This window comes from Actinospica acidithermotolerans (genome assembly GCF_018139625.1).
GTDB classification, from domain to species: Bacteria; Actinomycetota; Actinomycetes; order Streptomycetales; family Catenulisporaceae; genus Actinospica; species Actinospica acidithermotolerans.
In genome coordinates, this window is sequence record NZ_JAGSOH010000030.1 from 1 (window position 1) to 57,671 (window position 57,671).

The following is a 57,671-nucleotide window of genomic DNA, read 5'->3' on the forward strand; positions in this document are numbered from 1 at the left end:
CGGGGGAGGGCTGGGGCCGGATCGTGAACGTCTCGAGCGGAATCGCCGCGCGCCCCGAGTCGATGGTGCGGGGCAACGCGTACGCCGCGACCAAGGCGGCTTTGGAGGCGCATACGCTCAACCTGGCCGCGGAGCTGCGGGGGACGGGCGTGACGGTGAACGTGTTCCGGCCGGGCCGGGTGGACACCGCGATGCAGGAGTGGATCCGCGGCCAGGACTTGGAGCGGATCGGCGCGGCGCTGCACGGCAGGTTCAACCGCTTCGTGACCTCCGGCGAGCTGATCACGCCCGAGCGCTCCGCCGCCGCACTGCTCGCCCGGCTCGGCGGCGCGGAGACCGGGGCGATCTGGGAGGCCTGACGGGCTAAGGCGGCTAGGGACTGGTGACAGCGGCGAGCAGGCCCTCGAAGTCCTCGCCGCATGGGCCGCACGCCGCCAGGTGCGCGGCCACCCCGGGATAGGCTGCGGCCGCGTCCCGCCCGTCGGCGATAAGGTCGACGTACACGTGCAGAACCGCCATCGCCTCCTCGCAACCGACGTCCGCCGGGTCCGTGGCGAGGAAGCGTCCGAGCCTGTCCCGGTGATTCATCGCGCGCCCGTCCCTTCCTGCTCCAGATAACCGTTGGCGACCAGATACGCCCGGATCTTTCGGCGGGCGTCGAAAACAGTCTTGTAGATCGCGTTCCGGTTCGTGCCCAGCCGGACGGCCAGTGCGTCCAGCGGCGTCCCCTCGAGCACGATGGCCGTGAACAACCGACGCTGGTGCGCGGTCAGCGTCTCGTCCACCGCGCGGCCCATGGCCCGCACCAGCTCCGCCCGCTGCACGTGCTCGGCCGGATCGAGACCGAACCGGTCGGGAAGCCGTTCCCAGGCCTCCGCCTCCAGCGCGACCGGCGGATGCACCCGCCAGTAGTGCCGACCGAGCTTCGCCGAGACCTCGAGGATCACGAACCGGTAGGCCCAGGTCGTGAACCGGCTCTCACCGCGGAACGTCCCCAGCTTCCGCAGAATCGCGAGCATCGCGTCCGCGGCGGCCTGATGCGCGAGATCCTCCAGCTCGACTCCGGCGAGCCACGGCGAGGTCGTTCGGCGCCTGCCCAACTCGTGCAATGCCACCCGAACGAGCATCCCATGCAGCCGCGCCTCACGCTGCGCACGCTCTGCCGCCGGCCCGGTCAACGCCGCGACCCACTCAGCCGACTCCGCATCCAGCGCTGCGACGAGTTCCTCCAACGGCTTCACACCACAACCCTAACCTTCCGCTCGTGCAGCAACGCACCGAGGGCCAATGGGAAGAACCCGCACATGGGGCGAGTTCGTCGCGGATGGCCGCGCGTAGCGGGTCGCGCTCGTGGCCAAGCGCGAGTGCGCATCGCTCCACCGCTCACGCAGGGGGCGCCAGACCGGCCGGCCGATCGAGACCCTCGATCGGCTGCGCTAGGTTCAGTAGGGGCGATGCCGGAGTGGGACAGGGCCGACCACGTCGCCCACTGGACATCCGAATGAATCAGCGATCCGTCACGCTCGCCGCTCCCTCCTTCGAGCAGTCCGGCGGCACCTACCGCGTCGCCTCCGGATCGATTGATACCAGTGTCCTCCTGGCGTACACGAAGGCGTCGCCAGCGCGATACGGGCTAGATCTCGGCAACGTTTCTTTAGTCCGGATGACATCGTTCCGAAATCAACCGGGTTCAGTTTTGGTTTCCGAGAGCCGGTTCCGAGGCGTTGAGGCGCCTGGTACGGAGGATGTCATGCCCGAAATGTATGTCGTCGTGCGCTGGCCGGACGGCGTCACGCAGCGCTGCTATTCCCCGTCCACAGTCGTCGCGGATTACTTCGCGGCGGGCGCTGAGTACGCTGTCGCGGAGTTCGTCGAGCGCAGCCGTACTGCGCTCGGGATCGCCGGGGAGCGGGTGCGGGACAAGTACGGCTTCTTATGTACCGGGGCTTCCGCGGAACTCGCCCGGATCGAGCAGGCCGCCGCCGCATATGCCCGTGTGGACGGGGCGACGGTCACTGTCGAGGCCTTGGTCGATGCCGACGGGCGTGTCCGATGAGTAGCGCCGTACGGCTTGCGGGGGCGCACTTTCCGGTGGCCGTGATCGGCGGCGGGCAGGCGGGTTTGTCGGTGAGCTACTGCCTGCGCAAGCGCGCGGTCGAGCATGTCGTCATTGAGGCGAACGCGGTCGGGCATGAGTGGCGGAGTCGGCGGTGGGATTCGTTCTGCCTGGTCACGCCGAACTGGCAGTGCAAGCTTCCTGGCTACGCGTATCAGGGCACCGATCCCGATGGCTTCATGGTGCGCGAGGAGATCATCGGGTATCTCGAGGCGTACGCGGCGTCGTTCGCGCCGCCCCTGGTGGAGGGGGTTCGCGTCACGCGGCTGCGCCGGTCGCCGGCTGGCGGGGTGTTCGAAGTCTCGACGAGTGCGGGCGACCTCACGGCGGACCAGGTAGTGGTGGCGACCGGGCCGTATCACACGAGGTTTGTGCCCGCCCTCGCTCAGCGCCTGCCCGACGGCGTTGAGCAGGTCCACTCGTCCGAGTACCGCAACGCCGAGCAGTTGCCGCCGGGCGCGGTGCTGGTGGTCGGCACGGGGCAGTCGGGCTGCCAGATCGCGGAGGACCTGCATCTCGCGGGGCGGCCGGTGCATCTGGCGGTGGGCAGCGCGCCCCGGGTCGCGCGGTTCTACCGCGGGCGGGACTGCGTGGCGTGGCTCGACGAGATGGGCCACTACCGGAAGAGTATCGATGAGTTCGATGACGCGGCCGCCGTGCGGATGCGGGTGAACCACTACGTGACCGGCCGCGACGGTGGGCGCGATATCGACCTGCGGGCCTTCGCGAGAGACGGAATGCGGCTGTACGGACGGTTGACTGGGGTCAGCGGGACCCGGCTGGAGTTCGCCGACGATCTGAAGGTGAACCTCGATCACGCGGACGCGGTTGCCGAGAGCATCAAGGACGCGATCGACGCGCACATCGCCGCGCAGAGCATCGACGCGCCGGCGGAGGCGCGCTACGTGCCCGTGTGGGAACCCGGTGACCAGGCGGGCGAAATCGACCTGGTCGAGGCTGGGATCACCTCCGTCGTATGGAGCACCGGTTTCCGGCGGGATCACCGGTGGATCGAGGTTCCGGTGTTCGACGGGCGGGGCTATCCGATGCACTGGCGTGGCGTGACGGGTACGCCCGGGCTCTACTTCCTCGGTCTGCCCTGGCAGTACTCCTGGGGATCGGGCCGCTTCGAGGCCGTGGGCCGAGATGCGGCTTTCCTCGCCGACCACATCGAGGCCTCGCGCCGCATGGCGGACGTGTGCGGCACACTCACCGGCGCTCCTACCGGGCTCACCGCCGCTCTGCCGGTCGGCTGAAAGGACTGCGAGATCCCATGGTTTTCGACGCGCATCGGCACATCGGGGTTCTGCCCGCGTATCCGTTCTACGGCGGGCCGCCGGTGAACCCGGACGTCACGGCTCGTGCCACGATCAAGCAGCTGATCTCAGACCTCGATGCCGAGGGCACCGAGCGCGCGCTGGTCATCCCGAATTACGGCGTGCCGGACCCGGCGATCGCGTTCTCCTTCAACGAGTTGGCGCTCGAGGCCGCGCAGCGCGACGACCGGATCCGGGCCGGGCTGTGGGTCTCGCCGCGGCCGGATGATTCGGCGCGCACGGCGGCGGCGCTGGCGCTGGCCGGAGAGCCGGGAGTCAGGGTTCTGAAGCTGAGCTTCCTGCTCGGCGGACGGGTCACGGATCCGGCCTGCCGCCCGCAGCTCGATCTGATCTTCGCCGCGGCCGAGCGGCACGGCCTGGTGGTGCACGTGCACACCTCGCCCGGCGCGGCTTCGGACATCGACGAGGTGGGGCACCTCGTCGACTGGTACGCCGACCGTGTGCCGGTGCACCTGGTGCACTTCGGCGGCGGGATGAGCGGCCACATCAAGCTCGCCGGCTCGCGGTTCTTCGACTGGATCGCGGCCGGCAAGCGGGTCTACACGGACCTGTCCTGGGCCATCGGCTTCGCGCCGGGTTGGCTGGCCCGGGAGATCGAACGGCGCGGCATCGGCCACGACCGGGTGTTGTTCGCCAGCGACCAGCCCTGGGGCGACTACGCGGGCGAGCACGCGCGGATGGCCGCGGCGTTCGGCGACGGGGAACTGGCCCGGTTCGCGTTCCAGGACACCTTCGCCGCGCTCTACGACTGACCCTCGACACTCCCAAGGAGAGAGAGCATGACCGTCGAACTGTCCGACATCGAGACCAAGTCTCTGAACGAGATCCCGCACCCCTCGCTGCCCGAGGGATCGACGATCTACGGGTCCACCAAAGTCTTCCCTGACTACCAGGCGGAGGACGGCGAGACCTACTTCACCCTCGTGCACGGCATCGCGCACGAGTCCTCCGTCAGCTTCGTCGCCGTGCTGCAGGCCACCCGGGCACTGCGCAAGGGTTTCGAGTCGGCGATCTACTTCTACGGGCCCGGCTCGCTCAACTGCCTTGCCACCCGCGGTTTCCCGACCACCGGCAACTCCGCGTTCCCGGGCGAGCACAACATCAACAACCAGCTCAAGACCTTCATCGCGGAGGGCGGCAAGGTCTACTGCTGCCGCTTCGGCCTCTCGCTGCACGGCGCCCGCGAGGAGGACCTGATCGAGGGCGTCATCCCGACCCACCCGCTGGACGTGCAGGACGCGATCATCCACTACGCGCGTAAGGGCGCGATCATCAACTCCACCTACCAGCTGTAAGGAGGTGCGACGTGAGCGTTGGCACCCAGTCTTCGAGCGCGGTGGACGTGCGCGTCCTGACCCGGGCCGAACTCGCGCTGCACGGTGTGCGCGTCGAGGCCCCGGTGCGGCGGCCGGACGGAGCAGGACCCAGCGACGACGGCCATGTGCTGGTCGACGGTGCCAACGCCGCGTTGCCCACCAACCCGCAGAGCCCTTATTCGGTGCGCGAGGGCCGGGTGTGGCTTGGTGAGCAGGACACCGGCCTGACCCTCATCCCCGTCACCCGGCCCCGCTTCTACGATCTGAGCACGGCCGATGGCGTGCCCTACGAGCACATCGCCCGGCTGCACGGAGCGGACGTGCTGGCCACCACCGTCGTGCAGACCTGCATCCGCTACGAGGAGTCCGAGCGCTGCCGCTTCTGCACGATCGAGGAGTCGCTGCGCGCCGGGGCGACGGTCGGCGCGAAGACGCCCGCGCAGCTCGCCGAGGTCGCCGAGGCGGCCGTCCGCTTGGACGGGGTGCGGCAGATGGTGATGACCACCGGCACCACCACGGGTCCCGATCGCGGTGCTCGGGCACTGGCCAGGTCGGTGCGCGCGGTCCTGGAGGCGGTGCCAGGCCTGCCGATTCAGGTTCAGTGCGAGCCGCCGGGCGACCTGCAGTGGATCAACGCCCTGTACGAGGCGGGCGCGACCTCGATCGGCATTCATGTAGAAGCGCTCGACGACGCGGTGCGAAGCCGCTGGATGCCGGGCAAGTCGCGGGTGCCGATGACAGAGTACGAGGCAGCGTGGGACGAGGCGGTTCGCGTGTTCGGCCGCAACCGCGTCTCGACGTACCTGCTGGTCGGCCTGGGCGAGAACCCCGACGAACTGATCGCGGGCGCCGGACGGCTGATCGAGCGCGGAGTGTACCCGTTCGTCGTGCCGTTCCGGCCGATGCGCGGCACGCTCGCCGCACGCGACGGCATACCCGCACCGAGCGCCGAGCTGCTGCGATACGTGACCGAAGGCGTCGCGGTGAAGCTGCGTGCGGCCGGGATGACCGGCGCGGATCAGAAGGCCGGATGCGCGGCGTGCGGCGCGTGCAGCGTGCTGCAGAGCGCGGGAGGCTGACTTGTACCTCGACGGTACCGCGTTGCCCGCTGCGGCGGATCCGGTGATCGACATCCTGGCGCTGCTCGGTGATCGCAGCACACTGGCCCGGGTGCCGGACTTCCGCATCGAGCAGGCACAGGACGCGGCGTCCGTCGCCGCCTACCGCGAGCTGCGGCGCGAGATCTTCGTGCACGAGCAGGGGCTGTTCGACGGCCACGACCTCGATGCACCCGACGAGGACCCGCGAACGATCGTGCTGGTGGCGCGGGACCGCAGCGGTCGTATCGTCGGCGGCGTACGGCTCGGGCCCGCGCTCGACGGCCCGGATATCGGCTGGTGGCAGGGCGGACGGCTCGTTGTCGCGCCCGACGCGCGTGGCCTGGGCGGACTCGGTTCCGCGTTGGTGCGTGCCGCGTGCGCACGCGCGGAGAGCGAGGGCGCGCTGCGCTTCGAGGCGCATGTCCAGGCCCGCAACGAAGGCCTCTTCACCCGAATCGGCTGGCAGCGCGTACGCCCCGTGACGATCGCGGGCGCCCCGCATGTTCTGATGCGCTGGCCGATCGGCCGTATCAGCGCTCTGGCCGCGGCGACGAAGGCGCGGCTCGGCACCGTGCTGAGCGCGCTGCCACAGGGGCTCGGCGGCGCGGGCTACGTCGGCGACGACGGCGCCCCCGTGCCGGGTACAGACGTCATCGCGGCCTGCGACGCGATCGTACCCGCCATGGTCGAGCGCGATCCGGAGTGGGCCGGCTGGTGCGCGGTCCTGGTCAACGTCAACGACCTGGCGGCGATGGGCGCACGTCCGGTCGGGCTGCTCGACGCGCTCGGCGCGAAGGACGCACGGCACGCCGGCCGCGTGCTCGAGGGCTTGGCGAGCGCCGCCGAGGCCTACGGGGTTCCCGTGCTCGGCGGCCACACCCAGTTCGGCGTTCCCGCCGCGCTGGCCGTGACCGCGCTCGGCCGCACCGCACACCCGATTCCGGGCGGCGGCGGGCACGCGGGCCACGCGGTGCGGCTGACAGCCGACCTGCACGGCGGTTGGCGTTCCGGATACCGCGGGAGGCAGTGGGATTCCACCTCGCGTCGCACCGGCGAAGACCTGCGCACGATGATCGGCTCGGTCGCGGCGGCGCGCCCGGCCGCGGCCAAGGACGTCTCGATGGCCGGGATCGTCGGCACGCTCGGCATGCTGGCCGAGGCGAGCGGCTGCGCTGCGATCCTCGACGTGGCAGCCGTGCCGAAGCCGACGGGCGCCAGCATGGGCGACTGGCTTACCTGCTTTCCCGGCTTCGCGATGCTCACCGCTGACGAGCCGGACGCGCCTGCGCTCCCGGCCGGCCCCGCCGTGAGCGTGAGCTGCGGCGAGTTGGCCGAAGGCAAAGGTGTGGGGCTGCACTGGCCCGACGGAGAGATCACGGCCGCGCTCGACGGGCCGGTAACCGGAATGGGACCTGCATGAGTACCCTGCGTATGGCGGCCGTGGCCGCCGAGTTCGGCCGCGACCTGGAGGAGGACTTCGCGATCGCCGAGCGCCTGGTCAAGCAGGCCCGCGAGGACGGAGTCCGACTGCTCGCGCTGCCCGAGGCCTGCCTCGGCGGCTACCTGCTGAGTCTCGACGGCTACGCCGACCACGACGCCGGACCTCCCGCCCTCGCGCTCGACGGCCCGGAGATCCGTCGCTTGATCGCGCTCGCGCGGGACATGGTCGTCATCGCGGGCTACTGTGAGGACGGCGGCGACGGCACCCGGTACAACAGCGTCGTATGCGTCACCGGCGACGGAGTCCTGGGCAACCACCGCAAGGTGCACCAGCCGCTCAGCGAGGACGCCAGCTACTCCTCCGGCGACCGCTTCCACGCCTTCGACACCCCGGCCGGCCGGATCGGCATGATGATCTGCTACGACAAGGCCTTCCCGGAGTCCGCCCGCGCCCTCGCCCTGGACGGGGCAGAAATCGGGGTCGTCGTCTCCGCGTGGCCCGGCGCGCGTACCAATCCGTCAGCCGACCTGGCCGAGGACCGCTGGAAGCGGCGCTTCGACCTGTTCGACCGGGCCCGCGCCCTGGAGAACCAGATCGTCTGGCTCTCGGCGAACCAGGCGGGCACCTTCGGAACGCTACGCTTCGTGGGCAGCGCCAAGGTCGTCGACCCGGGCGGCGAGATCCTGGCCGACACCGGCGTCGAGCCCGGACTCGCGATCGCGGAACTCGACGTCGCCCGCGCCCTGGAGACCGCCCGCCGTTCCATGGGCCACCTGCGCGACCGGCGCCCGCGGACCTACACCTACGACACGGGGGAAGCAGTCACCGCATGACCAGCATCCGGATCGCGGCCGCGGCCGCCCACTTCGGCCGCGACCTGGAGTTCGACCTGGCCCGCATCGCCAAGCTGATCGCCGACGCCCGCGCCGAGGGCGCCGGCCTGCTGGTCTTGCCCGACGCGGCGCTCGGCGGCTACCTCGCCGACCTGCGCCACCCCGACCCGGACGCGCTCCCGCCCGCGCTCGCCCCGGACGACCCCCTCATCCAGCGTGTGGCCTCGCTCGCCGCCGAGATGGTGGTCTGCCTCGGCTACTGCGAGGACGGCGGCGACGCGGTGCACTACAACGCGGCGGTCTGCGTCAACGGAGACGGCGTGCTCGGCCGCCACCGCAAGGTGCACCTGCCCGCCGGGGAGATCGCCGCGTACGCTCCCGGCGACACGTTCGATGCGTTCGACACACCGGTCGGCCGGATCGGGATGCTCATCGACTACGACAAGACCTTCCCCGAATCAGCCCGCTCCCTCGCCCTGGACGGAGCGCAGATCCTCGCGTGCCTCTCCGCCTGGCCCACCAGCATCACCAACCGGGCGCCGCGGATGGCCCAGGACCGGCAGGCCAGGCTCTTCGACCTCTACGACCAGGCGCGCGCCGCCGAGAACCAGCTCGTGCTCGCCTCCTCCAACCAGACCGGCGCCATGGGCGGCATGCGCTTCCTCGGCCAGGCCAAGGTCGTCGGCCCCGGTGGCGAGATCCTCGCCCGCACTTGGGCCAAGGCCGGACTCGCCGTCGCCGAGGTCGATGCCGCGGCCGAGGTCGACCGCGCCCGCCGTATCCTGCACCACCTCGACGAACGCCGCCCTGACGTCTACCGGGAGAAGCGTTCGTGAAAATCGCGCTGCTGTCCTACTCGACGAAGCCGCGCGGCGGAGTCGTGCACACCCTCGCCCTCGCCGAAGCCCTGGCCGCGCTCGGCGAGGACGTCACCGTCTGGAGCCTGGGACGCGGCGGCGACCAGGGCTTCTTCCGCCCCGTCGATCCGTCCGTACAGCTGCGCGTCGTTCCCTTCCCTGATGGATCGTCGGACGAGGGCGTCGGACCGCGCATCCTGCGCTCCATCGCCGTGCTGCGCAGGGCGTTCGAGTCGGCGTCGGCCGAATACGACATCGTCCACGCCCAGGACTGCATCAGCGCCAACGCCGCCATGCCGAGCGGCCCCTGCATCCGCACCGTCCACCACATCGACCACTTCACCACGCCCGAACTGGCCGCCTGCCACGAGCGCGCCATCGTCGAGCCCTACGCCCACCTATGCGTTTCCCGCGCCGTGGCCGACGAGCTCGCTCACGGCTGGGGTATCAAGGCCGAAGTCATCCCCAACGGCGTCGCGTACGACCGCTTCGCCGCCACCGACCCTGCCGCCCGCGCCGCCCGGCGCGCGAAGCACGGCCGCTACATACTCACCGTGGGCGGCATCGAGCCCCGCAAAGGCTCGCTCGATCTCCTTGAGGCCTACGCCTTGCTGCGAGCCGCTCGCCCCGACGTCAGCCTCGTGATCGGCGGCGGCGAAACGCTCTTCGACTACCGCGACTACCGCGCCGCCTGGGAAGCCCGCGCGCGAGAGCTCAGCGTGCACCCGATCGTGCTCGGCCCCGTACCCGATGACGAGCTGCCGGCCCTCGTCGCCGGCGCCGACGCGTTCGCGTTCCCCTCCACCAAGGAAGGCTTCGGCCTCGCCGCCATGGAGGCGCTCGCCGCGGGCACCCCGCTCGTCGTACGCGACCTGCCCGTCCTGCGCGAGGTCTTCGCCGACGCCGCCCGCTTCGCCGCCACCGTCGACGACTTTGCCGCCGAACTGCACGACGCCCTCGCGGTCGAGGACCCCACGAAGCGGGACGCCGGACGAATCCTCGCCGCCCGGCACACCTGGACCGCAGCCGCACACCGCCACCTCGACTTCTATCGCACGCTCGCCGACGGCGTCGGTAGAGGTAGTCCGCGATACGCCAGACCGGCTGATCCGCGAAGCGCGCTCCCCACCCTGGAGTAGATCGCGTTCACCTTCGACGACCTGGAGCCTGATCAGCTCCTGCCGCGAGCTCGGGCGGGCGACTTCGCAAGGCGCGGTCCAGAACGCGCAATCCGACAAATGATCAAGAAGGCCAACCCATTGAAGCCACCTCGAGGGGCCGGCAGGCTCCGCGGCAGCGATGGCTCAGAGCCGAGGGCCGGCGATCCGCATGAGATGGACAGCGCGCCCGCACGCCTAAAGGCCCAGGTCAACGCCACGCGGGCACGCTGTTTTGCTGGCACGAGCCTGAGCCCGCCGCCGAACCGTCACGATGCTCGAGACCGGTCGCTTCGCCGACGAGGCCGAGGCCGTCGCGAGACCTTCCGCTGGATCGCGTTCTCCAACCACCGCCGCAGGCACCGGCGAGCCGGGATGCTCGCGCCGGCCGACTATACGAGTAGCTACACTACAGCGACCATAAGAGTCCTGATGGACCTGCTACACCCATATCCATAGCCGCATGAAACCCGGTGGGCCGTCCCCCGCTCGGCGAAGCGAAGGCCGGCATGTTCATCTACCGCTGCTCCCACGGCCATCTGGGCGCGCCGGCCCCGAAGCGGGCGCCGCTCAGCCGAGCCCGTGGTGGCGTTCAGGCGCCGCCACGGCCGCGAGTTCGTTGACCCGCGCCTCGCTCGCCGCGGAGAACGGGTCGTTGCGCGCGGCGACGGCCGCGTTCGTTTCCTCCATCACCAGGTCGAAGTTGATCTGCGCGCCCGCCGTGGCACCCGCCGCCGCGGCCGCGCCGACCTGTGCGGACGGATCGGCGACGTTGCCCGCGAACCAGACGCCCGGCACCTCGCTGCGTCCGGCCGGATCGGCGGGCAGGTACTCGCCCATGCCCGACTCGTGCTGCTGCGGCTGCAGGCCGAGGCCGCGGAGAAATTCTGCGCGCAGCGCCGCACGCGGCGCGACGACGATCACCTCTCGGGCGAAGACCTTGCCACCGACCAGCCGCACCCCGGTGATCCGGTCGGCCGCGGCGTCGATCTCGATCCGGGCGACTCGGCCCTCGACGACGTCGATCCCGCGCGCTGCCACCCGATCCCACTGCTCGTCAGTCAGCGCGGGCATGGTGTGGGCGAAGAGAGTGACGTCCGCACTCAATTGGCTGAACAACAGCGCCTGATGGGCCGCCATCGGACCGCTGCCGATCACACCTATGGCCCGATCGCGTGCCTCCCAGCCGTGGCAGTAGGGGCAGTGGATGACGTCACGTCCCCACCGCTCGCGCAGCCCGGCCACATCAGGCAGTTCGTCCACCAGCCCGATGGTCACCAGCAAGCGCCTGGCCAGGGTGCGCCGGCCGTCCGCAAGTTCGACCTCGAACCGTTCGCCGGACGCCTGCCGCACCCGCCGTACTCCGGCGACCTCGCCGGAGACCACGCGGCCGCCGTAGCCGCGGACCTCGGCCCGGCCGCGCTCGAGGAGCTCGCCGGGCGGCATCCCCTCCCGGCCGAGCAGCCCGTGCACGCCCTCGGCCGGCGCGTTGCGCGGCGCGCCCGCGTCGATCACCGCCACCGACCGCCGCGAACGCGCCAGTTGCAGCGCCCCGTTCAGGCCGGCCGCTCCGCCGCCGACCACCACCACGTCATACATCTCGTGCAGTTCCTGGGTCATGACCACCACCTCCGCGTCGACGATGCGTCCTGGGCACGTCGGCTGGCAAACCTTCTTGCCGATCCTGCAAAATAGAGGCGTGAAGCACACGGACGATCCGACGGGCGCCGCATCCGCCGCACTCGGCACGGGCGATGCGCTCGACGCGGTCGGCGCCCGACTGCGCATGCTGCGGCAGGCCAGGCAGAACACGCTGGCCGAGGTCTCCGCGCAGACGGGCATCTCGGTCAGCACGCTCTCCCGGCTCGAGTCCGGCGGCCGCCGGCCCACGCTGGAACTGCTGCTCCCCCTGGCGAAGGCCTACAGAGTGACGCTCGACGACCTGGTCGGCGCGACGCAGACCGGCGATCCTCGCGTGCACATGAGGCCCGTGACCGAGCACGGGATGACGCGGGTGCCGCTCACCCGCAATCCGGGCGGCATCCAGGCGCACAAACTGGTGCTCAGGCCGGGCGGCCGGAGTCGTGAGCCCGATCCGCGCACGCACGAGGGCTACGAGTGGCTCTACGTACTCAACGGCAAACTCCGCCTTGTGCTCGGCGACCTCGATCTGGTGATGTCGACGGGCGAGGCGGCCGAATTCGACACGCGCGTCCCGCACTGGTTCGACAACGCCGACGAACACCCGGTCGAACTGCTGGTGCTCTTCGGCCGCCAGGGAGAGCGTGCCCACCTGCGCGCCCGACCGAAGCAGAACTGACAGAAACAGAGCGACCGGCGACCGGACAGGATGCCTGTGTCTTGGGGCGGTCGCGGGGCAGATCTGGCGGGCTCCGGTCGCCACGGCAGCCGGCTGCCCCCGGGGCCGGGCATTCGCACCTCATTCCGAATCTCCCATCAAGAGGCGCGATTCTCGCCGCCGATCAACTCCGCGACCGGCGCGGCTGCATGCGGGATCGCTCCGTCGTGAGCGCAGGTTTCCCAGACCTTTAGGCCGTTCGGTCGAGGCTCGCGGTTACCCGTCGGCGGCCGGCGGCGGTCGGCGGTCTCGGGCGTTGACGCTCATCTACTTTAGCGATAAGTTCCGTCTGCTTTCGGAGGCTTCAGTCGGCGAAACCGACCCAGAACAGGAAGATCGCCCATGAACTCTGGCGGACTGGACCGTCCCGTGGCCGCGCTCAGCGCCGACGCGAAGGCCGTGCTGCGGCCGCTGCCCGCCGGGTCGGTGCGCTTCGGCCCCGGGTTCTGGTCGGAGCGGGTGGCGGTGAACAACGAGCGCTCGCTCGCGGCGGGGCTTGAGCGCATCACCGCCTCCGGGGTGCTGGAGAACCTCGAGATCGCCGCGGGCAAGGCGGACGGCCCGTATCGCGGCGACCTGGTGTTCCTTGATACGGACGCGTACAAGTGGCTCGAGGCCGTCTCCTGGAGCCTGCGCGACGGCTCGGCTCCCGAGCTGCTCGAGTCGGCCAAGGCCGTGATCGAGCTGATCCGCGCCGCCGCGGAACCGGACGGATACGTCAACAGCTATACGACGGTGGTACGCGGCGGGGAGCGCTGGGCGGACCTGCTCAACGGCCACGAGATGTACTGCGCAGGCCATCTCATCCAGGCCGGGATCGCGCATCGGCGGGCGACGGGCGAGACGGGCCTGTACGAGGTGGCCATCCGCTTCGCCGACGTCCTGGTGGCCGAGTTCGGCGAGCACGGCCGGCGCGCGGGCTACTGCGGCCACCCGGAGATCGAGACGGCCCTGGTCGAGCTGTACCGGGAGTCGGGTACGCGGGCATATCTCGACCTGGCGCGTCGCATGGTGGATCTGCGCGGGGGAGGGCTGATCGGCGAGCACCGCTTCGGACGCCACTACTTCCAGGACACGACGCCGGTGCGCGAGACGCGCAGTCTGCACGGCCATGCCGTGCGCGCGCTCTATCTCGCCGCCGGAGTGACGGACCTCTACCTCGAGACCGGCGATGAGCAACTGCTGACCGCGCTGCGCGCACAGTGGGCGGACCTGGTCCGCGGCAAGGCGTATCTGACCGGCGGCGCCGGAGCGCGTCACCTGGACGAGGGGTTCGGCGACGCGTTCGAACTGCCGGCGGACCGGGCCTACACCGAGACCTGCGCCGCGATCGCGTTGATGCAGTGGTCGTGGCGGATGCTGCTGGCCACCGGAGAGGCGCAGTTCGCCGACATGTTCGAGCGCGTGCTCTACAACGGTTTCCTCGCCGGCGTCTCGCTCGACGGCTCGCGCTTCTTCTACGTCAACCCCCTGCAGGTGCGGCCGGATTCGACGCTCGGGCCGGGCGGCCGCCAGGAGTGGTTCCACTGCGCCTGCTGCCCGCCGAACGTGATGCGCACCCTGGCCAGCCTCAGCCACTACGTCGCCACGGTCGACGGCGATGGTCTGCAGATCCACCAGTACGCGTCCGGCTCGATCCGCTCGCCGCAGGGCTTCGGCGCGGACGTGCGGACGGGATATCCCTTCGAGGGTGGCGTGAGCATCACCATCCCGGGCGAAGCCGCGGGCGAGTGGACGTTGTCCCTGCGTGTTCCGCGGTGGGCGCGCGGCCGGGTGGAAGCCGCTTTGGACGGGTGGCCGATCGACGTCGGCACGGCCGACCGGCTCAGGATCACCCGGCGGTGGCGCGGGGGAGAGCGCATCGAGGTCGGATTCCCGGTGGAGCCGCGGCTTACGGTGGCCGACCCGCGGGTCGACGATGCGCGCGGATGCGTGGCCGTCGAGTGCGGCCCCCTGGTGTACTGCGCGGAGCAGGTCGACCAGGATGCGGACATCGACACGCTCGTCCTGTCCGGCGCGGCGGAACTCGGCGCCGAACGGGAGATCGGCGGGATCGCGCTGCCCACGGTCCGGGTGGACGCCACGGCGGCGGGGTCCGCGGCGCCGGAGGAGGACTGGCCGTACCGGACGCTCGGTGCGGCGGCCGAAACCGGTGTGCGCGGCCGGGTGACGGCCGTCCCCTACTTCGCCTGGGCCAACCGCGAGGCCGGCGCCATGCGCGTCTGGCTGCCGCATCGTGCCGTGCGAAGTTCTTGACGCCCTCGGACTTTAGCGTTAACGTTTCGCACATCACTTTAGCGATATAGCTACCAGGAGGACCGGTGCCGGACCGCGTGACCATCGCCCAAGTCGCCGAGGAGGCGGGTGTCTCGGCGATGACGGTGTCCAATGTGCTGAACGGGAAGCCGGGCGCCTCCGACGAGACCCGGCGGCGCGTGCTGGACGTGGCGCAGCGGCTCGGGTACCAGCCGAACATCTCCGCACGCAATCTCAAGGCGGGTCGCAGCGGGTTGATCGGCGTGCTGACCCTGGACCTGACCACGCAGTACGGCCTGGAGATCGTGCGCGGGATCGCGGACGAGCTCGCGGCGGCCGAGCGCGAGCTGCTGATCAACGCCACCTATCAGGACGGCGTGCGGGAGATGGAGCGGATCGAGTTCCTCTCGCGCGGGTTGGTGGACGGCGTGCTCATGGTCGCCCCGGTCCTTGATGAGGAGACCGTCGAGCTGCTGCGGCGCAAGAACATCCCGTGCGTGGTGATCGACCCGCGTCGCCAGGACGTGGCGCTGCCGCGGGTGATCGTGGACAACTACGAGGGGATGCGCCGAGGCGTGCAGCACCTGCTCTCGCTCGGGCACACCCGGATCGGCTACATCCGCGGCGAGTCGGACATGGACAGCTCCTCGATCCGCTTCCGGGGCTTCTGCGACGCGCTGACTCTGGCCGGCGTGGAGGTGGACCCGCGGCTGGTGGTGGACTGCGATTTCACCTACGCGCACGGGTTCCAGGCGGCCTCGGCGCTGATCGGCGAGCATCGGCCGACGGCGATCGCCGCCGGGGCGGACCTGATCGCCTTCGGTGCGGTGGACGCGGCGCGGGCGCTGGGCCTGAGCGTGCCAGACGAGTTCTCGGTGCTCGGGTTCGACGATCTGCCGCAGGCCTCGCAGTCCTTCCCGGGCCTGACGACGGTGCGTCAGCCGCTGCACGACATGGGCCAGACCGCGGCGCGTGCGCTGCTGTCGATCCTGGACGGCCAGCGGCTGCTGCTGGACCGGATGCAGTTGCCGACGGAGCTGATCGTGCGGGGCACGACGGCGGCCCCGGCCGACGTCGACGCCATCCTCGACCGGCTGCTCGCCTCGTCGCGCGGCACGTCGGACGATGCCGTGGGCGCGAGCGGGCAGGACGCCTGACGGATGCCGACCTACGTGATGTCGTATTTCACCGAGCGGGACGAGTCGCTGCACCTGGCCGTGAGCCGGGACGGCGGCTACAGCTTCCTGCCGGTGAACGAGGGGCGCCCGGTGCTGCGCGGCAGCGTCGGCACCGGCGTCCTGCGCGACCCGTTCCTGGGTCTCGGCCCGGACGGGCGGATACACATGCTGGCCACGGACGGCTGGTCGAGTCCCTCGATCGTGCACGCCGTGTCCGTGGACGCCGATCTGAACCGCTGGTCGGCGCAGCGGCTGCTGCCGGTGATGGCCGAGGTGCCGGGCGCGCACAACGCGTGGGCGCCGGAGTTCTTCTTCGACCACACCACCGGCCGCTACCACCTGATCTGGTCCTCGGTGGTCGACCCCGCCGTGCCCGCCGAGGGTCGGGACTGGCAGAACGTCGGGCAGGACCACCGCATCTGGTCCTGCACCACCGAGGACTTCTCCTCCTTCTCGCCCGCCGAGGTCTTCTTCGATCCCGGCCACCCGGTGATCGACGCGACCGTGGTGCGCGACGGGGAGCGCTTCCTGATGGCCTACAAGGACGAGCGCGGCGTCAACGAGACCTCCACCAGCCACAAGCACATCCTGCTGACGACCTTCGACCAGCCCGGCGGACCCTACGAGGCGCCGCGCGGACCGGTCGGACCCTCGGCGGTGGAGGGCCCGTGCCTCTTCCGCAGGGGCGAGGAGTGGGTCATGATCTTCGATCACTACCTCGAAGGGCGGTACGGCGCCGTGCGCAGCGGCGACGGCGCGCACTGGCAGCCGGCCGAGGTGGAGGTGCCGACGGGGATCCGGCACGCCTCCGTCCTGGCGCTGCCCGACTGAGCCACCATACGCACCACGACTGCACCAGATCCGAACGATCAAAACCAAAGCAATATAAGAATTCTCATATGGAGTGAAACAATGGAGTTTTCACGCGCGTTGTCACGTCGTTCCGTGATCAGAGGGGCCGGCGCCCTGGCCGGGTCCGCTGCCGCTATGCCGCTGCTGAGCGCCTGCGGGGGCACCGTGGGCACCGGTTCGTCCGGGACGGCGAAGGTGCAGGACATCAAGCCGGGCACGCTGACCGTCATGTCGCCGACCGGTGAGATCGGCAGCGACCTGGTCAAGAGCTTCGAGACCGCCTACCCGCAGCTGAAGGTCAACCTGATCAACGTCGACCAGACCCGGCTGAACGCGATGCTCGCCGCCGGCAACCCGCCGGACCTGGTCGAGCAGCCGGGTACCGACGTCACCCCGTACATCGCCAGCCAGGGCATAGCGCTGAACCTGGACGCGTACTTCGAGCAGTCCAGCGTGTTCAAGGAATCCGACATCATGCCGGTCAACGATGTCTGGAAGTGGGACGGCTCGAAGCAGGGCTCGGGTTCGCGCTACGGCATCGCCAAGGACTGGTCGCAGGACGCGATGTGGTGGTACGACACGCAGCTGTGGTCGGCGGCGGGCAACGCCGCGCGCAAGCCCACCGAGCCGATCACCTATGACGAGCTGCTGGACGCCGCGAAGGCGATGACGAAGACCTCCGGCGGCAAGACCTCGATGTACGGCCTGTGGTACGTGACGCCGGACATCGACCGGATCGCCGCGATGGTGGCGACCGCGGGCGGCCGGATCATCTCCGAGGATCTGTCCACCGTCGACTTCACCTCGCCCGAGGCGATCAAGGCACTGACCTGGATCGTGGAGGCGGGCAAGGCGGGCGTGGGCTACTCGGTGACGAACCCGAGCCCGGACTGGGACGGCCCGGAGATGTTCGCGGGCAAGCAGGCCACGGCGTGCCAGGGCTACTGGTACACCGGCTTCACCGAGTCCACGGCCCCGGCCTTCGAGTCCAAGCTCCAGTTCAACGCCGCGCCCCTGCTGGGTTCGACCCGGATCAGCCCGTCGTTCGGCGCGGTCGGCTTCTGGGTTCCGGCGAAGGCGAAGAACCCGGGCGGCTCCTTCGCGTGGCTGGAGTGGTTCTGCGGCGGCGCGGGCGCCAAGCAGCGCATCTCGAAGGGCGACGGCCTGCCCTCGCTGAAATCCATGGTCTCCCTGCTGCCGCAGCGCAACGACTTCGAGCGCGCGTGCGTCGCGACGCAGAACAACGAGCTCGACTACATCGACGTCGTCCAGGTGGCCTCGCCCTATGCGCTCAACACCGCGATCAACACGACACTCGCCAAGGACTTCCCGGCGGCCATCACCGGGTCCATGTCGGTCGCCAAGCTGGCCGACACACTGACGACCGACGTCAACGCCGTGCTCGCGGCGGGCAAGAAGGCGCTGGGTAAGTGAAGCCATGAGTACCTTTCAGATCGCCTCCCCGGCGCCGCGGCGCCGGGGAGGGCGGGCCCGGCGGATCCGCGGCGCGCTGGCCTTCTACGGCTTCATCTCGCCATGGCTGATCGGCACTCTGCTGCTGACGGCCTTCCCGGTCGGCTACGCCGTCTACATGAGCTTCACCGACTGGAACGGCATGACTTCATTCATGCCGTGGGTGGGCCTGTCGAACTACCAGCAGGTGTTCACCTCCGGCGACACGCTCTCGGCGCTCTCGAAGACGCTGATCCTGTGCGCGATCGTGGTCCCGATCACCATCGCCGGCAGCCTCTTCCTGGCCGTGCTGCTGAACAAGCGGATGCGCGGGCGGACGATTCTCCGCACCTTGATCTACCTCCCGGCGGTCGTCCCGCCGGTGGCCTCGGCGCTGATCTGGAAGGTCATCTTCGACAAGAACTCCGGAGCGGCCAACCGGATCCTCGCCATCTTCCACGTCGACCCGCTGGACTGGCTGAACGGCCAGCTGGCCTTCGTCGTGATGATCGTGGTGCTGCTGTGGGGCGTCGGCGCCGGAATCATCATCAACCTGGCCGCGCTGCAGACCGTCCCGGCCGAGCAGTTGGAGGCGGCGAAGATGGACGGCGCCAACGCCTTCCGGTCCTTCCGGCACGTGACGCTGCCCGCGATCTCGCCGATCCTGCTGTTCCAGACCGTGCTGGTCACGATCACGACGCTGCAGACCTTCGTCCCGGCCATCCTGCTCTCGCCGATCGCCGGCTCCAACGTCTACACGAACATCCCGCCGGCCAACGACGTGTACATGGTCGACGTCTACGAGCAGTACTTCGACTACTCGCGCTACGGCATGGGCTCGGCGATGCTCGTGGTCTTCTTCGCGGTGATCCTGCTGATGACCGGCCTCATCTTCAAGTTCCTCGGCCGCAGCGTGTTCTACGCGGTCGATCCCAGCGAGTCGGGGAAGGGCTGATCCGCGATGGCCTTGCACGACGTGCGTACAGATCCGGAGACGACCACCCGGACACCCCGTCCGGCTCCGCGGCCGCCGGCCGCGCCGATCCGCCGCCGCCGCGAGCGCAACCGGATCGCGTTCGCCATCCTCGTCCTGGTGGCGTTGCTGGTCACCGCCCCGTTCGTCGAGCTGCTGATCAGCGCCCTGACGCCAGGTTCGGAGATCGGGGCCGACCGCTGGCTGCCGAGCATGTTCCGCTGGGCCAACATCAGCGACGCGATCGACTACATCCCGTACTGGGACCTGACCCGCAACTCGGTGTTCCTGGCCACCTTGTCCGGGGTGCTCACGACCTTCAGTTCGGCGATCACCGGCTACGGCTTCGCCCGGATGCGCGGTCCGGGAAAGAAGTTCCTGTTCGGCGTGCTGATCATGACGATGATGGTCCCGCCGATCGTCACGCTCATCCCGACCTATCTGCTCTTCTCCCGCTACGGCCTGGTGGGCACCTACCTGCCGTGGGTCTTCTGGGGAGCGGCCGGAACGCCGTATACGATCTTCCTCTACCGGCAGTTCTTCTCCAGCATGCCGAAGGAGCTGGAGGAGGCCGCGATCATCGACGGCGCGGGACGCATCCGGATCTTCGTGCAGATCTTCCTGCCGCTCTCGCGTCCGCTGCTGGTGACCGCGTTCGTGCTGGCGTTCAACGCGGTCTGGGGTGACTTCGTCGCGCCGGACCTGTTCCTGAACTCGAGCAACACGACGCTCGCGGTCGGCGTTTCCTCCGGCTACACGAACCAGGCCGGATATCCGCTCTACAACCTGCTGGCTTCCGGCGCGATGCTCTACGTCATCCCCGTGGTGCTGCTGTTCCTGTTCGCCCAGCGCAGCTACGTGCGCGGCTTCGCCAACTCCGGACTCAAGGGCTGAGCGGCCGAGATGGACAGGGAACTGCCGCTCTACCGCGACCCGGTCTTCGACGGCGCGACCGACCCTGTGCTCGTGTGGAACCGCGGGCTGCGCCAGTGGTGGATGTTCTACACGCAGCGCCGCGCCGCCGTGCCGGGGCCGGGCGTGGCGTGGGTGCACGGCACCGACATCGGCATCGCCGTCTCTGAGGATGCGGGGACGACGTGGCTGTATCGCGGCATCGCGCGTGGTTTGGAGTACGAGCCGGGGCGCAACACGTACTGGGCACCGGAGATCTTCTGGGCCGAGGGTCTGTACCAGATGTTCGTGTCCTACATCCGCGGCGTTCCGGACCGGTGGGAGGGCCACCCGCGGCAGATCCTGCACTACACGAGCGCGAACCTGATCGACTGGCGGCTGGCCGGGCCAGTGCGCCTCGACTCGGACAAGGTGATCGACGCGGCTGTCCGCCGGCTGCCGAGCGACGACTACCGCATGTGGTTCAAGGACGAGGCGCACGGCTCGCACACCTACAGCGCGGACAGCGCCGACCTCATCGCCTGGAGCAGACCGGTCCCGGTGATCACCGACCGGGCGCACGAGGGCCCGAACGTGTTCGAGTTGGCGGGGTGGTACTGGCTGATCACGGACGAGTGGCGCGGCCTCGGCGTGCACCGCTCGACGGACCTCGAGACCTGGCGGTACCAGGGGCTCATCCTCGGCGTGCCCGGCAAGCGCGCACACGACGCGGACTTCGGCAGGCACGCCGACGTCGTCGAGACCGGGGACGGCGAGACGGCCTACATCTTCTACTTCGTCCATCCGGGGCTCGCCCCGGGAACAGATCCCGACGCGACGTACGAGGCGCGCCGCTCGAGCATCGAGGCCGCGCGGCTGCGCGTCGTGGACGACACCCTCGTGTGCGACCGCGACGCCGATATCCCCGATCAGTTCCTCCCGGTGAACTGAGTCTCCACGAAGAGGTGAGAGCTCTGATGGCCAAGAACAAGCAGCGGCCCGCCGCCCGCACGGTGCCGAAGAAACCGGCCGTGCGGCCCTCCAGTGCACAGCGCCGGTTCGCCCGACCGCGCCTGATCCTCGCCACGATCGCCCTGGTGGTCGCGGGCGCGGGGGCCGTGTCGCTGAGCCTGCTCGGCCACCAGAGCGCGAGCGCGTCCGCCGCGGCCCCGGCGACCGCCTCCATCTCGCCGGACTCGATGGCCGCCGTCGAGACCGTCGACGGCATGGCGCTGCCGGTGCGCGAGTACGAGCTCTTCCTCGCCCAGGACCGGGCCGAGACCTTCGCGTACTTCCAGCAGCACTACGGCGTCACCGACTCCGCGACCTTCTGGACCACCGCGCACGGCGGCCAGACGCCGACCAAGTACCTCGAAAACGCGGCGCTGGCCGACGCGACGAAGGCGTGCGTGCAACAGGTCCTCGCGGCCAAGTACGGCGTCGTCTCCGGATTCAGCTACGCGGGCTTCCTCCAGGCCTGGCAGGCGCAGAACGCCAGCCGTTCCGCTGCCCTCGCCGCGCACAAGGTCGTCTACGGGCCGACGCACTACAGCGAGAGCGACTACTTCACCCACGTGTCGGCCCAGATCGCGGAACAGTTGCAGACCACGTTGGCGAGCAAGGGCGTCGTCAAGGTCACCGACGCGGCGCTGGAGAGCTACTACACCGCTCACAAGGCGCAGTTCGCCAGCGGCGCCAGCGGCCCCGCGCAGGAACTCGAGCCCAAGGCCGCCGGGCCCTCCGCCGCGGCCACCGCCGTCTCCTTCGCACAGGTGAAATCCGTCGTGCGGCAGTACTACGTGCAGGCCGCGTACGAAGCGCTCGTCGCCCAGCGGACGAAGCAGGCCGTCGTGCACGTGGACCAGAGTGTCCTGGCCGGAATCGCGATCAGCTGACGATCGTCCGGACCAGGTCGGTACCGCCCTTCCCCTGTCCTCCCAGCCAAGTTGGTGACGATGAAGTCCACCAGTCGGCGTATTCGCCGTACCTTGATAACCGCCTTAGCCACGACCGCCGCATTGCTGTGCGGCATGATCCCGCAGCTTGCCGCGTCCGCGTCGGCCGCGACGTGCACGACGTATTACATCTCCTCGTCCAGCGGCAGCGACAGCAACAGCGGCTGCAGTTCGAGTGCGCCCTGGCAGACGCTGACCAACGTCAACGCCACCACCTTCGCCGCCGGCGCCCAGATCCTGTTCCAGGACGGCGGCTCGTGGACCGGCACGCTGCACCCGCTCGGCTCCGGCTCCAGCGGCTCCCCGATCGTGGTCTCGAGCTACGGCTCGGGCAACGCGCCGATCATCGCGGGCGCCGGCGCGGCCGAGGCGGTCTACCTCGACAACCAGCAGTACATCACCGTCGAGAACCTCGAGATCACCAACAACGCCTCCTCGGCCGCCGCCCGCAGCGGCATCGAGGTGCAGAACGACACCAGCGGCATCCTCAACGGCATCACCATCGCGAACAACAACATCCACAACGTGCTGGGCTGGTGGTCGAGCAGCGAGAACGAGCAGCCCACCAACTCGATGGGCATCGCCTTCAACCTCTCCGACTCGTACACCACCAACGGGTGGAACGGCGTGACCATCTCGGGTAACACGCTCACGGACGACGACGCGGGTGGCATCTACGTCGGATCGCTGGCGGGCAACAACCACGGCATCGACACGACCGGCGTCGTCATCGAGAACAACACGCTGACCGATGTGGGCGGCAACGATATCGTGTGCGTGTTCTGCCAAGGCGCCACGGTGCAATACAACGTCGCGACCGACAGCGGCTACCGCTACTCCGGCGCCGGATTCTGGACCGCGGTGTCGAATAACGGCCTTTGGCAATACAACGACATCTCCGACCAGTGGCGCGAGGCTGTCGACGGCCAGGCGTTCGACTTCGACTGGGACACCAGCGGCAACATCATGCAGTACAACTACACGCACGACAACCCGTACGGCTTCATGGAGTTCTGCTGCAGCAACAGCGCCGGTTCGACGGGCTCGATCGTGCGCTACAACATCAGCCAGAACGACGGCGCGGCGAACGCCGTGTTCGGCACGCTCGGCGGAGCCACTTCGAGCGGTACGACCCAGTTCTACAACAACACCGTGTATATGGGGCCGGATGACAACGGTGCGGTCACCGGAGGCTCCGCGAACGGCTCGAACATGTACTTCGACAACAACATCATCTACGACCTCGGCTCCGGCGGATACTCCGGCACCGGTACGTGGAGCCACAATCTCTTCTACGGCAACCACCCCAGCAGTGAGCCCTCCGATTCGAGCAAGGTGACGAGCAATCCGCTGCTGGTCTCGCCGGGAGGCGGCGGGGCGACCCTCGCATCCGCGGCGGCGTACGAATTGCAGCCGAGTTCGCCCGCGATCGGCGCCGGCGAGCTGATCTCCGGAAACGGCGGCGCGGACTTCTTCGGCAACTCCGTCTCGTCCACGGCCGCCCCGAACATCGGCGCGTACAACGGCAGCGGCGTCACCCCGACCGCCAGCGAGTCCGGCGCGTTCTGGCCGCTCTCCGAGGGAACCGGCAGCACCGCGTACGACCAGACGAACGACCACAACACGATGACGCTCGGCGCCGGGGCCTCGTGGGCGACCGGCGACACCGAGCCGTACGCGCTCGCGCTGACCGGCGGGAGCACCAGCTACGCGCAGTCGACCGCGCCAGCGATCAACACGGCGGGCAGCTACACGGTCTCGGCCTGGGTCAAACTCAACAGCCTCAGCGGCAACCAGACCTTCGCCAGCATCGACGGCTCGCACATCAGCCCGTTCTACCTGCAGCTGTCCGGCGGGGTTTTCGCCTTCACCTTGCGCAGTAGCGACTCGACGGGTGCCTCATACGTCGAAGTCACCGGCCTCGCCCCGAGCACCGGCACCTGGTACCAGGTCACCGGCGTCTACAACGCGAGCTCCCACACCGCATCGCTGTACGTCAACGGCGCTCTGCAGAACTCGGCCACCTTCACCTCACCGTGGGCCGCCACCGGCAAGTCCTCGATCGGCCGAGCGCTGTGGAACGGCGCGGACGTCGACTTCGTCAACGGCGACATCGGCGATGTGCGCATGTACAACAAGGTGCTGACCTCAGAGGACATCCTTGCCCTTGGCACCGGCGCCGCCGCCTACTTCCCGTTCAACGAGGGCACCGGCAGCAGCGCCTACAACCTCATCCAGAACACGGCACCGGCGGACTTCACCGGCGACGCGGCCTGGGCGGGCAGCGGGCACGGCAGCAGCAACTCCGTCGCCCTCGACGGCACGCTCGGCACCACCGCCTTCTCCCCGTCGGCGGCGGTCAACACGGCGGGCAGCTACGCGGTCTCGGTGTGGGTCAAGTTCACGACCATCTCCAGCAGCGCGAACAACACGTTCGTCAGCCTCGACGGCAACGCCCGGCAGGAGACCAACATCAGCCCCTTCTACCTGCAACTGGCCAGCGGGAAGTTCACGCTCGCCGAGCGCAGTTCGGACTCGACGAGCTCCACACTGACCACGATCACCGGGCCGTCGGCGACCACCGGCACCTGGTACAACGTGATCGCCGAATACAACGCCGGCACCGATGTCGCATACCTGTACGTCAACGGCACACTGGCCGGCTCGGCCTCGTTCTCCTCGCCGTGGGCGGGGTCGACGACTCAGTTCGGCGACGCCGTCTGGGCCGGCGCCCAGGTCGACGCCACCAGCGGCGACATCGACGACGCCGTGCTCTACAACCGGGTGCTGACCTCGAGCGAGATCAGCGAACTGGCTGCCGGGTAGCGGCCAGGACTGGACCGGGGTCCGCCGCCGGGCGAAGCGGCGGCGGGCCCCTTCCACCAGGATCCACTTTCAGACACAGAATCATGAGGATTGCCAGCAATGACCGAACTCTCCGCCTCCGCCGCCCGCTTCGTCCTCGATCCGGCCTTCGAGGTCGGCCCCGTGGACCCCAGGCTGTTCGGGTCCTTCGTCGAGCACCTCGGACGCTGCATCCACACCGGGCTGTACGAGCCGGGCCACCCGGCCGCCGACGCCGATGGGATGCGCACGGACGTCCTCGCGCTGATCCGCGAGCTCGGCGTCACCGCGATCCGGTACCCAGGCGGAAATTTCGTCTCGGCGTACCGCTGGGAGGACGGCGTCGGTCCGCGCGAGCACCGGCCGCGCCGCCTCGACCTCGCCTGGCGCTCGATCGAGACCAACGAGTTCGGTCTCGGCGAGTTCATGAACGTGATCGGCAAGCTGCCCGAGAGCGAGCCGATGCTGGCCGTGAACCTCGGCACCCGCGGCGTGCCCGAGGCGATCGAACTGCTGGAGTACGCCAACCACCCCGGCGGCACCGAGATCTCGGACCGCCGCGTCGCCGCGGGGGACAAGGAACCGTACAACGTGCGGCTGTGGTGCCTGGGCAACGAGATGGACGGACCCTGGCAGATCGGCCACAAGAACGCCGAGGAGTACGGCAAGCTCGCTGCGGCCGCCGCGTGGGCGATGCGGCTGATCGACGAGGACATCGACCTGGTCGCCTGCGGAAGCTCCACCCGCGCCATGGACACGTTCGGCACCTGGGAGTCAACAGTCCTCGAACACACCTACGACCTCGTCGACTACATCTCCATGCACGCCTACTACGAGGAGCTCGACGGGGACCGCGACTCCTTCCTGGCCTCCGCCGTGGACATGGAGGCGTTCATCGAGGGCGTCGTGGCGACCTGCGACCACGTTGCCGCCCGGCGTAAGAGTTCGAAGAAGATGAAGATCTCCTTCGACGAGTGGAACGTGTGGTATTCGAGCCGCACCGTCGGTCAACCGCCGCGGCCCTGGGCCGAGAACCCCCGGCTGCTCGAGGACGTCTACTCGGTCACGGACGCGGTGGTCTTCGGCTCGCTGCTGATCGCCCTGCTCCGGCACGCGGACCGGATCGCGATCGCCTGCCTGGCCCAGCTCGTCAACGCGATCGCCCCGATCATGACCGAGCCGGGCGGCCCGGCCTGGCGGCAGACCACGTTCTTCCCCTTCGCGCAGACCGCCAGATACGCGAAGGGAGCGCGGGTGCTCACGGTGAACGTGCTGAGCCCCACCTATCCGACGGCCAAGCACGGCGAGGCGGCGCTGCTGCACGCCACCGCGGTCATCGACGACGCGGGTGCCGTGACGATCTTCGCCGTCAACCGCGACCGCGAGGCAGCACTTCCGCTGGAGGTCAGCCTGCGCGGACTCGAGCACCTCACGAGCGTCGCGGAGCACGCGGCACTGGCCGACGACGGGGACCCGGACGCGGCGAACACGCTGGAGAACCCCGAGCGCGTCGCGCTACGACCGGTAGACGGGACCACGCTGGAGGCGCCGGGCAGCGCGAACGCCAGACTGAGCGCGACGCTGCCGCCGCTGTCCTGGAACATCATCCGCCTCGTACCCTGAGCCGCGGAACAGACAGGGAACCGACCTCATCATGTACAGCCCTGATACGTCCGGCCGGCCCGCGCTGCGCTGGAGCACGCCCGGCCAGGTGATGCTCGTCGAGCCGTGGGGCGCCGACTCGGTGCGGGTGCGCGCCGCGGCCGACCAGATCGCCGACGGCCTGCCTGGTGCGCTGGACCGCGGCCTGATCGCCGACTCGTCCGCCGACGCCGCGCGCCTGGACATCCGGGCCGACGGCACCGCCTCGCTCGTCAACGGCCGGATCACGGTCGAGGCGGACGCGCACGGACGGCTGCGGTTCCTGCGCACCGGCACCGGCCGCGAGCTCGTCGCCGAGCACCGCCCCTACACCGCGTGCCCGGGGCCGCGCGTCTTCGCGCCGCTGGGGGACGGCAGGTACCGACTCGAACAGTACTTCGCCGCTTATGACGGCGAACGGATCCACGGACTCGGACAGCACCTGCACGGCCGGTTCGACCAGAAGGGCCTGGTCGTCGACCTCATCCAGCGCAACACCGAGGCCACCATCCCGTTCCTGCAGTCCTCGCGCGGCTACGGGCTGCTCTGGAACAACCCCGCCATCGGGCGGGTGGAACCGGCCGGGGACGTCACCCGCTGGGTTCGCCGACGCGGCCCGCCAGATCGACTACTGGATCACCGCGGGCGACGTCCCGGCGCAGATCGCCCGCCGGTACGCCGACGTGACCGGGCATCCGCCGCTGCTGCCGGAGTGGGCGAGCGGGTTCTGGCAGTCCAAGACCCGCTACCGCACCCAGGACGAACTGCTCGCGGTCGCGCGCGAATACTCCCGTCGCGGACTGCCGATCTCGGCGATCCTGTGCGACTTCTACCACTGGCCGCACATGGGCGACTGGGACTTCGAGAAGGAGGAATGGCCCGATCCCGCCAGGATGATCCGTGAACTGCGCGAGCTGGAGACCCCCGACGGGCGTGGGGTGCGGCTGGCCGTGTCGATCTGGCCCACCCTCGAGTCCGCCAGCGACAACTTCCCCGCCTTCCGCGACGCGGGCCATCTGGTGCGCGACAGCCGCGGCGGCCTGCTCACCTACCCGTGGCCCGCGCGCGGTTACGGCGAGGACCATCAGCCGAACGCCTTCCTCGACCCGACCAGCCCCGCGGCCCGCGCGGCCCTGTGGAAGCTGCTGTGGGAGCACTACCTCGACCTCGGCGTCTCGGCGTTCTGGCTCGACGCCTGCGAGCCGGACGTGCTGCCCGACCAGATGCGCCGCGCCCGCTACGCCGCCGGACCGGGCGACGAGGTCGGCAACATGTACGCCTACTATCACGTGCAAGGCGCCGCCGAGGCGATCGCGGAGCACGGCGGCGAGGACCGCGCCCGGCCGTTCCACCTGATCCGTTCGGCCTGGGCGGGCAGTCAGCGCTACGGCGGCGCGCTGTGGTCCGGTGACATCGCCCCCACGTTCGCCTCCCTGACCGTCCAGGTGCGCGCAGGGCTGAACGCGTCGATGAGCGGAATCCCATGGTGGAACAGCGACATCGGCGGCTTCCAGGGCGGCGATCCGGACGACCCGGCGTACCGCGAGGTGCTCGTACGCTGGTTCCAGTACGGCACCTTCAGCCCGATCATGCGGCTGCACGGAGACCGCGAACCGAACCAGCCGTTCACGTCCGAGATGAGCGGTGGCCCGAACGAGGTGTGGTCCTACGGCGAGCAGGCCTACCCGATCCTGCGCGAGCACCTGTTCCTGCGCGAACGGCTCCGTCCGTACATCGCGACGCTCTCCGAGGCCGCCCACCGCGAGGGCGCGCCCGTGATGCGGCCGTTGTTCTTCGAATTCCCCGACGACCCGGAGGCGTGGCGGATCGACGACGAGTTCCTGCTCGGCCCGGACATCCTGGTGGCGCCGGTGACCGTCGCGGGCGCGACCAGCCGCCCTGTCTACCTGCCGGCCGGCGTGGAATGGCTGGAGACCGACACGGGATTCTCGCATCTCGGCGGGACGTGCATCGACGCCGCCGCGCCGATCGAGCGGATCCCGGTGTTCGTCCGCGCCGGAGCCCTGGTCGCCTCGGCTTTCGGCCTGTGACGGATCACGTGGGCGCCGCGTGGCGCGAATGCGAGATCGAGCTCGTCGCCGACCGCGAGCATCAGGACGCATACAGCGTGGTCGATGTCTGGGCCGAGTTCACCGGCGAGGACGGCACCACGCTGCGGCGCCCGGCCTTCTTCGACGGCGGGCGTACGTGGCGGGTCCGTTTCGCCTCCCCGATCGGTGCCGCCGCCTGGCAGTGGACGACCGGCGCGTCGGTCGACGATCCCGGGTTGCGCGGGGTGCGCGGCACGGTCCTGATCGAGACGTCCGCCGCGAGCAACCGCTTCGAGGAGCACGGCTTCTGGCGGATGTCGCCGGGCGCCCGCAGCCTCGTGCACGCCGACGGCACCCCGGCCCTGCTGGTCGGGGATACGGCGTGGGCGCTGCCGTGGCGCGCGACCTGCGAGCAGGTGCGCGTGTACGCGGCGGATCGGGCGGCGAAGGGCTTCAACGCCGCGCTGCTGATGACCGTTCAGCCGGACATGCGTGCCGCCGGTCCGCGCGCACGCGGCGTGGACGAGGGGTTCGAGGTCGGGTTCGACGACTTGCCGGACGGCCGCCTGACCAGGCTGAACCCGGCCTATTTCCAGTACCTCGACCGGTTGACCGGGATCCTGCTGGAGCACGGCATAGTCCCCGTGCTGCAACCGGTGTTCCAGGGCTACGGCTGGAAGGGCCTGGGCGCGGCCGGCGCGGTCGTGCCGCCCGAGCAGTACGCGCGCTACTGCCGCTACCTCGTCGCACGCTACGGCGCGCGGCCCGCGATCTACCTCGTCGGCGCCGACGGATCCGGCCAGGAACCGCAGGTCGCGGCGGGCGGGGCCGAGATCCACGCCTGCGACTGCTACGGCCAGCCGACCGGGATCCACTACCGTCCGCACGGGAGCAACAACGCCCATCAGGACGCTGTCTGGCTGGATTTCCAGTGGTGCCAGACCGGCCACCACGGCGAGCACGTCCCGGAACGGGTCGCCGACATGTGGCGCAACACCCCCGCACGCGCCGTGGCCAACGGCGAGCCGACCTATGAGCGCACCGCCGACGCGTGGCGCGGCGCGGGCTGGTGGCAGGGACACGAGGCGTGGAGCAACCTGTGCGCGGGGGCGACCATGGGCGTCGTCTACGGCGCGGCGAACCTGTGGCAGTGGAAGCTGCACCCCGACGAGCCCGGCCACCCGGAAGTCTTCCTCGCGCCGGACGGCGACTGGCGCACCGCGCTGGACTTCGAAGGCTCGACGTACGTGGGCCTGGTCGGGAAGATCCTCGACGGACTGCCGACCACCGACATGCGGCCCGACTGGGACCTGGCCATGTGCTCCCGCGGCCTGAGCGTGCCCGGACGCCTCTACATCGCCTACCAGGAATTCGGCGGCACGCTGCAGATCGTCCGTCCGGAGGAGCTGCCCCGCACCTACCACGTCGTCGATCCCCGGACCGGGACCGTCCTGGGCAGCGGCACGCTCGAACCCGGCGTCAGGACCATCGACGACGAACGCGCGCCCGCGCCACGCGTCATCGTCTTTCGCGACGAGCAGGCGCAGCTCGCCCGACGGACTACTGCGAACTGAGTACTCCCGATTGTCTGCGCTCGCACGACGACTCTGACCTGCTGCTCGAGAAGCGCCCGTCGACCGGCCCGGTCGATGGGCGAGGCCGCGCGCAGGCGCCTTGTGGGCACCCGCGCGCGGCCGGGACGGACAGGCATGGGCCTCAGGCGAGTGCCTCGCCGGCCGGGGGTGTCGCGTCCCCGGTTTTTTCGCGCATCTCGGGCGCGGCGGCAGACGGGGCGAACGTGAGCCGGAGTCCCAAGGTGGCGCAGAGGGGGCCGAGGGCGCACATCGCGGCGGCGCTGACGAAGGCGGCGCCGAGGTTGCCGGCGTCGTAGCCGGATCCGCCGAAGTACGTGGCGAAGAGCGCGGCGAAGCCGAAGAACATGCCGGGGATCAGGGCGAAGGGCTTGAGGCGGCCGAGCGTCAGCAGTGTGCCGTTGACGGCGAAGATCACTACGGCCAGTGCCAGGGTGCGGGAGAGTGGTGCGGCGCCGAGCATCGTGCCCGTCTCCCGGTTGAGTACTACGGCCAGCACCCCGAAACCCGCCCCGGTGGTGGTGGCGGTGATCATGGCTACGGCGTTGGGCCGGCTGGGGCCGCCCTGCAGGAACGTGCCGGCCCAGGTGATGAAGATCGCCCAGGTCGGCATATCAAGCGGCTTCATCAGCAGGAAGACGGTGGCGAAGGCGACGATCGAGGCGCTCACCTCGTGCGGCAGGCGGATCCGCATGGCTAGGCCAACCCGCCCGGCTTGGCCAGCAGTTGCTTCAGGCCCGTGTCGATGAACTCGGTGTCGGTCGGGTTGCTGCCGTGGCCGGCGAAGTGCCCCCAGATCCCGGGGATCACGCGCAGTTCCGCGCCCGGTATCAGGCTGACGGCCCAGGCCTCGTCCTCCGGGGGGAAGTAGAGGTCCTTCTCGGCGGGCATGTCGAGCGTGGTCGCCCGGATGGAGCCGAGCGCCGCCTCCGTGTCCCCGTTGAATCCGGGGGTGAGCCCGATGTCGCCGTTCTGCCAGGTCCAGAGCATGGTGAGCAGGTTGTTGGGGTCGCGGCCGTCGAGGAAGAAGCCCTCCCAGAAGCCGACGAGGAAGTCCTCCAGGGAGGTGTAGCCGAGTTTCTCGTATTCCTTCTCCCAGTAGAACGCCTGCGAGAAGCCCCATCCCGCGTAGACCCGGGCGAGGGCCCGCAGGCCGGTGGTCGGCCACGTCTCGCCGTACCAGCCGCCGTTGAACGTCCCGTCCGCGGTGAGCGCGGCCTTGACGCCTTCCAGGAAGACCTTGTTGTGGAGACTCGTCCGCGGGGAGCCGCAGAACGGAGCGATCCGTTCGACCATCTCCGGGTGGCTCACCGCCCACTGGTAGGTCTGTCCGGCGCCCATCGACCAGCCGGTCACCAGCGCGATCCGCTCGATGCCGAACTGCTCGGTGACGAGGCGGTGCTGGGCGGCGACCTGGTCGTAGACGGTGATGTGCGGGAACCGGGCGCGGTCGTAGGGCGGCGGGGTGTTGCTCGGTGAGGTGGAGAGCCCGTTGCCGAGCATGTTGGGGACGATGATGAAGTAGTGCTCCGGGTCGAGAGCCATTCCGGGGCCGATGAGCCACTCGTTGTCCCAGTGCCGCCCGGAGTACCAGGTGGGGTAGACGATGGCGTTGGACTTGTCGGCGTTGAGCTCGCCGTATGTCGTGTAGGCGAGGTGGGCTCCGCGCAGGGTCGCGCCGTGCTGAGTGGTGAAGTCGCCCAGCTGGAAGGTCAGATGGTCGCGCATGCTGATGCCTTTCGTGAGGTCTGGAGTCGCGGGTTGGTCAGGAGGTGACGGCGCACTGGCCGCGGTCGGCCTTTCTCGGGCCCTGGGCGGTCGGCCGGATGTCGAAGTCGAAGATCGCGGTGGGGAGGTAGAGGGTGCTGCACGCGTTGGGGATGTCCACGACGCCGCTGATGCGGCCCTCGATTGGCGCCGAGCCGAGCAGCAGGTAGGCCTGTTCGCCGGTGTAGCCGAAGGAGGTGAGGTAGTCGACGGCGTTGAGGCAGGCGTTGCGGTAGGCCATCGTCGCGTCGAGGTAGTGGTTGGTGTCGGTGGCGTGGTCGACGGAGATGCCGACGAACGAGATGAACTCGCTGTACTGCGGCGCGACGTTGCCGGGCATGAAGATCGGGTTCGTGGTCACCCCGTACTTCTCCATGCCGCCCTTGATCAGATCGACGTGCAGGTCGATGAAGCCGCCCATCTCGATGGCGCCGCAGAAGGTGATCTCCCCGTCGCCCTGGCTGAAGTGCAGGTCGCCGCCCGACAGAAGGGCGCCGGGCACCAGAACGGGGTAGAAGACGCGCGAACCGCGAGTGAAGTTCTTGATGTCGTGGTTGCCGCCGTTCTCACGGGCCGGGACGGTACGGGCGCCTTCGGCGGCGATCCGGGCGGCGGTCGCGCCGACAGCGGTGCCGGCCAGGGCGTTGTCGGCGAGCGGCGGGAGGGCGAGCGCGGGCACCCGGTGCGGGTCGGTGTCGATGAGCGCCTGTTCGCGGGCGTTCCAGCGGGCCAGCAGGTCGGCCGAGGGAGCCGTGCCGAACAGGCCCGGGTGGGTGATGCCGGTGTAGCTGACGCCGGGGATGTGACGGGAGGTCGCCTGCTGCCCGTGGAAGTCCCAGACGGCCTTGTACGAGTCGGGGAAGCGGTCGGTGAGGAAGCCGCCGCCGTTCTCGCGGGCGAAGACGCCGGTGTAGCCCCAGCCCTGGCCCGATCCCTCACCGGTCGACTGCGGTACGGGGCCGAGGTCGAGGATGTCGACGACGAGCAGGTCGCCGGGTTCGGCCCCCTCCACGGCGATCGGTCCGCTGAGCATGTGCGCGTGGGTGAGATCGACGTCCCGGACGTCGTTGGCCGAGTCGTTGTTGCCGATCTGATTGTCGGTCCAGTCCCGGCACTCGATGCGGAACTCGGAGCCCGGCTTCACGGTGACGGCGGGCGGGATGTCGGGATGCCAGCGGTTGTGGCCGGGCACCTTCTGGTCGCGCATGGACATGGCCTGGTCGACGCTGAATACGACTTCGGGCATGGGACTGCCTCCGTACATTCGGGGGTTCAAGGTCTGGGCAGGCGGGCGTGCCGCGGATCCGAGGCCGGACTGCGACCCCGGCGGGCCGGCGGCACCTCGGTCACGACGCGCGGTTCGTGCGCGCTGGCCTCCTGGGCACCCAGGGCGCGAGCCAGCGCGGCGGACGTGCGGGTGAGCATCGGAGCGGTGAAGACCCGGCGGGCCGGCTCCGCGCACGCCTCGCACGGTTCCTCGGACAGGGCCTGGCCGATCGGACGGGACACGTCGAAGGGCCCGCAGTCGGTGCACTGGTACTGATATATCGCCATGGCTGATCGACCTCCAGAAGCTTCGAGAAGAAAGTATTTTCTCTCGAAGCTTCTGGGCAAGGGGGTGGCGGGTTAAGTGCCGGTTACGAAACGTCCATCCCGCGGTGCGACTACGACAGCTGCTGGAGCACGTCCCAGCTCAGTCCGTCCGCGGCGGCGAGGAAGACAGGCTGCGCCAGATGGCGGTCGCGCACCTGGACCGTGCCGCGCGGACCCTCGTACTCCAGGCCCTCAGCGGTCGCCTGGATGCGGGGCACATCCGTGGAGCCCGCTCTGCGCAGCAGTTCGGTGAGCAGGCGAACGCCCTCGTAGCAGGACTCGCCGAGGCTGTTGAGCACCGGTGCCCGCGGCCCGAAGCGGCGGCCGTAGGCCGCGGCGAAGTCCAGGCTGGACCTGGTGGGCAGGTCCTCGAAGTAGCCGGCCGCCGTCATCAGGCCCCTGGTGTTCTCCGGCCCGGTCGCCAGCAGGACGTTCTCCTCGATGAGAGAACTGAACCGAAGGCGGTCGCGGTCGAGTCCGGCGCCGGTGAACGCGCGGTTGAACAGCACGGCGTCATCCCCGATCAACAGCATGAGGACGGCCTCGCAGTCACTGGCCGCGACCCGGGCCAGCGCCGGGCCGAAGTCCGTGGTACCGAGCGGCACGTACATCTCGTCGCACACCTCGCCGCCGAGTTCGCGCAGGTAGCGGTGAGCGGCGCGGGCGGAGGTGCGGGGCCAGACGTAGTCGTCGCCGACGATCGTCCAACGCCGGATACCGAGCTCGCGCGCGAACCAGCGCAGCGCCGGCCGCAGCTGGCGGTTCGGGGTCTCGCCGGTCAGGAACACGCCCGGAGAGCGCTCGCCGCCCTCATACAGCGCGGTGTAGACATACGGCACCCGGCCGTCGATGCGCGGGGCGACGACCTCGCGGACGGCCGAGATGTGCCATCCGGCCACCGCGTCGACCACGCCGCCGGAGATCAGCGCGTCGACCTCGGCCGCGACCTGCGCGGGCGGCGCGCCGCCGTCGACGAGCACCAGCCGCAGCTCCCTGCCCAGCACGCCGGACTGCGCGTTGACCTCCTCGGCGGCGAGCTGGGCGCAGCACTCGCACGACGGGCCGAAGATGCCGGCGGGCCCCTGCAGCGGAATCACGACGGCGACGGTCAGCTCGTCACCGGTCCGGGAGGCTGCCGGGACGCGGAGCCGGAAGGGGGCCTTCTCGATCATAGGTACCCAAGATAGCCATTGCTTGCTACGACAACATTTCGCAGCGAAAGGAAATCGCGCTATCGTGGAGCCACTCCCTGCAAAGTGGCTCGGCACCCCACCCGCGGCGTGCCGCGACCGGGGACGCAACGGCACCGACGATCCTTGGGCAGGGTGATGACGACGACTTCGGCGACGGCCGTGTCCGAACTCGACTTCGCGCGGACGCTTACGCTCGTGGAGCGCAGCGTGGTGGCGAGGCTCGGCGAGGCACTCAAAGCCCAGGGCGCCACACTTGAGGAGTGGCGCGTACTGTCGTTCCTCGGCGACGGCAGCGGGCGCGCGATGACCGAGATCGCCGAATTCGCCCTGCTCTCGCCGCCCACCCTGACCAAGGTGGTCGATCGCATGGTGTCCCTCAACCTCGTCCTGCGCCGGGTGGACGACGAGGACCGGCGGCGCGTTCTCGTGTTCGCATCGAAGCGCGGTACCGAGGCCCTGAGCCGTTGGACGGCAGTGGTCGAGCACGAACAGGACAGCATCTTCTCCGCACTCGGCAGCGAGGAAGCAGTTCTGCTCACAACCCTGCTGAACCGCGCCCGCCGACGCCTGGCCGGGGCCTGACACAGTTCGGCCCTGGGCCGGTGATGCGTGCCACCGGCCCAGGATTGTGCTCGTGTCGCGGAGGGGTACTCAGTCGGTGGCGTAGGTCTTCCAGTCGGCCGTCTCGGCGGCGACGGTGTCGTGGTACGGGGTGCCGTGGGTGGAGGGTGTGACGAGGAACTGGTCGTCGTTGGCGCCGCTGTTCGCGTTGACGACGTAGTTCAGCCCGTCGCAGTTGGACAGCCACCGGTTGCCGTCCTGTCCTTCGGCCAGGCATTCGCCGTTGGTGGACATGATCTCGCTGCCGTCGAAGTACCACCACTGGCTGGAGTTCCTGCTCCAGTCACAGGCGGCGAGGTTGACCTTGCTGTAGTTGCCGCCGGAGGGGGTGAGGCATTGGTTGCCCTGGGATATCGCGTAGCCGATGGCACCGTCGCTGTTGGTGCCGCCCAGTTTCGTGATGGTCCAGGTGTAGTACTCGCTGGTGCCGCTGCCGGAGTGCAGGTCCTGGTGGTCGATGCCGGTATCGGAGCTCCAGTTGTCCGCGACGGCCCGGATCTCCACGTCGGTGGCGCTCTTCGTGGCGACGGCGGCGGGGACGATCGATGCGCCGCCGTGGTAGGCGACGGGGACCGGGCCCGCCCATCCGGCCGCGACCAGGACGTTGGTGTTGATCCAGTCCGCCGCGTTCTGGATGTAGCTGATGAAGCCGGAGCCCAGGCCGCCGATCCGGTTCGCCACGGAGGCGACGGCCCCGCCCGCCTGGCGGAACGTGCTCGTCACGCCCTTTTCGATGTAGCTTTCCGAGAGCTTGTCCAGACCGGAGAAGGAGAGCATCGAGACGGCCGCGTCCAGGAAGGCGTAGCCGACGCTCTTCCAGTTGAGGGTTCCGTCGGTCAGGTACTGGAAGGCCATCGACCCGAGGAAGCCGCCGGCGAAGCTGGCGAAGCGCACCCCCCATCCGCAGTAGGCGGGGGCGAAGTAGCAGATCGTCGTCGCGGCCAGAATGGTCACGACCGCGTCCACGGCGATCTCCACGGCGCGGGCCGAGAGGTACGACCAGCCGGTCTGCAGCGCGTTGAGTCTGCGCTCGCAGTTCGCGCTCGCCTGCCGGCGCGCGGCGTTCAGCGTGTTCGTCTGCCGAGTGGTGGAGGTGTAGGCGGCAGGCTGGACGTCAGCCCCGGTCGACGTGGACTCGGCCCGGGTGCGGTAGGCGGCAGCGACCGCCGTTACGGACTGGTCGCAGAGCTGGGCGACCGAGATCCGGGGCGCGGCCGTGTTCTGCCGGGGAGCGGTCGTGTCGAGTGCGGCGCAGGACAGCGCGAAGGCCAGCGCTGCGATGAGGAACGCTCGCAGCGGTAATCGCGTGAAGCGGCGAGTGCCCGAAAAGGACAGCACGAAATGAACTCCTTGCAATCGGTGGGCAGATCATAACGAATCCCGGGTAGGGCGGACCGCGCTCATAGACGGGCCGCCGACCCGAAGTTGAGGGGAGCATAAACGCACCCTGGGAGCGCTCACAATAGAACCGAGGAGTCACATCATCGTGTTTTGATTAAAATTTACTGGAACTCGTCTCACTGTCCTGAGGACGCAAAAAGATGACGAGATAAACTCACGCGCTATTCGACGAAATCCGAAGCCTGCCGGCGAGCCGCCGGGGCGGGTCGCTAGCAGCGCTCATCGTGCTGGCCACTGGGCCCGTGCTCCAGCCCTTACGAAGGTTCGGCGCCCTGCCACGTTCCTGTGGAATCGTCAGCGGAGCGCCCTTGGGCTACGGATTTCGCAGTGACCTTCTGCTTGCGCAAAGTAATGACATGCCCGGGAATTGGATCAGGGCGCGGCGTAGCATTTTATTTCCAGCCCGTTACGCGCTTCGCCTCGCGATCTCGGATGAGGTGAGTGAAAGCCACGGCGTCGATGTGTTAGAACTTGCGGCGCCAGACGGCCGGAGGCTGGTGGTGGGCGAGGTCTGAGAACCACTGGATGCACTCGGGCCCGTCGTAGTTGGAGGCGTGGTTGGCGTCCCAGTACATGGAGGAGTTCACGGTGTCGCCCAGGCCCTGGGTGATCGCCGCGAGGTTCGCCATGATCACCGGGGAGGTGTTGGTGTCGATGGTGCCGACGCGCAGGAACCAGTTGCGCGCCCGATTGGGGTTGCGCCTGCCCGTTCGCGTAGCTGATGCCGGGGTTGGCGGCCAGGTAGGCCTCGACCTCGGCGTCGGTCAGCGAGGACAGGTACCGAGTCGCCGCGGGCAGCAGGAACTGCTTGAGCAGGAACTCGCTGTAGTTGTCGGCGCTCAGCGCGCCGAAGCCCCGGTAGCTCAGATTCAGCCCGTCCTGGTACTGGCGGAACAGTTCGATGAGTTCGGCCGAGAGGGTCTGGTCGACCTCGTCGCCGGTGCTGCCGCCCACCGGCAGGGTGCCGAAGCAGTATTCGTAGGGGCGGTCGGCGTGGTCGAGGTCGGTGATCGGGCAGTAGGACGCCACACCCCATACGGAGTCGCTCGCCGGAGCCGCCCCGATCGCCTCGAGGTAGGGGTCGTACGCGGCGACGTCCCCGGACGCGCCCTGCAGCGCCGCCAGCGCCCCGCCCGCGCTGAGGCCGGTCACCACGATCTGCTCGGTGTTGCCGGGAACGCGGCCCGCGTTGAACTTCAGGTAGCGGGTCGCGGCCTTCAAGTCCACGATCGCGGCCGGCGCGACCCCGTCGTAGTCCCCGTGCGAGTTCACCAGGTCGTGCCCGCGCGCGCCCGGCTCGACCATGACCCACCCGGCCGCCAGGGCGACCGCGTTGTCGGAATACTGGGTGCGATAGGTGACCATCGAGGCTCCTCGGCTTGCGTTCTTCATGGCGGACGAACAACAAGCGAGGAGCCTCGTGCGTCACGTCGCCCGATCCGGCGACGAGGGTGCCCGTGGACGGGCCTGAAGTCGGCGTAGATGAACTTCATCGCACCGGGCACCTCGCCGTCTCGGGCCGGGACGCCGATGGCGTCGCGCCCGGTCGTGCAGTCGGGTCCGACGGTCGTTGCAGCCATGCCCGTCCTGTGCAAGGCGGACGCGGCGTCAGCAGAGGGATGTGGATGCCTGCACGTCGTCGAGTGCTTGCCGGGCGAGCTTGCTGAAGTCGTCGCCGTCGGTCGCCTGGGCCCAGCGTTCATCGGCGATCGCGGAGGCGAGGGCGCCGAGGTTCGCGGCTACACGAGCGGTCAGGTCGGGTACGCCGCGCTGCTCGAGCGCAGTGGTCATCGATGCGATGAGGCCGAGGTTCTTGAGCGCTTCGCGTTCTCTCAGCTCGGAATGCGCGGCGATTACCGCCCGTCTGCGGGCCGTGAATTCGCGGCGGGCGGGCGTGAAGACTTCCCTGCCGACCGCGTCGAGTGCGTGGGCGACCGCTTCGAGCGGAGTGGCGTCGTCCGGCGCCGCGGCGATCGCGTTGGTGATTAGTTCGTTCACCGCGCCGCGGCCGAAGAGTACTTCCCGCTTGTCCTGGAAGTACCGGAAGAAGGTGGTCTTCCCGAGCCCCGCGCGCTGCGCGATGTCGATGACGGTGGTGTTCTCGTAGCCGCGCTCGGTGAACAGGTCGAGGGCGGCTTGAGCGAGCCGTTCGGGGGCGTTCGGTTCCCAGCGAGCCATGAGCGCAGTTTACAGGACTTGGTTCCCTCGTTTGAGGCAGTGAGAGAACCAAGTTCCGTCACTTGTGCTAGCGTGAGCGGTGAGGGAACCAAGTCCCGTCACTGTTCCGTGGGAGGTCCGCATGAGCCGAGCTGTCATCTTCGAGAAGTTCGGGGGTCCCGAAGTGTTGGAGGTGCGGGAGGTTCCGGAGCCGCACGCCGGCCCGGGGGAGGTCCGGGTCCGGGTGACGGCCGCCGGGCTGAACCCGATGGACTGGGGCATCGCGGCACGACCGGAGGCGGCGGCGCGGTTCGGCATCACGGTGCCGTCCGGCTTCGGCTCCGACTTCGCCGGGGTGATCGACCAGGCTGGCGAAGGCGTCACGGGGTTCGCCGTGGGCGACCGCGTCTACGGCGGCGCCCTCGGCAAGGCGGTTGCCGACTTCGTGGTGGTCCAGCCTGCCGCCGGCTCGCTGTGGCATACACCGGAGGGCATCGGCGACGTGGTGGCGAGCACGCTCGGGGTGGCGGGCCTCACCGCGGTCGCCGCCTTGACGGCGATCGGCGTGCGCTCCGGCGATACCGTCCTGGTCGGCGGCGCGGCCGGCGGCGTGGGCGTGTTCGTCGTGCAACTGGCGGTCCTCGCCGGCGCGAAGGTGATCGGCACCGCCTCGCCGGGCAGCTTCGACGCCCTGCGCAAGCTGGGCGCCGAGCCCGTGGCCTACGGTTCCGGGCTGGCCGATCGGGTGCGGGCGCTGGCTCCCGGCGGGGTGACGGCGGCGGCCGACCTGTTCGGCACGGAGACCGTGGAGGCCGCGCTGGCCCTCGGTGTGGCCCCCGAGCGCATTGCGACGATCGCCGCCGGCCCCAACCCTCCCGGCGGCGTCCGTGCCACCGGCGGCTTCGACGCGGCGCCGGACGCCGTCCAGCAGGTCACCGACGCGATCCTGGCCGGCCGGCTCAGCGTCCCGATCGCCGCGCGCTACCCGGTCGAGCAGATCCGCGACGCCGTCACGCTCCAGGCCGGACGCCACGTGCACGGCAAGGTCGTGGTCACGCTGTGACCGAAGCCAGCAAGCTTCCTAATATAAAAGCACGAATAGATGGAGGACGACGATGAAGCGGATCCAATACCACCAGTACGGCGGCCCGGAAGTCATGCGGCTCGAAGACTTCGAGCCGGCCCCGCCCGGTGCCGACGAGGTCCTGGTCCGGGTGCACGCCGCCGGGGCCAACCCCATGGACTTCGGCATCCGCGCCGGCCGCATGAAGGCCGTGACCGGCCGGCGCTTTCCGCGCGCGATGGGTTATGACTTCGCGGGCGTCGTCGAAGCGATCGGCGACCGTGTCACCCGAGTGCACGTCGGTGACGAAGTGCTCGGCGGGATGCGACTGAAGTCCGCGGGCGCGTTCGCCGAGGTGGTCGTCGCCCGGCAGCAGGACGTCGTGCACAAGCCCGCGGACCTCTCGTTCGAGGACGCCGCCGCACTCCCGACGGTAGGGATCACCGCCCTGCAGGCCCTGGTCAAGCACGGAAACCTGCGCGCGGGCCAGGCCGTGTTCGTGCACAGCTGTCTCGGCGGGGTCGGCCGCTCCGCCGTGCAGATGGCTATGGCGCATGGGGCCACGGTCGCCGGCAGCTGCCGAGATTCCGCCCGGCCGGAAGCGCGTGACCTCGGCGTCGACCCCGTCGTCGATTTCGACTTCGATCCCGCCTCGCTGCCTAGACGCTTCGACCTGGTCCTCGACGCCGGCGGCGTCCACTCGCTACCGGTCAAGGCCGCACGCACGTTGCTCAAGCCCGGCGGCCGCATCGTCAGTGTCCTGCCCTCGCCGGCGAACCTCCTGAGAACTGCCCTGCCCGGGCCGTTCCACGCCTTCGCGGCCAAGCCGGTCACCGAAGACCTCGAACAGGTCGCGCAGGCCGCCGGCCAGGGCACGCTGCGGCTGCCGATCTCCCGCACCGTCCCGCTGTCGCAGGCCATCCCGGCGCTCACCGAGCTCGAACAAGGCGGTGCGGCCAAGCGGGGGAAGCTGATCATCACGCCACGATGAACCAACCGGCCGGACCCGGCTGCGCCGGCCGGGCGGCCCTCCAGCGGCCCGCTGGGCCTCCATGAGGAGAACCTCATGGGCACCACGACCGTTGACCAAGAGCGGCTGCGGGCGATCGAGCAGCACTACGGCCCGCTCGGCCCGTATGGTGTCGAGCTCACCGACCAACTGATCGTCACCGGCGATGACGGCTTCGAACTCACCGGCACCCTCGCCTTTCCGGCAGGCGCTGGCACGGTGCCGGCCGTCCTCATGCGCACGCCCTACAACCCCGCCTCATTCCCGCCCGAGGTCGCCGCTTTCTACATGGGTGAGGTAATCGCCTGGGCGTCCCATGGATAGGCATGCCTTCTTCAGACCACCCGTGCCAGCACCTCGTACTTCGACGAAGCCGCCGACGGCGCCGCCACCGTCCGCTGGATCGAGCAGCAGCCGTGGTTCGACGGACGCCTCGGCCTAAACGGCGCCAGCTATCACGCCTTCACCTCCTGGGCCACCGCTTCCACGCGGCCCGCCAGCCTGAAGGCGATCTCCACCGCGATGTACAGCACCGACCGGATCAGCTCCTGGTACCCCGGCGGCGGCTTCGGCCTCGAACTGGCCCTGAGCTGGACCGCTATTCAGCAGGCCAACGGCGCCGCGGTCAGCGAGAACCTGTACAACCACCTACCGCTGAACCAGGCGGACATCGCCGCGACCGGCAAAACCCTCGACTTCTACCAAGAGCGCCTCGCCCACGACGGCGCCGACCCCCACTGGCAGCCCCTGAACTTCGCCGAACTGCTGGACGACCCTGTTCCTACGGGTCCTGGATGTCCATGAAGATGGGCAGGTGCAGAGCGTGGCTGACGGCATCCTTCGCATCACAGATCCCGGCCTCACCGACGGCGTGCCCGGCGAAGTCTATCTCGGCCCCGTCGGTCATCGCTTCGCGGCCGGCCACCGCATCCGTCTCCTGGTGTCCAGCGGCGCCCACCCCTACTACAACCGAAATCTCGGCAACGGCGACCCGACCGGGACGGCCACCCAGATTCTCCGCGCCCATCAAGGGGTCGTAGTCGGCGGCGAAAACGGCCTGCGTATCCACCTTCCCCTCGCCCGCTGAAGGCAGGCCGAGTCTTGTACCTCACGCTGGATCCGCCCCGCGATGCCCAGGAACTGAAGACGGCAACCTTTCGACGGGCTGCGGCCCACTAGGGGGTGCGCGTCCACCGGGCGACGCTCATCCTCATCCGGACGGAAGGTCCCGCAGAATCCATGCCCCGTATATCCCGACGCCGATTCGCCGTGGCCGCCGGCGTACCCGCCGTGCTCGCACTGACCGCGGGCGGCTTCCTGCTCGCCCAGGGCGCGAAGGCGAGTAGCACGATCGCGATCGATGTGAACGCGGCCCAGCATCTGGGCACCGTCTCGAGCGTCGCGAACGGCCTGAACACGGCCACCTTCGACGGTCACCTCAACGACAGCGCGGTGATCCCGGCGATCACCGGCGCGGGCGTCGATGCGCTGCGCTACCCCGGCGGCTCCACCGCGGACGCCTATCACTGGAAGACGAACACGACCGTCGACGGCCTGGGCTACGCGAATCCGTCCAACGGGTTCGACGACTTCATGCGCATTGCGCAGAAGACCGGCGCGAGCCCGATCATCACCGTCAACTACGGCTCCGGCACCGCGGCCGAGGCGGCTGCCTGGGTCAAGTACGCCAACGTCACCAAGCACTACGGGATCAAGTACTGGGAACTCGGCAACGAGATCCCCGGCGACGGAACCTACGGCACCCAGTGGGAGCACAACACCAAGCCCAAGGGCGCCACCACCTACGCGAACAACATCGCCGACTACATCACTCAGATGAAGGCCGTCGACCCGAGCATCAAGGTCGGCGCCGTGCTGACGACCTACAACAGCTGGCCGGACGGCCTGATCGCCACCCAGTACGGCGACACCGCGGACTGGAACAGCACGGTCCTGAAGAGGGACGGATCAAAGCTCGACTTCGTCATCATCCACTACTACCCGACCTCGAAGTCCGAGGCGGACCTGCTGGGCCAGTACAAGAACATCGCCTCGCTCGTCTCGCACACCCGCGCCGAGATCAACCAGTATGCGGGCAGCAACGCGGCGAACGTCCAGATCATGATTACCGAGACGGACTCAAGCTACGAGTACGACTCCGTCCCGGCTGCCCTCTACGCCGCCGACACCTACATGACGTTCCTGGAGAACGGCGTCGACAACATTGACTGGTGGGACCTGCACAACGGACCCGGCTCGACCAGTAGCAGGCTGCCCGACGGCCTCACCGAATACGGCGACGGAGGCCTCCTCTCCAGCGGTGGCTGCTCCGGCGGTGTGTGCGAACCCGCAGCCAACACCCCGTTCCCCGCCTACTACGGACTTCAGGCCTTGGGCGGTTTCGCCACGCCCGGCGCTCAAATGGTCGGTACTACGAGCTCGAACTCCGCGGTCACGTCTTACGCGGTCAAGACCGCTACCGGCCTGAACCTCATGCTCGTCAACCACAGCGCCCAGACCAGCGAGCCGGTCAGCATCTCCTACGCGGGGTTCAACCCGGCCGGCGTCACCTCCGCCGAGCAGTTCAGCGATGCGAGCAAGAAGCTTCAGCCGGTCAACGGGCTGAACGCGAACGGACTGACCTTGCCCGCTTACTCCATCACGATCCTGAAGCTCTCCGCCTCCGGCGCAGCTCCCAACCCGTCGTGCACCGTGACCGCCGGCCCCGCAGCGTCCTGGTACGGCGGCTACACCGAGAACGTCAGGATCACGAACAACGGTCCCGCGACCAGCAACTGGAAGATCACCTTCGGTCTCCCGGCCAATGCCCACGTCGTCAACAGCTGGAACCTGACCCACAGCCAGGACGGCACCACCGTCACCGCCCAGGCCGTGAGCTACGACAAGACCATCGCCGCGGGAGGCACCCTGCCCTTCGGCTTCGTCACCGCCGGCTCCGGCAAGAACGTCGCCCAACCAACCTGGTACGCCCTCAACGGCGTCCGGTGTAGCGGCTGACCGACCGATAGGCAGACAGGTGCCCGCCCGAGCATGGGGCGGGCACCTGCGGGCTTTGCGGCGGAAGTCACCCTCTATGTATGTGGCGGAGGTAGCTGCTGTCGATCACAGCGGTGACTGGGTGCCACGCCGCTGCGCGTCGCGGGCGAGGATGAGGTAGGCGCTGGCGGTCCAGGTGTAGGCGAGGTCGCGTTGTCCGGCGCCGGTCTCGGCGTCGAAGTTCTCTGCGAAGCCGGAGGTCTCGCACAGGCGACGGAAGCGGAGGCTGATCCGGTCGGCGAGGCCGATGTGGCCGGCGCGGCGCAGGCCGTTCTCGATCAGCAGTGTCGACGGCGCCCAGATCGGGCCGCGCCAGTAGCCGTCCGCGGCGTAGTGCGGGGAGTCGGCCGGTTCGGTGGCCGGGCCGAATTCGGTCACGTGGCGCTCGATCCGGCTGGCGAGCGCCGACGCGACGTGCTCGGGCAGGAGTTCGCCGAGGATGATCGGCATCGCGTCGAGCAGGCTGTCGCTGGTGTGCGCTTCGCCGTTCTCGACGATACGTGCACTGAATCGGTCGCCGGTCCACAGCAGGTCGAGCAGGGCCTTGAGAAGCGTGGCTGCTTCGGCGGTCCAGTGCGCGGCGGCTTGAGTGCGGCCGAGGTCGACGGCGAGCGTGGCCAGTTCGCGCATCTGCAGGATGAGGAACGCCGAGAGGTCGGCGCTCTCGATCACGCGCGCCGGATCGAACGAGGTGGCGTTGTCCCACCCGCTGTCATTCCCGTGGTGGTAGTGCGGGAATGGCGAACCCGGCGCTCGACGGCCGAGCCAGTAAGTCGTCCACTGTTCGAGGCGCCGGTAGGTCTCTTCGGACGCGGTCTCCGCGCCGCTGCCGAGGCGTTCGCGGAGCAGGCCCAGCGCCCAGCCGTGGATAGGAGGCTTGACGTAGTTGTAGAGCACCTCGGAGTGGGTGACGGAGTCGGGCAGCGCGCCGGCCGGATCCTGGTGGTCGAACGGGAGGCTGAACTGATGCCAGGCAAGTTCGGGTTCGCCTTCGGCCAGGGCGATCGCGTTGAAGCAGTGGTCCCAGCTCCAGACCTTGTCCATCCAGTGCTTCGACATCAGGACCGCGGGCCGGGCGAGGAACCCGGCCGGAGCGACGGTCGCGGACCACAGGACGTAGGCGGCGAGCTCGCCGGCCGGCGTGTTTTCGCCTCGCCACGGCGCGACCCGGTCGGCGAACGCGGCGAACTCCGTTGCCACGCGCTTCTCGACGACCGGGAACGCGTCGGTCGGAGTGTAGGCGGGGCGGCCCGCTTGATACTCCTCGATGGCGATCTCCCAATCCATGGACGTCGTCAACGCGCGTGCCGCGGCGCCGAGGGCCTGGTCGCCGGTCTCGGTCGCGATCGAGCCGTCGAGCAGCGTGATCCGGTAGCGCCTGCCGGTCTCGTAGCTGGTGAAGACGTGCGAGCCGTCCACGGGATCGCGGTAGAGGTAGGTGCCGCTGAATGGGGTGAGCTCCGGCGCCGCCGCCGCGATCTCGAGGCTCAGGTTGGCGCCGCACAGTCGCAGGGTGTCAGCGGACTCGTACGCGGCGTCGATGCGCCCTGCGTCGGTGATCCAGCTCAGCCGGGATGCCGTGGCCTCGACCCGTGCGCCCGCGCAACGCAGGGCGAGGATCGGGTGCATGCCCTGCTGATGCGAGACGAGGTGGACGTCTTCCGCGCGGCGCGCATTTCCGACGACCGGGGACAGGGCGAACCAGGATCCGTAGTAGCTGAACGGGATGTCGCGCAGATCGAACGCGGGCGGTGTGGCGTGGTTCATCAGGGGGCTTTCCGTGTGTCCGTCAGTCTTTGACCGCGCCGGCGGTGACATCGGCGGAGACGAATTTCTGGGCGGGGACAAGCAGGATCGTGGCGGGGACCGAGGCGACGACGGGTCCGCGACGATCAGCCCGCCGACGCTGCCCAGGAAGCCGAGCTGCAGGAACGGCGGAGAGGGTCGAGCGGTTGTCCACGGCGCATCCTCGAGTTCGTCGGGTGAACGTGGATCGGGCGGCTTATCGAACCGATTTGGCGAATCGGTTCGACAGACGATAAGACGCACAACGCGGCCCGTCAACACCAGGGGCGAGCGCACCGTTTCGTTGACCGCCGCGACCAGGCTGCCTACACTGATCCGAATCGATTCGCCCCGCCGCGACGGGCCGGGGGCGCGCCGCGCACGGGAGGGCCGCATGAACATCGGCGAGATCGCCAAGCGCGCGGGGGTCTCGCGCAGCACCGTCTCCTACGCCCTCAGCGGGAAGCGGCACGTCTCGCCGGAGACCAAGGCGCGCATCCAGCAGGTGATCGACGAACTCGACTACCGGCCGAACGCGGCGGCGCGCGCCCTGAAGGAGGGCAGGACGCGCACGATCGGCCTGGTCATCCCGCCGCCGGTGCGCCGTCTGACGTACATGCAGCTGGAGTTCGTCGCGAGCGTGCTCGAGGCGGCCTCGCAGGCCGACCTGGACGTTCTGCTCTCCCCGTCGGGCGACACGCACGCGCCCGCGTTCAGCAGGCTGATCGACGGCCGGCGGGTGGACGGCGTGATCCTGATGGAGATCCGGCTGCAGGACCCGCGCGTCGACCAGCTGCGCAAGGCGGGCATGCCGTTCGTCACCATCGGCCACACCGCGCACCCCGAGGGCGTCTGGTGGGTCGACGTCGACTACCAGGGCCTCGTCGGCCGCTGCGTCAAGCATCTCGCCGACCTCGGCCACCGCGACGTCGCGCTGATCAACCGGTCCGCCGAGATGCTGGCCGACGGCTACGGGCCCGGACTGCGCGCGCAGCAGGGCTTCGCGCAGGCCGTCGCGCAGTACGGCTTGACCGGATTCGAGTACCCCTGCGCCGACGACGCCCCGGCCGGCGACGCGTGCGTGGAGCGGATCCTGAACGAACACCCCGAGGTGACCGCCGCGGTCACGGTGAACGAGTCGGCGCTGCCCGGCTTCCAGCGCGCGCTGCAGCGAGCGGGTCTGCGGGTTCCCGCCGACTTCTCGCTGATCGGCGTGGCCGCGCAGCACTGGGCCGAGGAGTTCCAGCCGCCGCTCACCTCCGCCGACGTGCCCGCCGTGCAGATGGGCGCCGAGGCCGTCCAGCTGCTGACCGAGTACATCGCCGACCGCGCCGCGGCCCCCAAGCACCTGCTACTCTCCCCGCCGATCTCGCTGCGGGACAGCGTCAGCCGCGCCCGAACACTCGAGCGCGACTAACGACTGTTCCCTCTGGCTACGACACGGTCGCTGAGTCGAGAGCGATGATGTCGTTGCTGCCAGCGCTGTTCTTGGGTCTTGGTTCTTGGTTCTTGGTTCCGGTGACGGTGACGGTGATCGTGATGGGTGCGAGCGGTCCTTCCTCAAGCACGAGTTCTTCTTCGAGGAGATCGTGCCGGTCTAGAAGGCTCCGGACCCGCTCAGCGACTCTCCGTCGGCGGCGGTCGCGGTGACGCTGTAGGTGTCGAGTGCGAAGTCGTGGCCGCTCGCCGGGCGGTTGAACTGGAAGCCGAATCGGTAGACGGTCGGCCCCAACGACTGGCCGGACTTGAGCGCGACTTCGTACACGAGGCCGCCCGACGCGCGGGTCACCGTCGTCACCAGGTTCGCGGACGGGATGGTCGTCCAGATGCCGGTCGAGGCCACACCTGAACCACCCGAGACGGTGACGGTGATACGCAGGCTCCTGATAGTGCTGGCGGGCGTGACCGTGAGGTTCTCCTGAACCCAGTACTCGGTGCTGTGTGCATCCACCGACGCCGCCGTCGCCAACCGGCCGGTCACGCCGCCGTTTCCGGTCGCCCGGGTCGTGGCGGGCGTGGTGGCCCCTTCGGTCGGTGCCGAACTCGTGCTCGGCGAGCTCGGCGCCGCCGTCGTCGATAGGGCGGAGGTCTTCGGCGAGGTGACGGGCACCACCGCGCGCGGGTGCGGCGAGGCGGAGACCGCGATGCCGACCGAGACCGCCACAGCCACCGTCGCCGAGGCCAGCGCCGCCGCGATGCCGAGCGGAATCCCGAGCAGCCGCATCCGCATCGGACCGAGGGGGCGGCGACGCTGTGCGCGGGGTGCCGCTTGCCCGGTCGTCAACTGCTCGAACCTCGCCGTGATCCGCTCGAGATCCGCCTCGTGGCCCCGTGTCCGGTCGCGGAGCGCGTCCGAGAGCCACGCGCCGTCGTCATGCGAGCCGCCGTCTGCGCGCTTCATCGATTCGCTCCCTTCGCCGCCGACCTGCGCCCGCCACCGACCGCGACCGACTCGGCGCGCGAACCGCGCAGCTGCGCTGCGAGTTCCTCCAGTCCCCGAGAGCTCTGGCTTTTCACCGTGCCCACGCTGATCCCGAGCGTCGAGGCCGTCTCGCGCTCGGAGAGGTCATAGTAGTAGCGCAGCACTATGCAGGCGCGTTTGCGGGCCGGCAACCGCAACAGCGCGCCTGCAGATCGACCGACGCGTCACTGTCCCGGCCCGGCGCCTGCTCGCTCCGGCCGCCGCTCCACAAGCGCCAGCCGCGGCGCTCGCGCACGATCCGATCGGTGCGCTGCGCCGCGATGTTCGCCACGATACGGCGCACGTAGGCCAGCGGCCGATCCGCCGTCGACACCCTGGCCCAGCCCTTCCACGCCTCGGCCAGCGCCTCCGCCGCCACATCGTCGGCCGCCGCATGCTCGCCGACCAACAGCAGGGCGAAACGCGCCAGCTCGTTGTAGTGCTCGGCGAAGAACGCCGCGAAATCGGCATCGACCCCGCTCGGACGGCGACGCCCGCCCCCGCCTTCCGCATCGATCACCGGCGGAATATAGCAGGGGCGGGTTACTGGCTCATCAACCATCAGCTTCAAGATCACCTTCGATGGCCTAAACGGTTGGCCTGACACCTGTAGTGCCCTGGAGCCTCCGAAAAAGTTGCCGGCAACTTTTCGGCGCCCTCGAGGCCACTAGAGGGATGGACGAACGAACTGCGGCGAGAGGACGAGGCGTGAGTGCGACCCATCGGGGCCCGGGGGACCGCGGACGCCGCGGAAAATGGCTGATCGGCTCCGTGGCCGTCGCGACGGTCGCCGTGGGTGTGATCGCGAGCATGGCGCTGGGCTCGACCCCGCAGCGGCATGTGGTGACCGGATACGCTGCGGCAAGCACGAGCGGCGGCACGAGTGCGAATGCGGTTCTTCCCGGCGACGCGTCAGCCGGCGCGCCCACGACGGCGACAGCTTCGAGCGCACCGCTCGCGACCACCACCAGTACGAAGCCGAGCGCGTCGGTCTCGAAGACCTCGTCGCAAGGCTCGACCTCCGGCTCCGGCTCGACCTCGTCGGCCGGACGGATTCAGCCCGGCGTCACCTACAACGGCGTCGCGACCGAGTACGCCGCCGGAGACGGCAATGGCGCATGCCTGTACGGCCCGGCCGCCACGATGATGATCGCGGCGATGAACTACACCGACTACGAGAACTCCAAGGCCTGCGGCGACCACATCCTCGTACGCGCCTCCGACGGCGCCGAGATCACCGTCCTGATCACCAACGAGTGCCCGCTGCCCTGCGCACCCGGCCAACTCGACCTGAGCCAGCAGGCCTTCGCGAAGATCGCTAACCGGTCGGCCGGACGCATCTCCGTCACCTGGCAACTGCTCAGCCCGAGCGACGCCGGCAGCATCTCGTTCCGGTACCAGACCGGATCGAGCCAGTGGTGGTGCGACATCCAGACCATCGGCCAGCGCAACCCCGTCGCAGAACTCGAAGTGCACACGAGCAGCGGATGGATCCGGCTGCCCCGCACCAGCTACGACTACTTCCAATCCGCGCATGGCGCGGGCTGCGGCGGCGAGATCAGAATCACCGACATCTACGGCCAGCAATTGACGGCGTCCGGCATCTCGATCGAACCGAACGTGGTGCAGCCGACGCAACTGCAGTTCGCACAGCACTAGCGGCGGGGCGGCAAACGGTGACGGTCCGGGCTCCCGCGGCGGGGGAGCCCGGACCGCGTCTGTGCGGCGCGCGGATGAGCCGGGGTCAGCCGGTCAGCCGCGTGTCCACTTCTGGTTGCCGCCGCCGTTGCAGGTCCACAGCTCGAGCAGGGTGCCATTGGCCGTTCCGGCTCCGGTCGCGTCCAGGCACAGACCCGATTGCGTGCCGGTGATGGTGCCGTCGGAGTTGAATGTCCACTTCTGGTTGCTTCCGCCGTTGCAGGTCCAGATGACGACCTTCGTCCCCGGGCTGGTGCCCTGGCCGTTGGCGTCCAGGCAGTCGCCGCCGTACACGCGGAGCTCGTCGGCGGAGGTGTAGGTCCACTGCTGGTTCGCGCCGCCGTTGCAGTCCCACAGCTCCACCTGCGTGCCCGCGGTCTGGCTGGCGCCGGGCACGTCGACACAGCGTCCTGACGCGGAGCCTACGATCGTGCTCGTGCCGCCGCCGGTTCCGCCGGTGCTGGGCGTGATCGACAGGTTGTCGAACTGCGCGGTCTCACCCTGGCTGGTGGCGTAGCCGATCTGGCCCGCGCCCCACGTGTAGTCGTTCGCGGAGCCGACGGTCGTACCGTCCACGGACGCCGTGATGGTGCTGCCCGAGAAGGTGAGGGCGAGGCTGTGCCAGCGGCCGGTACCCAGCGCGGCGGTCGTTCCGCTGGCGAGGGTCGTGACGTTCCCGTTCGTGTTCGAATTCAGGATCGACCACGCGCCGGTGTCGCTGACCCGCAGATGATAGGCGTCCAGCCCGGCCGAACCGCTGTACGACTGCGAGTCGGCGCGGCCGATCAGCTCGGCGTATCCAGGTTCTTCGAGCATGACGTCCGAGCTGACGGTGTAATTGCTCCAGCTCAGGTCGCCGAGCAGGGTATGCGGATCGGAGAGCGTGTCCCAGGTGATCGGTGCCTGCGCGCTCATCTGCCGCACGCACTGGCCGCTGCGTCCGCCGCCGCAGTTGACGATCTCGAACGAACCCTGCCAGTCCATCAGGTACTTGGCTTCGCTGCCGACGGTGTCGCCATCGAACGAGTCGCTGTACGGCAGGCTCAGCGTGCCCTGGCCGGGGCCGGCCGCGGTTCCCTTCCCCTGCCCGGTCGTGGTCGTCAGCGAGTAGACGTAGCCGGGCTGCACGGTCAGGCTGAAGCTGCCGCCGGAGGGTGTGATATCGGCGGTGTGCACGAAGTAGTCGGCCGGATTGTTGGAGTTCACGTTGGTTGCCCAGACGTGCACCTGCCCCGTGGACAGTCCGCCGCTGAGGTTGAAGTTGAGCGTCTGGGCGCTGGTCGCGTCCATCGTCTCGATGATGGTGGAGTAGTCGCTGTTGTTCGGGGACTTGAGCGACACGTAGCTTCCGTTGCTCCGGTCGCCGCCGATGTACCCGCTGGCGGAGTCGAGGTACTGCCAGCCGGGCGACGTGAACTGGGTGGTCTGGGCCATCACCCAGGCGTTCTTGCCGATCGAGTAGTAGCCGGACCACGGCTGCGGTGCGAGCGCCAGGCCCATCGTGGGGTACGGCAGGTTGGGCGTGATCGCTGCGACGATCGGCCAGTTTATGTAGGCCGTCATACCGCCGTCGATGTAACCGCGGTTGATGCCGCGGGCCATCGCCTGCGCGCCGCCGTTGTAGTCGTCCGAGCCGTTCTCGCTTGCCCACAAAGGCTTTCCAGACGAGGTAGCGGCCGATGGCACGGTGCACGTGGACTGCGAGGATCGGTAGCCGCACGGGTAGTGCGCGCCGAGAATGCCCACCGAGGCCGCGAACGCCGAGTTGCCGTCGACGTCGTTCGCGATCGACCAGTCCGAGTCCGCGCCGACGATCGTCACCCCGGAGTAGCCGTCGGCGTTCAGGGTGCTGCGGAGCTGCTCGTACCAGGAGATGTTGTAGCCGCGCTCGTTCCAGCCGCCGAGGTAGTCGATGGTCAAGCCGTGCGACTTGGCGCAGCCGAGCCAGGAGACGAGATAGTTGATCATGTCGGTGGACCAGAAGTTCCCGCCACCGATCCAGCCGGGCGCTCCCCACGCCAGGCCGTAGAGCTTGATGTTCGGGTTGCGGGCCTTGGCCTGCTCGGCAAGCCAGAACTCGTAGCCGACATCGCAGTTCACCGTGCCGCGCACGTGTTCGATGCTGGGCTCGGCCCCCGAGGTGGAGTTGGTGTCGCCGCCGATCTCGATTTTGAGGATCTGGGCGGAGGCGCCGTAGTCCGGCTTGAACAGGTAGTCCAGGACCTGGCTGCGCTCGGGCTCCGGGTAGTCGATCAGGAGCCTGCTGTTGCCGCCGCCACCGCTGATCGCGCCGACGCCGTCGAAGGTCCGTCCGCCGGATGCGCCGTTGATCGTGATCGAGGTCGCGGCCTGGGCCGGCGTGGAGGCGGTGGCGACGATTCCGGTCGCTACCAGGACCACGCCGACGAGTGCGGCCGTGGAGGCGCGCAGGCGGCTGAAGAGTCTGGTCGTCGTGGCCGCGTACGAGATGGCGGGCGCGGCCACTGCGCCGGCCAGAGCCAGCGCCGCGACGAGCGCTGCTCTCGCCGGCAGGCCGTGGCGGGCCCGGGTGGGTGGGTGCGACGTCATCGTCAGAGTCCTTCTTCCCAAGGAATGACGTGCCGAATGTGTACGACCTTTGTGAGTGTGGGTCGAGTCGCAGGAAACTGCCGGAAGGCGCCCCTGTCAAGGGTCGCGGCGGAGGCCGCCCGATTCCGGGCCGAGCCGAGCTGGTCGGATGAGTGTGACTGATTCTGAAATTTTTTTCAGGCCGCGCCACGGAATCGATTCGCCACCGCCGCTCGGCGATTGACCGACTGTGAGTGCGGTCGTACGATCCCGCTCGATCCTCGTGTGCTGAATCGGTTCGACGCATCGAGCGCGGCGTGGGCGGCCAATGATGAGTCTGAACCTTCTCCCATTCGACTACGAAGCATCTGCGAATACGGAGGGCTTCATGCCACTGATATCCACTCCGCTCCGACGGCGAGTCAGACTGCTCGTCGCCTCCCTGACCGCGGCGCTGATCGCCATGTCGATCACGGCCGGGATCGCGACGACCGCCAGTGCGGCGACGTCGCTCCCGTGCGACATCTACGCCGCGGGCGGCACGCCGTGCGAGACCGCGCACAGCACCACCCGGGCTCTGTTCGCTGCCTACGACGGTCCGCTCTACCAGATCCAGCGCGCCTCGGACGGCAGCTACCTGAACGTCGGATTGACGGCGGCGGGCGGTGTGGCCGCGACGGCGCCGCAGGTCTCGTTCTGCGCGGGCACCACGTGCACCATCACCAAGATCTACGACCAGACCGCCAATCACAACGATCTGCCGATCTCCTGGGGCGGCTACTGGAAGGGACCGGGACCGAACGGCGCGGACATCGGCGCGAACGCCATGGCGCTGCCGCTGACCGTCGGGGGCCAACCGGCCTATGGCGTCAAGGTCACTCAGGGCGTGGGATACCGCGTCGACAACGCCAAGAACGTGCCGACCGGCTCCGCGCCCGAGGGCGTGTACATGGTCACCTCGTCGACTTTCGTGGACCAGTACTGCTGCTTCGACTACGGCAGCGGTGAGAACACGCATACCGACACCGGAAACGCGACCATGAACGCGATCGAGTGGGGCACCGCGTGCTGGTTCGGCGGCTGCTCCGGCAGCGGCCCGTGGGTCGAGGCCGACCTGGAGAACGGCATGTACAGCTCGAACACCGGCCCGAACCAGCCGAGCTATCAGGGCATGAACTTCCCGTTCGTGACCGCGGTGGAGAAGAACAACGGGACGAGTAACTTCACCCTCGAATACGCGAACGCGGACAGCGGCGGACTGACCACCGGCTTCTCGGGCCCGCTGCCCAGCGGCTATTCGCCGATGAAGACCGACTCCTCGATCCTGCTCGGCACCGGCGGCGACAACAGCAACAGCGGAGTCGGCGAGTTCTTCGAGGGGGCCGTCACCGCCGGGTACCCGTCCGATGCCACCGAGGCGGCCGTCCAGGCCAGCGTGGCCGCGGCGGGCTACGCGTTCGGCGGCTCCACTGGCGGCACCACCGGTCCGTTGCACGCGGTGGGTGCGGGCAAGTGCCTGGACGATCCGAACTCGACGACCACCGCGGGCACCCAGCAGCAGATCTGGGACTGCAGCGGCCAGGCGAACCAGACTTGGACCCACAACTCGTCCAACGAGCTGACCCTCACCGTCGGTGGCACCACCGACTGCCTCGACGCCAACGGCCAGGGCACCAGCCCCGGAACCAAGGTCATCATCTGGCCCTGCAACGGCCAGGCCAACCAGCAATGGAACATCAACTCCAACGGCACCGTCACCGGAGTCCAATCAGGACTCTGCCTCGACGTGACCGGGGCGTCCACCGCAGACGGAGCCCTCGCCGAACTCTGGACCTGCAACGGCGGCAGCAACCAGCAATGGAGCCTCGGGTAGGAACCGACGTCGTCTGAAGTCACCCTGCCGGGGCGGCAGCACCCACCGCTCCGGCAGCGTCGTATTCAGCCGAAGACCCGACGCTGGATCTCGCGCCGGTAGTCGTCGTTGTGCGCGCCTGCCACCTGCTCGTCCGGCGAGCTTCACGAGAAGTATGGCGCACGCGACGCGGCGGCGGCTCCGGCTGTGCACCGGGCCGTCGCCGCGCTGTACCCGCTACGTCACCTGCGACGTCACCGGGGACTGAAATCCTGGTTCGTTCCCGGTGCGTTCTTGCACGGCCACTGATCGAGCTGCTGGCCGAGGTTGGAACCGGCGCCGTACACGTCGAGGCACAGCCCGCTGTTCTGGTTGCGGAACTCGTAGCTGCCGTCGGACTGCTGGATCGGCTGCCACAGGGCGTCCGCCGCTCCGCTCGCCGAGTCCTGGACGATGTCCGGCGTGCCCTGGGCCGTGGAGCCGCCCGCGACAGTGACAAACTCGCCGGAGTTCTCAGCCTGCAGTTCGCCGTAGCCGCCCGAGGCGGGGACGAACTGGAACTGCTGGTTGGTCTGGCCGTTGCACGTCCACTGGTCGATCGCCGCGCCCGCGCTGCTCGAAGCGCCGTAGACATCCGCGCACAGGCTGTCGTTGCCGACGACAAGCTGGTGGTAACCGGACGGGTATCCGGTCGTCGCACCCGCGGGCGTCAGGTAGATCGCGAACGCGTCGTGCGAGGCCTGGAACGTGAACGGCACGGTGATCGAGCCGCCGGACGTGCTCACGTTCTGGCTGGAGACGGTGAGCGGCGCGGTCAGGGGTGCCTGATCGGGAATCCGCTCGACGGTGACGTTCACCGCGCCGCCGCCGGCCAGCCACGGTACGGCGGAAAGCCCGCTGAAGGTGACCGACGCGGTGCCGGTGTAGCCGTTGGAGTCCCCGACGATGGCCACAGCGCGCTTGGCGGCGCTGTCCTCCGACGCCGAGATCGCCGTGCTTCCGACCTGGCCCGAGGTGGTGACGAGCGTGCCGGTCATGTCCGCGTAGTCTCGCATCGCCCACCAGTTGCCGGTCGGCTCCCACGTGCCGTTCACCTGCGTGAGCACGCCGGTGAGGTTCGGGGTGACGCAGCAGACCCAGTTGCCGCGCATCGCGTTGGTATAACCGGACTGCGCGAAGCGGGCCAGGTACCACGCCGTGACCCCCGCCGTCTGCCGATCCGCCGGCTGGTATTCGTTGGCTGACAGCGGCACCTGTCCGATGCCCGCCGCGGACACGTCGGAGTCGATCGCCTGGGAGACGGTGACCGGATCGTCGACGTCGCCCTCGTCGTGGTTGGTGATCATGTCCGGCACCGTGCCCGCGCTCTTGACGTGCGCCAGCCACGTCTGCCACTCGCCCTGGTTCCGCTGCGGCGTGTAGGCGAAGTCCGGGCCGACGATCTGCGCGTTCGGGGCGATGCGGCGGATCTCCCTGTAGGCGGTATCCCACATCTGGAAGTACTGAGTCGTGTCCACGCCGCGCGGCCAGAAGATCGAGATGTCGGGCTCGTTGTAGATGTCGTAGGCGAACTTCAGGCCGGTGGCCTGCAACGCGCCCACGGTGTCGTCGATGAACGTGACCCAGTTCGAGCAATCACCGTTGTCGCAGGGGTAGACCGTATCCGAGGGCTGACCTCCGTTGAGGCCGTACAGGTCGCTCAGCAGCATCTCGTACTGCGCGTGGTACGGGGCTTGGGTCAGCCGCTTGGCCTCGGCGACGATGGAGTTGATATCGGCCTGAGTCGCCGACCCGAAGCTGTAGTTGTCCTTGACCCAGCCCCCGGAGAACCAGCCTCCGCCGCGGAACGCGGTGATGTTCAGCGGCTGCAGGTACTGGTCGCTGGGCTGCGTGCCGTCCGAGCTGATGCCGTAGAGGAATCCCTCGCCGACGCCGGTCGACGCGCCGCGGGCGGCGGACAGGTCCACGCTGAGCGACTCTCCCGCCGTGGCGGCAGCGGCGGCGGCATGGCCGGCGGTCGGCACCAGGCCCGTCAGGGCCAGCGCGAGAGCCGCGGCGAGGGCGGCGAGCACCAGGCGGATGGATCGGGTTCGCGTACGCATGCGGATTCCTCCTGCGGTTGCGGCCACTGCGTTGGGGCGACGCGAAGGGGCGGCGGCCGGCCGCACCCAGTCGAACCGATTGCGCGAATCGATTCGGGCAGTCGGTTCGACCGGGATGCTAGAGGCGGTACAGACGGACGTCAACAGCACTCTGCGGCAGTCGCTCGTCGGATGGAAGGGATCGAATCGATTGCCTCAATCGACCTAGTCCCCGCGTGAAATCTTCAGTTGAGCGTCCACTGCTGGTTGCTGCCGCCGTTGCAGGTCCAGAGTTCGGCGAGGGCTCCGTCGGCGGTGGAGGCCCCGGTCACGTCGAGGCAGAGTCCTGATTGGACTCCGGTGACGGTGCCGTTGGAGTTGATGTTCCATTGCTGGTTGGCCTGGCCGTTGCAGGGCCAGATGATGACCTTGGTTCCGGGGCTGGTGCCCTGGGCGTTGGCGTCGAGGCAGTCGGTGGTGCCGCCCACGGTGAGGGTCAGCTCGTTGGACGAGTTGTGGGTCCAGGTCTGGTTCGGCTGGCCGCTGCAGTCCCAGATCTGCATCTGGGTGCCCGCGGTGGTCGTCGAGTTCGGATCGTCCAGGCACTTGCCCGCACCCACCGCGTGCAACGCTCCCGTCGTACCGCCACCGCCACCGCTGCTGGAACCGCCGAGTGCGGCGAGCGCCGCGTAGAACGAGGGCTTGGGCTGGTAGTTCTGGTCGAACATCGTGGCCGCGCCCCACCCCGGGAAGGTGCCGGGAATCCACGAATCGGGGTCGCCCACCCCCCACTGCGAGACACCCACACAGCGGGAGACGGCCAGGCAGTCCTTGACGACGTTGCCGTAGTCAGTGGCCTGCTGCTGGAGCGCGGCGCTGGACGCGGGCAGCTGGATCCGGTCGTCGAGCTCGGTCACCGCCACGTCCAAGCCCAGGTTGGCGAAGCGCTGCATGTTGGCCTGCATGTCCGAGGGCACCTGGCCGACGATGAAGTGGCTCTCGAATCCGATGCCGCCGAGCGGCACGCCCTGGGCGAGCAGCGATTGGGCGAGGTTGTACATCGCGTCGCTCTTGGCGTTCTCGCCCTCGATGTTGTAGTCGTTCAGGTACAGCTTCGCGTTCGGGTCGGCGGCGTGCGCGGTGCGCAGCGCGTCGGCGATGTAGCCGGAGCCCATCGCGTTGTAG

At 69.1% G+C, this 57,671-nt stretch carries 50 protein-coding genes and 2 pseudogenes (1 of these 52 running past the window's edge); 33 read left to right on the forward strand and 19 right to left on the reverse strand.

Annotated elements, in window-relative coordinates:
* A partial coding sequence (locus KDK95_RS12810) for an SDR family NAD(P)-dependent oxidoreductase (protein ID WP_212518342.1) occupies positions 1-359 on the forward strand: 359 nt, incomplete at its 5' end.
* A 13-nt stretch (positions 360-372) separates the two neighbouring features.
* On the opposite strand, the gene KDK95_RS12815 is transcribed toward KDK95_RS12810, so the two are convergent.
* Both KDK95_RS12815 and KDK95_RS12820 read right to left on the reverse strand, forming a co-directional pair.
* Complete coding sequence (locus tag KDK95_RS12815; protein WP_212518343.1) at positions 373-588, reverse strand: hypothetical protein; 216 nt, start codon at positions 586-588, stop codon at positions 373-375.
* Positions 585-1,232, reverse strand: coding sequence for an RNA polymerase sigma factor (locus tag KDK95_RS12820; RefSeq protein ID WP_212518344.1), 648 nt, complete (start codon positions 1,230-1,232; stop codon positions 585-587). The genes KDK95_RS12815 and KDK95_RS12820 overlap by 4 nt, the downstream gene beginning before the upstream one ends.
* A gap of 518 nt (positions 1,233-1,750) precedes the next feature.
* Between KDK95_RS12820 and KDK95_RS38210 the strand changes: the two genes are divergently transcribed.
* Genes KDK95_RS38210 through KDK95_RS12865 form a run of 9 tightly spaced genes read left to right on the forward strand, consistent with a single transcriptional unit; the run spans position 1,751 to position 10,139 of the window.
* A complete protein-coding gene (locus tag KDK95_RS38210; RefSeq protein ID WP_372463320.1) occupies positions 1,751-2,056 on the forward strand; it encodes an MSMEG_0570 family nitrogen starvation response protein in 306 nt (101 codons plus the stop codon).
* Positions 2,053-3,372: an MSMEG_0569 family flavin-dependent oxidoreductase gene (locus KDK95_RS12830; RefSeq protein WP_249161090.1), complete on the forward strand. Its 1,320-nt coding sequence runs from the start codon at positions 2,053-2,055 to the stop codon at positions 3,370-3,372. The genes KDK95_RS38210 and KDK95_RS12830 overlap by 4 nt, the downstream gene beginning before the upstream one ends.
* A gap of 17 nt (positions 3,373-3,389) precedes the next feature.
* Complete coding sequence (locus tag KDK95_RS12835) at positions 3,390-4,205, forward strand: amidohydrolase family protein (protein ID WP_212518347.1); 816 nt, start codon at positions 3,390-3,392, stop codon at positions 4,203-4,205.
* 27 nt (positions 4,206-4,232) lie between these two features.
* The gene (locus KDK95_RS12840) at positions 4,233-4,748 is read left to right on the forward strand and encodes an MSMEG_0572/Sll0783 family nitrogen starvation response protein (protein ID WP_212518348.1); all 516 of its coding nucleotides are present in this window, start codon (positions 4,233-4,235) and stop codon (positions 4,746-4,748) included.
* Positions 4,749-4,789: 41 nt separating this feature from the next.
* A complete protein-coding gene (locus KDK95_RS12845; RefSeq protein ID WP_372463321.1) occupies positions 4,790-5,848 on the forward strand; it encodes an MSMEG_0568 family radical SAM protein in 1,059 nt (352 codons plus the stop codon).
* 1 nt (position 5,849) lies between these two features.
* Positions 5,850-7,289 carry an MSMEG_0567/sll0787 family protein gene (locus KDK95_RS12850; protein ID WP_212518350.1) on the forward strand — a complete coding sequence of 480 codons (1,440 nt, stop codon included), beginning with the start codon at positions 5,850-5,852 and terminating at the stop codon, positions 7,287-7,289.
* The gene (locus tag KDK95_RS12855) at positions 7,286-8,143 is read left to right on the forward strand and encodes a carbon-nitrogen hydrolase family protein (RefSeq protein WP_212518351.1); all 858 of its coding nucleotides are present in this window, start codon (positions 7,286-7,288) and stop codon (positions 8,141-8,143) included. Before KDK95_RS12850 ends, KDK95_RS12855 begins: the two co-directional genes overlap by 4 nt.
* Positions 8,140-8,979 carry a carbon-nitrogen hydrolase family protein gene (locus tag KDK95_RS12860; protein ID WP_212518352.1) on the forward strand — a complete coding sequence of 280 codons (840 nt, stop codon included), beginning with the start codon at positions 8,140-8,142 and terminating at the stop codon, positions 8,977-8,979. Before KDK95_RS12855 ends, KDK95_RS12860 begins: the two co-directional genes overlap by 4 nt.
* Positions 8,976-10,139 carry an MSMEG_0565 family glycosyltransferase gene (locus KDK95_RS12865; protein WP_212518353.1) on the forward strand — a complete coding sequence of 388 codons (1,164 nt, stop codon included), beginning with the start codon at positions 8,976-8,978 and terminating at the stop codon, positions 10,137-10,139. Before KDK95_RS12860 ends, KDK95_RS12865 begins: the two co-directional genes overlap by 4 nt.
* A gap of 588 nt (positions 10,140-10,727) precedes the next feature.
* Here the strand turns inward: KDK95_RS12865 and KDK95_RS12870 are convergent.
* A complete protein-coding gene (locus tag KDK95_RS12870; RefSeq protein ID WP_212518354.1) occupies positions 10,728-11,777 on the reverse strand; it encodes an NAD(P)/FAD-dependent oxidoreductase in 1,050 nt (349 codons plus the stop codon).
* A gap of 79 nt (positions 11,778-11,856) precedes the next feature.
* On the opposite strand from KDK95_RS12870, the gene KDK95_RS12875 reads away from it, so the two are divergent.
* The 13 genes and pseudogenes from KDK95_RS12875 to KDK95_RS12935 all read left to right on the forward strand — a co-directional run bounded on the left by KDK95_RS12875 (position 11,857) and on the right by KDK95_RS12935 (position 30,183).
* Positions 11,857-12,477: a helix-turn-helix domain-containing protein gene (locus KDK95_RS12875; RefSeq protein ID WP_307844330.1), complete on the forward strand. Its 621-nt coding sequence runs from the start codon at positions 11,857-11,859 to the stop codon at positions 12,475-12,477.
* Between the two features lie 381 nt (positions 12,478-12,858).
* On the forward strand, positions 12,859-14,772 hold the full coding sequence (locus tag KDK95_RS12880; RefSeq protein ID WP_212518355.1) for a glycoside hydrolase family 127 protein: 1,914 nt from the start codon (positions 12,859-12,861) through the stop codon (positions 14,770-14,772).
* Positions 14,773-14,837: 65 nt separating this feature from the next.
* Complete coding sequence (locus KDK95_RS12885) at positions 14,838-15,929, forward strand: LacI family DNA-binding transcriptional regulator (protein WP_212518356.1); 1,092 nt, start codon at positions 14,838-14,840, stop codon at positions 15,927-15,929.
* 3 nt (positions 15,930-15,932) lie between these two features.
* Positions 15,933-16,781: a glycoside hydrolase family 43 protein gene (locus tag KDK95_RS12890; protein WP_212518357.1), complete on the forward strand. Its 849-nt coding sequence runs from the start codon at positions 15,933-15,935 to the stop codon at positions 16,779-16,781.
* Between the two features lie 156 nt (positions 16,782-16,937).
* A complete protein-coding gene (locus KDK95_RS12895) occupies positions 16,938-18,236 on the forward strand; it encodes an ABC transporter substrate-binding protein (RefSeq protein WP_212518358.1) in 1,299 nt (432 codons plus the stop codon).
* Positions 18,237-18,240: 4 nt separating this feature from the next.
* Positions 18,241-19,209, forward strand: coding sequence for a carbohydrate ABC transporter permease (locus KDK95_RS12900; RefSeq protein WP_212518359.1), 969 nt, complete (start codon positions 18,241-18,243; stop codon positions 19,207-19,209).
* 6 nt (positions 19,210-19,215) lie between these two features.
* Entirely contained in the window at positions 19,216-20,121 is a 906-nt protein-coding gene (locus KDK95_RS12905; RefSeq protein ID WP_212518360.1) for a carbohydrate ABC transporter permease, read from the forward strand.
* A 9-nt stretch (positions 20,122-20,130) separates the two neighbouring features.
* On the forward strand, positions 20,131-21,069 hold the full coding sequence (locus tag KDK95_RS12910) for a glycoside hydrolase family protein (protein WP_212518361.1): 939 nt from the start codon (positions 20,131-20,133) through the stop codon (positions 21,067-21,069).
* A 26-nt stretch (positions 21,070-21,095) separates the two neighbouring features.
* Positions 21,096-22,013 carry a hypothetical protein gene (locus KDK95_RS12915; RefSeq protein WP_212518362.1) on the forward strand — a complete coding sequence of 306 codons (918 nt, stop codon included), beginning with the start codon at positions 21,096-21,098 and terminating at the stop codon, positions 22,011-22,013.
* Between the two features lie 93 nt (positions 22,014-22,106).
* Positions 22,107-24,899: a LamG-like jellyroll fold domain-containing protein gene (locus KDK95_RS12920; protein ID WP_212518363.1), complete on the forward strand. Its 2,793-nt coding sequence runs from the start codon at positions 22,107-22,109 to the stop codon at positions 24,897-24,899.
* Between the two features lie 99 nt (positions 24,900-24,998).
* A complete protein-coding gene (gene arfA / locus KDK95_RS12925) occupies positions 24,999-26,540 on the forward strand; it encodes an arabinosylfuranosidase ArfA (protein ID WP_212518364.1) in 1,542 nt (513 codons plus the stop codon).
* Between the two features lie 31 nt (positions 26,541-26,571).
* Positions 26,572-28,609: pseudogene (locus KDK95_RS12930) on the forward strand (glycoside hydrolase family 31 protein).
* The gene (locus KDK95_RS12935) at positions 28,606-30,183 is read left to right on the forward strand and encodes a glycoside hydrolase family 140 protein (protein ID WP_212518366.1); all 1,578 of its coding nucleotides are present in this window, start codon (positions 28,606-28,608) and stop codon (positions 30,181-30,183) included. Before KDK95_RS12930 ends, KDK95_RS12935 begins: the two are co-directional and overlap by 4 nt.
* A gap of 142 nt (positions 30,184-30,325) precedes the next feature.
* Here the strand turns inward: KDK95_RS12935 and KDK95_RS12940 are convergent, their stop codons facing one another.
* From KDK95_RS12940 to KDK95_RS12960, 5 genes are all read right to left on the reverse strand, one after another.
* Positions 30,326-30,895 carry a DUF1097 domain-containing protein gene (locus KDK95_RS12940; protein WP_212518367.1) on the reverse strand — a complete coding sequence of 190 codons (570 nt, stop codon included), beginning with the start codon at positions 30,893-30,895 and terminating at the stop codon, positions 30,326-30,328.
* A 2-nt stretch (positions 30,896-30,897) separates the two neighbouring features.
* Positions 30,898-31,929 (reverse strand): alpha/beta fold hydrolase, encoded by a 1,032-nt coding sequence (locus KDK95_RS12945; protein WP_212518368.1) that lies wholly within the window; start codon positions 31,927-31,929, stop codon positions 30,898-30,900.
* Between the two features lie 37 nt (positions 31,930-31,966).
* On the reverse strand, positions 31,967-33,214 hold the full coding sequence (fmdA, locus tag KDK95_RS12950) for a formamidase (protein WP_212518369.1): 1,248 nt from the start codon (positions 33,212-33,214) through the stop codon (positions 31,967-31,969).
* A gap of 26 nt (positions 33,215-33,240) precedes the next feature.
* A complete protein-coding gene (locus KDK95_RS12955) occupies positions 33,241-33,522 on the reverse strand; it encodes an FmdB family zinc ribbon protein (RefSeq protein ID WP_212518370.1) in 282 nt (93 codons plus the stop codon).
* A 110-nt stretch (positions 33,523-33,632) separates the two neighbouring features.
* Positions 33,633-34,733, reverse strand: a complete 1,101-nt coding sequence (locus KDK95_RS12960) for a substrate-binding domain-containing protein (protein ID WP_212518371.1) — start codon at positions 34,731-34,733, stop codon at positions 33,633-33,635.
* 180 nt (positions 34,734-34,913) lie between these two features.
* On the opposite strand from KDK95_RS12960, the gene KDK95_RS36905 reads away from it, so the two are divergent.
* Positions 34,914-35,336: a MarR family winged helix-turn-helix transcriptional regulator gene (locus KDK95_RS36905; protein ID WP_212518372.1), complete on the forward strand. Its 423-nt coding sequence runs from the start codon at positions 34,914-34,916 to the stop codon at positions 35,334-35,336.
* A 69-nt stretch (positions 35,337-35,405) separates the two neighbouring features.
* Here the strand turns inward: KDK95_RS36905 and KDK95_RS12970 are convergent, their stop codons facing one another.
* The 3 genes from KDK95_RS12970 to KDK95_RS12980 all read right to left on the reverse strand — a co-directional run bounded on the left by KDK95_RS12970 (position 35,406) and on the right by KDK95_RS12980 (position 38,954).
* The gene (locus KDK95_RS12970; RefSeq protein WP_212518373.1) at positions 35,406-36,713 is read right to left on the reverse strand and encodes a ricin-type beta-trefoil lectin domain protein; all 1,308 of its coding nucleotides are present in this window, start codon (positions 36,711-36,713) and stop codon (positions 35,406-35,408) included.
* A gap of 435 nt (positions 36,714-37,148) precedes the next feature.
* Positions 37,149-38,141: an alpha/beta hydrolase family protein gene (locus tag KDK95_RS12975; RefSeq protein ID WP_212518374.1), complete on the reverse strand. Its 993-nt coding sequence runs from the start codon at positions 38,139-38,141 to the stop codon at positions 37,149-37,151.
* A 243-nt stretch (positions 38,142-38,384) separates the two neighbouring features.
* On the reverse strand, positions 38,385-38,954 hold the full coding sequence (locus KDK95_RS12980; RefSeq protein ID WP_212518375.1) for a TetR family transcriptional regulator: 570 nt from the start codon (positions 38,952-38,954) through the stop codon (positions 38,385-38,387).
* A 121-nt stretch (positions 38,955-39,075) separates the two neighbouring features.
* On the opposite strand from KDK95_RS12980, the gene KDK95_RS12985 reads away from it, so the two are divergent.
* From KDK95_RS12985 to KDK95_RS13010, 6 genes and pseudogenes are all read left to right on the forward strand, one after another.
* Positions 39,076-39,996, forward strand: coding sequence for an NADP-dependent oxidoreductase (locus tag KDK95_RS12985; protein ID WP_212518376.1), 921 nt, complete (start codon positions 39,076-39,078; stop codon positions 39,994-39,996).
* A gap of 52 nt (positions 39,997-40,048) precedes the next feature.
* Positions 40,049-40,987, forward strand: coding sequence for an NADP-dependent oxidoreductase (locus KDK95_RS12990; RefSeq protein ID WP_212518377.1), 939 nt, complete (start codon positions 40,049-40,051; stop codon positions 40,985-40,987).
* 75 nt (positions 40,988-41,062) lie between these two features.
* A complete protein-coding gene (locus tag KDK95_RS12995; RefSeq protein WP_212518378.1) occupies positions 41,063-41,329 on the forward strand; it encodes a hypothetical protein in 267 nt (88 codons plus the stop codon).
* Positions 41,330-41,377: 48 nt separating this feature from the next.
* A pseudogene (locus KDK95_RS13000) lies at positions 41,378-41,809 on the forward strand (CocE/NonD family hydrolase); the annotation flags it as partial.
* Between the two features lie 19 nt (positions 41,810-41,828).
* On the forward strand, positions 41,829-42,092 hold the full coding sequence (locus KDK95_RS13005) for a CocE/NonD family hydrolase C-terminal non-catalytic domain-containing protein (RefSeq protein ID WP_307844333.1): 264 nt from the start codon (positions 41,829-41,831) through the stop codon (positions 42,090-42,092).
* 152 nt (positions 42,093-42,244) lie between these two features.
* Positions 42,245-44,023: a cellulose binding domain-containing protein gene (locus KDK95_RS13010; protein WP_212518379.1), complete on the forward strand. Its 1,779-nt coding sequence runs from the start codon at positions 42,245-42,247 to the stop codon at positions 44,021-44,023.
* A 105-nt stretch (positions 44,024-44,128) separates the two neighbouring features.
* Here KDK95_RS13010 and KDK95_RS13015 read toward each other — a convergent pair whose 3' ends face one another.
* The gene (locus tag KDK95_RS13015; protein WP_212518380.1) at positions 44,129-45,829 is read right to left on the reverse strand and encodes an amylo-alpha-1,6-glucosidase; all 1,701 of its coding nucleotides are present in this window, start codon (positions 45,827-45,829) and stop codon (positions 44,129-44,131) included.
* A 412-nt stretch (positions 45,830-46,241) separates the two neighbouring features.
* On the opposite strand from KDK95_RS13015, the gene KDK95_RS13020 reads away from it, so the two are divergent.
* A complete protein-coding gene (locus tag KDK95_RS13020; protein WP_212518381.1) occupies positions 46,242-47,264 on the forward strand; it encodes a LacI family DNA-binding transcriptional regulator in 1,023 nt (340 codons plus the stop codon).
* 16 nt (positions 47,265-47,280) lie between these two features.
* On the opposite strand, the gene KDK95_RS36910 is transcribed toward KDK95_RS13020, so the two are convergent.
* The 4 genes from KDK95_RS36910 to KDK95_RS13035 are packed head-to-tail and all read right to left on the reverse strand — an operon-like array spanning position 47,281 to position 48,885.
* A complete protein-coding gene (locus KDK95_RS36910; RefSeq protein ID WP_282971362.1) occupies positions 47,281-47,415 on the reverse strand; it encodes a hypothetical protein in 135 nt (44 codons plus the stop codon).
* 29 nt (positions 47,416-47,444) lie between these two features.
* On the reverse strand, positions 47,445-48,248 hold the full coding sequence (locus KDK95_RS13025; protein WP_212518382.1) for a hypothetical protein: 804 nt from the start codon (positions 48,246-48,248) through the stop codon (positions 47,445-47,447).
* Positions 48,245-48,433, reverse strand: a complete 189-nt coding sequence (locus tag KDK95_RS13030; RefSeq protein WP_307844334.1) for a sigma factor-like helix-turn-helix DNA-binding protein — start codon at positions 48,431-48,433, stop codon at positions 48,245-48,247. The genes KDK95_RS13025 and KDK95_RS13030 overlap by 4 nt, the downstream gene beginning before the upstream one ends.
* A complete protein-coding gene (locus KDK95_RS13035; protein WP_212518383.1) occupies positions 48,433-48,885 on the reverse strand; it encodes a sigma factor in 453 nt (150 codons plus the stop codon). The genes KDK95_RS13030 and KDK95_RS13035 overlap by 1 nt, the downstream gene beginning before the upstream one ends.
* Before the next feature lie 131 nt (positions 48,886-49,016).
* Here KDK95_RS13035 and KDK95_RS13040 point away from each other — a divergent pair, with 131 nt between their 5' ends.
* Positions 49,017-49,967 (forward strand): expansin EXLX1 family cellulose-binding protein, encoded by a 951-nt coding sequence (locus tag KDK95_RS13040; protein WP_307844335.1) that lies wholly within the window; start codon positions 49,017-49,019, stop codon positions 49,965-49,967.
* A 93-nt stretch (positions 49,968-50,060) separates the two neighbouring features.
* On the opposite strand, the gene KDK95_RS13045 is transcribed toward KDK95_RS13040, so the two are convergent.
* A complete protein-coding gene (locus KDK95_RS13045) occupies positions 50,061-52,574 on the reverse strand; it encodes a ricin-type beta-trefoil lectin domain protein (RefSeq protein WP_212518385.1) in 2,514 nt (837 codons plus the stop codon).
* A 367-nt stretch (positions 52,575-52,941) separates the two neighbouring features.
* On the opposite strand from KDK95_RS13045, the gene KDK95_RS13050 reads away from it, so the two are divergent.
* Positions 52,942-54,426 (forward strand): arabinofuranosidase catalytic domain-containing protein, encoded by a 1,485-nt coding sequence (locus KDK95_RS13050; RefSeq protein ID WP_212518386.1) that lies wholly within the window; start codon positions 52,942-52,944, stop codon positions 54,424-54,426.
* A 233-nt stretch (positions 54,427-54,659) separates the two neighbouring features.
* Here KDK95_RS13050 and KDK95_RS13055 read toward each other — a convergent pair whose 3' ends face one another.
* Positions 54,660-56,507: an RICIN domain-containing protein gene (locus tag KDK95_RS13055; protein WP_212518387.1), complete on the reverse strand. Its 1,848-nt coding sequence runs from the start codon at positions 56,505-56,507 to the stop codon at positions 54,660-54,662.
* A 224-nt stretch (positions 56,508-56,731) separates the two neighbouring features.
* Positions 56,732-57,671: the 3' portion of a glycoside hydrolase family 10 protein gene (locus tag KDK95_RS13060; RefSeq protein WP_212518388.1), read on the reverse strand. 515 nt of this gene lie beyond the right edge of the window; only the last 940 of its 1,455 coding nucleotides appear in the window; the start codon falls outside the window, past its right edge; it ends in the stop codon at positions 56,732-56,734.

Coding starts and splice junctions, on each gene's coding strand:
- KDK95_RS12900 (WP_212518359.1), top strand. CDS start 18,241: ATGAGTACCTTTCAGATCGCCTCCCCGGCGCCGCGGCGCCGGGGAGGG.
- KDK95_RS13050 (WP_212518386.1), top strand. CDS start 52,942: ATGCCACTGATATCCACTCCGCTCCGACGGCGAGTCAGACTGCTCGTC.
- KDK95_RS12915 (WP_212518362.1), top strand. CDS start 21,096: ATGGCCAAGAACAAGCAGCGGCCCGCCGCCCGCACGGTGCCGAAGAAA.
- KDK95_RS12990 (WP_212518377.1), top strand. CDS start 40,049: ATGAAGCGGATCCAATACCACCAGTACGGCGGCCCGGAAGTCATGCGG.
- arfA (WP_212518364.1), top strand. CDS start 24,999: ATGACCGAACTCTCCGCCTCCGCCGCCCGCTTCGTCCTCGATCCGGCC.
- KDK95_RS12870 (WP_212518354.1), bottom strand. CDS start 11,777: ATGACCCAGGAACTGCACGAGATGTATGACGTGGTGGTGGTCGGCGGC.
- KDK95_RS12975 (WP_212518374.1), bottom strand. CDS start 38,141: ATGGTCACCTATCGCACCCAGTATTCCGACAACGCGGTCGCCCTGGCG.
- fmdA (WP_212518369.1), bottom strand. CDS start 33,214: ATGCCCGAAGTCGTATTCAGCGTCGACCAGGCCATGTCCATGCGCGAC.
- KDK95_RS12855 (WP_212518351.1), top strand. CDS start 7,286: ATGAGTACCCTGCGTATGGCGGCCGTGGCCGCCGAGTTCGGCCGCGAC.
- KDK95_RS13015 (WP_212518380.1), bottom strand. CDS start 45,829: ATGAACCACGCCACACCGCCCGCGTTCGATCTGCGCGACATCCCGTTC.
- KDK95_RS12945 (WP_212518368.1), bottom strand. CDS start 31,929: ATGCGCGACCATCTGACCTTCCAGCTGGGCGACTTCACCACTCAGCAC.
- KDK95_RS12980 (WP_212518375.1), bottom strand. CDS start 38,954: ATGGCTCGCTGGGAACCGAACGCCCCCGAACGGCTCGCTCAAGCCGCC.
- KDK95_RS13020 (WP_212518381.1), top strand. CDS start 46,242: ATGAACATCGGCGAGATCGCCAAGCGCGCGGGGGTCTCGCGCAGCACC.
- KDK95_RS12880 (WP_212518355.1), top strand. CDS start 12,859: ATGAACTCTGGCGGACTGGACCGTCCCGTGGCCGCGCTCAGCGCCGAC.
- KDK95_RS13025 (WP_212518382.1), bottom strand. CDS start 48,248: ATGAAGCGCGCAGACGGCGGCTCGCATGACGACGGCGCGTGGCTCTCG.
- KDK95_RS12955 (WP_212518370.1), bottom strand. CDS start 33,522: ATGGCGATATATCAGTACCAGTGCACCGACTGCGGGCCCTTCGACGTG.
- KDK95_RS12960 (WP_212518371.1), bottom strand. CDS start 34,733: ATGATCGAGAAGGCCCCCTTCCGGCTCCGCGTCCCGGCAGCCTCCCGG.
- KDK95_RS12905 (WP_212518360.1), top strand. CDS start 19,216: ATGGCCTTGCACGACGTGCGTACAGATCCGGAGACGACCACCCGGACA.
- KDK95_RS12815 (WP_212518343.1), bottom strand. CDS start 588: ATGAATCACCGGGACAGGCTCGGACGCTTCCTCGCCACGGACCCGGCG.
- KDK95_RS13055 (WP_212518387.1), bottom strand. CDS start 56,507: ATGCGTACGCGAACCCGATCCATCCGCCTGGTGCTCGCCGCCCTCGCC.
- KDK95_RS13010 (WP_212518379.1), top strand. CDS start 42,245: ATGCCCCGTATATCCCGACGCCGATTCGCCGTGGCCGCCGGCGTACCC.
- KDK95_RS12895 (WP_212518358.1), top strand. CDS start 16,938: ATGCCGCTGCTGAGCGCCTGCGGGGGCACCGTGGGCACCGGTTCGTCC.
- KDK95_RS12830 (WP_249161090.1), top strand. CDS start 2,053: ATGAGTAGCGCCGTACGGCTTGCGGGGGCGCACTTTCCGGTGGCCGTG.
- KDK95_RS38210 (WP_372463320.1), top strand. CDS start 1,751: ATGCCCGAAATGTATGTCGTCGTGCGCTGGCCGGACGGCGTCACGCAG.
- KDK95_RS12860 (WP_212518352.1), top strand. CDS start 8,140: ATGACCAGCATCCGGATCGCGGCCGCGGCCGCCCACTTCGGCCGCGAC.
- KDK95_RS13045 (WP_212518385.1), bottom strand. CDS start 52,574: ATGACGTCGCACCCACCCACCCGGGCCCGCCACGGCCTGCCGGCGAGA.
- KDK95_RS12910 (WP_212518361.1), top strand. CDS start 20,131: ATGGACAGGGAACTGCCGCTCTACCGCGACCCGGTCTTCGACGGCGCG.
- KDK95_RS12995 (WP_212518378.1), top strand. CDS start 41,063: ATGGGCACCACGACCGTTGACCAAGAGCGGCTGCGGGCGATCGAGCAG.
- KDK95_RS12835 (WP_212518347.1), top strand. CDS start 3,390: ATGGTTTTCGACGCGCATCGGCACATCGGGGTTCTGCCCGCGTATCCG.
- KDK95_RS12840 (WP_212518348.1), top strand. CDS start 4,233: ATGACCGTCGAACTGTCCGACATCGAGACCAAGTCTCTGAACGAGATC.
- KDK95_RS12985 (WP_212518376.1), top strand. CDS start 39,076: ATGAGCCGAGCTGTCATCTTCGAGAAGTTCGGGGGTCCCGAAGTGTTG.
- KDK95_RS12940 (WP_212518367.1), bottom strand. CDS start 30,895: ATGCGGATCCGCCTGCCGCACGAGGTGAGCGCCTCGATCGTCGCCTTC.
- KDK95_RS12890 (WP_212518357.1), top strand. CDS start 15,933: ATGCCGACCTACGTGATGTCGTATTTCACCGAGCGGGACGAGTCGCTG.